The sequence below is a fragment of the Priestia sp. FSL R5-0597 genome (assembly GCF_038006305.1).
In the GTDB taxonomy this organism is placed as follows: domain Bacteria; phylum Bacillota; class Bacilli; order Bacillales; family Bacillaceae_H; genus Priestia; species Priestia zanthoxyli.
This window is the reverse complement of record NZ_JBBOUZ010000001.1, coordinates 3,976,019-4,033,689: the sequence shown is the minus strand read 5'-3', so window position 1 is coordinate 4,033,689 and position 57,671 is coordinate 3,976,019. Positions and strand designations below refer to the sequence as shown.

Here is a 57,671-nt window from a genome sequence, read left to right as displayed (position 1 = left end):
AGCTACTAAAAAACGCTGATCTCAATTTTGTAGGCAACGTAGAATCTCGTGATTTGCTAAACGGCGTAGCCGATGTGGTTGTAACAGATGGTTTTACAGGAAATATGACTCTTAAGAGCATTGAGGGAACGGCGCTTTCCTTGTTTTCAATGATTAAACAAGAATTAATGAGCACGTTAAAAAGCAAGTTAGCCGCAGCGGTACTCAAGCCTCAGCTGCAGGGTTTAAAAGCGAAAATGGATTACAGTGAATATGGAGGAGCAGGGCTGTTTGGATTGCATGCGCCTGTTATCAAAGCGCACGGTTCGTCGGATGCGAATGCAGTATTTAGCGCGATTAAGCAAGCTGTGAATATGGTGGAAAACAATGTGTCTTCCACTATTCAAAAAGCAATCGAACAAACTGCTAATGAAGAAAAGGAGAGATAAGAAATGGGGAAAATTGCTTTTATCTTTCCAGGCCAAGGGTCACAAACTGTTGGTATGGGAAAAGATTTATATGATGAAACAGAGGAAGCAAAAAAGCTGGTTGATACAGCTGACGAAGCTTTAGGGTTCAGTCTTTCAAACATTATTTTTGAAGGGCCTCAAGAAGAATTGACTTTAACTTATCACGCTCAACCTGCTCTTTTAACAACGAGTACAATGCTGCTTGAAGCGTTTAAAACGAGCGGAATTACACCCGATTTTGTTGCGGGTCACAGTCTAGGAGAATACAGTGCGCTTGTGGCTGCTGAGGTTTTATCGTTTAAAGATGCTGTTGTGGCTGTTCACAAAAGAGGTCGCTATATGGACGAAGCTGTACCAGCAGGTCAAGGTACAATGGCAGCAGTGCTTGGCATGTCTGCGGAAGATCTAGAAGCCGTTACCGCTCAAATTACAAACGAAGGCGACGCTGTTCAGCTTGCAAATATTAACTGTCCGGGTCAAATTGTTATTTCAGGTACGGTAAATGGCGTAGAAAAAGCAGGAGCTCTTGCCAAAGAAAAAGGTGCAAAACGCGTGATTCCTCTAGTGGTAAGCGGTCCGTTTCACTCTAGTTTAATGAAGCCAGCTGCTGAAAAATTACGTGATACGCTAGAAACAGTGGGCTTTAGCGATGCGAAAGTTCCAGTCATAGCAAACGTAACAGCAAAGCCGGTTACTGACAGTCAAGATATTCAAAACAAGCTAGTGGAACAACTGTATTCTCCAGTGAGATGGGAAGAAACAGTTGAGACACTTCTTGCAGAAGGTGTAGATACATTTGTTGAAATTGGACCAGGAAAAGTATTATCAGGTCTTGTGAAAAAAGTAAATCGCCGTGCGGCTGTTTACGCTGTTAATGATCTTACATCATTAAAATCAACGATTGACGCACTAAAAGGGGGAGAATAACATGTTACAAGGGAAAGTTGCAGTTGTAACAGGCGCTTCTCGCGGAATTGGTCGTGCCGTTGCAATTGAGCTGGGAAAGCTTGGTGCTAAAGTAGTTGTAAACTATTCTGGAAGCGAAGCGAAAGCTCTTGAAGTTGTGGATGAAATTAAAGGACTAGGAACGGATGCAATTGCTGTACAAGCAAATGTGGCAGAAAGTGATTCTGTACAAGCAATGATAAAAGAAGCGATTTCTACATTTGGTTCAGTAGATATTTTAGTAAACAACGCGGGCATCACACGTGATAATCTTCTTATGCGTATGAAAGAAGACGAATGGGATGATGTTATTAATACAAACTTAAAAGGCGTGTTTTTGTGTACAAAAGCGGTTACTCGTCAAATGATGAAGCAGCGCGCAGGACGCATCATTAACATTTCATCAATTGTCGGCGTCAGCGGTAATGCTGGACAAGCAAATTATGTAGCAGCAAAATCAGGCGTGATTGGTTTAACAAAAACAACTGCCAAAGAATTAGCAAGCCGCAATATTACAGTGAATGCAGTTGCTCCTGGTTTCATTGCAACAGACATGACGGATAAATTGAATGAAGAAGTTCAGGCGGAAATGTTAAAGCAAATTCCTCTTGCAAGTTTTGGCCAGCCTGAGGATGTTGCGAACGCAGTTGCGTTTTTAGCATCAGATGCAAGCCGTTATATTACCGGTCAAACGATTCACGTTGACGGCGGAATGGTGATGTAAAAAAGGCACTTTACGAAAAGTGCAATTTGGTGATAAAGTACAAAGGGACGTTTACTAGGCGACCGATAAACTTTATTATTCAACCATAGTATTTTAGATGGAAATCATCTATAATGACTTGAGGGGAGGTGAAGAACAATGGCAGAGGTACTAGAACGCGTAACAACAATCATTGTTGATCGTCTTGGTGTAGACAAAAGTGAAGTGAAACTAGAATCTAGTTTCAAAGAAGACTTAGGTGCTGACTCTCTAGACGTAGTTGAATTTGTAATGGAGCTTGAAGAGGAATTCGATATCGAAATTTCTGACGAAGAAGCTGAAAAAATTTCAACTGTAGGAGATGCAGTTAATTACATACAGAGCCAAATTTAATCTGTAGTATATGTATGAAAAGCCCCGTTAAACAGCGGGGCTTTCTCTTCTTTTTAAGAATTTCAAAAAAAGACCTCTTTTTTTTGAAAAGGTAGTGTATCTTTTAGGATACCTCGTTTTATAATGAGAGATGGTAGGGAAAAACTACGAAACAATTGAAGCAGGTAAGCGGAGGTATTTTATGCCTAAACAATATTCAAATCGAGATCGAAAGATGAACGTGAAATTCAAGCAAAATTTTGCCGAGTTTCAAAAGGAAATTGGTATTCAGTTTACAAATGAAGCGCTTCTTTTTCAAGCATTTACACATTCATCCTATGTGAATGAGCATCGCAGAAGACCGTATGAAGACAACGAGCGTCTTGAGTTTTTAGGAGATGCCGTATTAGAGCTAACCGTATCACAATTTTTATTTAAAAAGTATCCAACGATGAGTGAAGGTGAGTTAACGAAGCTTCGTGCAGCAGTTGTGTGTGAACCGTCGCTTGTTACTTTTGCAAATGAAATGGATTTTGGTAAACTAGTGTTACTTGGAAAAGGTGAAGAGATGACGGGCGGCCGATCTAGACCGGCTTTACTGGCCGATGTGTTTGAAGCATTTATCGGAGCTCTTTATTTAGACCAAGGGCTTGATACGGTAGTAACGATTCTAAAAAAAGTTGTCTTTCCAAAAATTAATGAAGGTGCTTTTTCTCATGTGATGGATTTCAAAAGCCAGCTTCAAGAAGTGATTCAACGTGATGGAGTTGGACAATTAGAATACAAAGTTTTGCAAGAAAAAGGTCCAGCGCATAATCGCGAATTCTTATCTCGCGTATCGTTAAATGGTGAAGAGCTCGGCGTTGGTGTAGGCCGTTCGAAAAAAGAAGCAGAGCAAAAAGCAGCTCAAGTAGCTATTATGAAAATTAGAGCAAGTCAAACGAAATAAAATGATCCCCCTCTTAACGCATTCGTTATAAAGGGGGATTTGCTATGAAAAGATTACATGTGTGAGGGGGGATTTCTATGTTCCTCAAACGATTAGATATTGCAGGGTTCAAATCGTTTGCAGAAAAAGTATCGATAGATTTTGTGCCAGGTGTAACGGCGGTAGTAGGACCGAATGGGAGCGGAAAAAGCAACATTACGGATGCTATACGCTGGGTGCTTGGAGAACAGTCAGCCAAATCGCTTCGTGGAGGGAAAATGGAGGACATTATTTTTGCAGGAAGCGAATCACGCCGTGCGGTAAACGTGGCTGACGTAACGCTGACTTTGGAAAATGATGACCAATTTCTCCCGCTTGATTATCATGAAGTTAGTATTACAAGGCGCGTGTACCGCTCAGGAGACAGTGAATTTTTTATTAACAACCAGCCGTGCCGTTTAAAAGATATTGTCGATTTATTTATGGACTCAGGACTTGGAAGAGAAGCTTTTTCGATTATCAGTCAAGGAAAAGTAGAAGAAGTACTAAGCAGTAAATCTGACGAGCGCCGTAAAATTTTTGAAGAAGCAGCAGGTGTATTAAAATACAAAACGCGTAAACGAAAAGCGGAGCTTCGGCTTCTCGAAACGCAAGAAAATTTAAATCGAGTAGTAGATATTCTTCATGAAATTGAAGGTCAGTTAGAGCCTTTACAGATTCAATCGTCTATTGCAAAAGATTATTTGCAGAAAAAAGAAGAATTAGAGCACATTGATGTGGCTGTTACGGTATTTGAAGTTGAAGATCTTCATCAGAAATGGGAAAAATTAAAAGCTGAAATGGCTCAGCACGAGCAGCTTGAAGAATCTCTCGCGACCAATATTCGCACGCGTGAAGGAGAAATTCAGACCCTTCGTTCGCATATTCAGCAAATCGATGAACAGCTAGACTCTTTACATAAAAAACTACTATATGTAAGTGAAGAAGTAGAAAAGCTAGAAGGCAAAAAAGAAGTATTAAAAGAGCGTAAGAAAAATGCTTTTCAAAATAAAGAGCAGCTGGAACGTTTAGTAAAAGAGTATACTCATAAGCATCAAGAGCTAAGTAAAGCAAAAGACAGCGAAGGAAAAGATCTTGAGCAATCTCAAAAAGAAGTGCAAGAGATACGTCTGAAGCTTACTGAGCAGGAACAGTTGTTCAGGCAGTACAGTGAGAATCTAGAAGAAAAACTTGAACAGATGAAAAGCGAATATTTTGAATTAGCGAACGCTCAAACATCCGCTCGAAATGAAATTTCATTTTTAGAGCAGCAAAAAATGCAAACGTTTGAAAAAGAGCAGCGCTTAACAAAATCCAACGAGCAATACGTCCAACAGCGCCGTGAATTAACGCAGCGAAAAGAAGCGGCGATCAAAAGGCTCGCTCAGTTTCGTCAAGAGCTTCAGCAGGCTGTACAAGTGTATAAGCAGCAAGGAGAGAAGCTTGAGTCATTAAGGCAAGCCTATCGTAAACAAGAGTCTACGCTTTATCAAGCTTATCAGTACGTGCAACAGACAAAATCACGAAAAGAAATGCTTGAAGAGATGCAAGAAGACTATGAAGGTTATTTTCACGGTGTAAAAGAAGTACTAAAAGCGCGTGATGGGAAGCTTGCAGGTATTAAAGGTGCCATTGCTGAGCTAATTAATGTCCCAAAAGAGTATGAAACAGCGCTTGAAATTGCGCTTGGAGGAGCAGCTCAGCACATTGTCGTTCAAGACGAACAAAGTGCCCGTCAGGCAATTGGCTTTTTGAAACAAAACGGTTACGGAAGAGCTACATTTTTACCACTGACGTCTGTAAAAGACCGTTATGTTCCGGCTCAAACTATTTCTATGCTAGAGAGTCACGAAGCGTATGTAGGAATCGCTTCATCTCTTGTTAAATACGAAGCTACTTACGACCGAGTTATTAAAAATTTGCTTGGAACCGTTATTGTTGTCAATGATTTAAAAGGCGCGAATGAACTTGCCCGCCTTGTGCAGCATCGCTATCGTTTTGTGACCGTTAAAGGGGATGTGGTCAACCCCGGTGGTTCGATGACAGGCGGTTCAATGAAGCAAAAGTCCAACTCTTTGTTAGGCCGTCAGCGTGAAGTGGAAGCCATTACGGCAAAAATAGAAGAGATGGAACAAAAGACGCTTGTGCTCGAGCAAGATGTGAAAGATAAAAAGTCACAGATTGAAGAGCTTCAACAGGAAATTAATAAACAGCAGGCATTTGTGGAACGCTTGAAAGACAAAGAGCAGGAATCTGACCGAGAAGTAAAGCAAATTGACATCGAAGAAAAAGCAGTGAATGACCGCTTAACCATGTATGATCATGATATTGCTAGCTTTAGACAAGATCAAACAAGCTTGTCCGCTCGAATTGATGAGCTGCATACGAGTTTGCAGGGAAATCAGCAGCAGGCAAATGTATTAGAGAAAAACATTGAAGAGTTAGCTGCACGCAAGCATACACAGCAAACGTCTAAAGAAACGGTTCAACATGAGCTTACAGAAGTAAAAGTGCTTCTTGCGAAAAAAGAACAGTTCCTCACAAATCAGCAAGAAAAATACGAAAGAGTGTGCTTTGAGCTTGATCAAACCATTCAGCGTTTGTCTGAAGCTACAGATGATCTTTCTCTTTTAACGAGTGAAATCACGAGCAACGACTCGGGTGAACTTCAGCTCGAAGAAGCGGCGCATGAGCGAATAAAAGAAAAGACAGAAACGTTACAATTAATGGATGACTGCAGATCAGAGCGGTTGAAAGCCCAGAATAAGCTTGAAGACGAAGAAAGGGTTGTAAAAGAGCTCCAGCGTCAGTACAAACAAATTACGGATGCTTTAAAAGATGAAGAAGTCAAAATCAATCGAATTGACGTAGAGCTAGACAGCCGTCTCCAGCAGCTGACAGAAGAGTACGAAATTAGCTTTGAAGCAGCAAAAGAAAAGTATCCTTTAACATTAGATATTCAAGAAGCAAGGAAAAAAATCAAGCTCATTAAGCTGGCAATTGATGAATTAGGAACCGTAAACTTAGGTTCTATCGAACAATACGAACGCGTTTCAGAACGCTATGAATTTTTAAATACGCAGCGAGCTGACCTCGACGAAGCGAAAAATACCCTGTATCAAGTGATTGAAGAAATGGACGAGGAAATGAAGAAACGTTTTTCTGATACGTTCTCTCGTATCCGCAATGAATTTGGTACAGTGTTCTCTTCACTATTCGGAGGAGGAAAAGCGGATTTGAAATTAACAGATCCGAAAGATTTATTAAATACAGGGGTGGAAATTGTTGCCCAGCCTCCTGGGAAAAAACTGCAGAATCTAGGGTTGCTGTCAGGCGGCGAGCGTTCGTTAACAGCCATTGCCCTCCTGTTTTCTATTTTGAAAGTACGTCCGGTGCCGTTTTGTGTGCTAGATGAAGTGGAAGCGGCGCTTGATGAAGCGAACGTTCATCGCTTCGCTACGTATCTACGCAAATTTAGTAATCAAACACAGTTCATTGTTATTACTCACCGAAAAGGTACAATGGAAGAAGCTGACGTACTGTACGGTGTGACAATGCAAGAATCTGGCGTATCGAAATTAGTCTCTGTTCGTTTAGAAGAATCAAAGCAATATGTTTAACTCATAGAATGAAAGGGTGGTACGAATGAGCTTTTTTAAGAAATTAAAAGAAAAAATTACAATGCAAACGGATTCTGTTACACAAAAATTTAAAGATGGACTATCAAAAACACGCAATTCTTTTTCGGAACGTGTGAATGATCTAGTGTCTCGCTATCGTCAAGTAGACGAAGAGTTTTTTGAGGAATTAGAGGAAATTTTAATTAGCGCTGATGTCGGCGTGGCTACCGTGTTGGATTTAATTGATGACTTAAAATCGGAAGTGAAACGCCGTAATATTAAGGACCCTCAAGATGTACAGGCTGTCATCTCTGAGAAATTAATTGATATTTATGAATCTGGTGAAGAGCAGATTGGTGAATTAAATATGCAGCAAAATGATTTAACGGTTATTTTGTTTGTAGGGGTAAACGGCGTTGGGAAAACAACAACAATTGGGAAAATTGCACATAAATTCAAACAAGAAGGCAAAAAAGTCGTAATGGCGGCAGGAGATACGTTCCGTGCCGGTGCGATTGAGCAGTTAGAAGTATGGGGAGAACGCGTTGGTGTTGATGTTATTAAGCAATCTGCAGGCTCTGACCCTGCCGCTGTCATGTATGACGCTGTTCAGTCAGCCAAGGCTCGAAAAGCAGATGTTTTATTATGTGATACAGCAGGTCGCCTTCAAAACAAAGTGAATTTAATGAAAGAATTAGAGAAAGTAAAGCGTGTTATTGAGAGAGAAATTCCTGGTGCTCCGCATGAAGTGCTTCTCGTACTTGATGCGACGACGGGTCAAAACGCTTTAAGTCAGGCTAAAACATTCTCAGAAGCAACGAACGTGACTGGAATTGTGTTAACAAAACTAGATGGTACGGCTAAAGGCGGGATTGTTCTTGCCATTCGAAACGAACTGAAGCTTCCTGTTAAATTCGTTGGACTTGGAGAAAAAGTAGACGACCTTCAGCCGTTTGACACGGAGCAATATATCTATGGGTTATTTGCCAATGCTGTAGAAGAAGAAACAGAAAAAGAGGCGTAATCTAAAAAGAGGCTGGGATAAAAGTATCTTCGTTGAAGGAAGATCCGAACGATTAATCGTTCGGATCTTTTTATTAGTAGGGTGGACGCAGGTTTCATATTTAGTCGTCTTTAAATTGAAGTAATTTAGTTATGTTTCCATCTCTTTTAAGTGGAAAAATGTGAGGTGTTAAGGAAAAAACTTGACATTCAAACCTCGCCTAGTTAAACTAATAACATGTAAAGGCTTTTCACTTAACAAGGGGGCGGTCAGATGGTTGAAAAGAGCGTGCATATGCTCGAGAAAACAACAAGAATGAATTACTTATTTGACTTCTATCAGGCGCTGTTGACGCCCAAACAAAGAAGTTATATGTCACTTTATTACTTGGATGATTATTCCCTCGGTGAAATAGCGGAAGAATTTGATGTGAGTCGTCAAGCAGTTTATGATAATATAAAACGTACAGAGCAAATGCTTGAACAATATGAGGAAAAGCTATTGTTATTTCAACGGTTTCAAGAGCGTCAATCAATTGTTCAACAACTGAAAGACGAACTTGCAGCCGACTTACACAAGAACAGTAAGCTTTCTTCTCTTCTTGATTCGCTCGAGAAATTAGATTAGGGGGCGGCGTATATGGCATTTGAAGGATTAGCCGACCGTTTGCAAAGCACACTGCAAAAGTTAAAAGGAAAAGGAAAAGTTAACGAAGCTGATGTTAAAGAAATGATGCGTGAAGTTAGACTTGCCCTTTTAGAAGCCGATGTAAACTTTAAAGTAGTAAAAGACTTTGTTAAGCGCGTAAGCGAACGTGCTGTAGGTCAAGACGTTCTTAAGAGCTTAACGCCTGGACAGCAAGTTATTAAGGTTGTACAAGAAGAATTAACTGCACTTATGGGCGGAGAGCAAAGCAAGATTGCAGTAGCTCCAAAAGCTCCAACTGTAATTATGATGGTTGGACTTCAAGGTGCAGGTAAAACAACAACAACTGGTAAACTTGCCAATTTATTACGTAAAAAATATAACCGTAATCCATTGCTTGTAGCAGCAGATATTTATCGTCCGGCAGCTATTAAACAGCTTGAAACACTAGGGAAACAGCTTAGCATGTCTGTTTTTTCATTAGGTGATCAAGTAAGTCCTGTGGAGATTGCGAAACAAGCTATTGCTCATGCGAAAGAAGAGCATCACGATTATGTATTAATTGATACAGCGGGACGTTTGCATGTTGATGAAAATCTAATGGAGGAGTTAGAACAGATCAAAGAGCTTTCTAACCCAGACGAAATTTTCCTTGTTGTCGATGCGATGACGGGTCAAGATGCAGTAAACGTTGCGGATAGCTTTAATAAGCAATTAGGATTAACTGGCGTTGTATTAACGAAACTAGACGGCGATACGCGCGGTGGTGCAGCGCTTTCTATTCGTGCAGTAACTGATACACCAATTAAGTTTGTCGGTCTTGGAGAAAAGATGGATGCTATTGAAGCATTCCACCCAGAGCGTATGGCTTCCCGTATCTTAGGTATGGGTGATGTGCTGACGCTTATCGAAAAGGCTCAGGCAAATGTAGATGCTGAAAAGGCAAAAGAGCTTGAAGCTAAGCTGCGCACGCAGTCATTTACATTTGATGACTTTTTAGATCAACTTGCTCAGGTGCGTCAAATGGGACCGCTTGATGAGCTAATTGGTATGCTTCCGGGCGCCAATAAAGTAAAGGGGCTCAAAAACCTGCAGGTTGATGAAAAGCAAATTAATCATGTAGAAGCAATTATTCGTTCGATGACGAAAGCGGAAAAAACAAACCCTGAAATCATTAATTCAAGTCGAAGAAAGCGTATTGCAAAAGGAAGCGGACGTTCTGTACAAGAAGTCAATCGTTTGCTTAAACAATTTGAAGACATGAAAAAAATGATGAAACAAATGACAAATATGTCAAAAGGCAAGAAAAAGGGTATGAAACTTCCATTCTTTTCATGATAAAATGCTTGATTTGAACTGAAAAAACCAAAGAAAATAAAATATTTTTCTAGTGTTAAGAAAAAAACCTTTACAAACATTTTACCTATTTGATATTATATTATCTTGTTGAAACATATTCGGAGGTGCTTTATAAAATGGCAGTAAAAATTCGTTTAAAACGTATGGGAGCTAAAAAATCTCCTTTCTATCGTATCGTAGCAGCAGACTCTCGTTCACCACGTGATGGACGTTACATCGAAGTAGTTGGAACTTACAATCCTGTAGTTCAACCAGCTGAAGTTAAAATCGATGAAGAGCTAGCTCTTAAATGGTTACAAAATGGTGCTAAACCATCTGATACAGTTCGTAACCTTTTCTCTAACGAAGGCATCATGGAAAAATTCCATAATGCTAAATTAGGAAAATAATTTCACTCGAGATGACATCACTAATCGAAACAATTGTAAAGCCGCTTGTTGATTATCCAGCTGATGTTAAAGTGGAGGAACAAGAAGATGAACGTCAAGTGACTTACATCCTTACTGTTCACCAAGAAGATGTCGGCAAAGTAATCGGCAAACAAGGCCGCGTTGCAAAAGCGATTCGAACTGTTGTGAATGCAGCAGCATCACAGCAAGGTAAAAAAGTGTATGTGAAAATTCAAGAGTAATCAAAAAGGGAGAGGGATAACCTCCCCCTTTTTTTATGTTATGATAAGATGAACGTTTTGATCACAGTAAGTCTTTTGCGAGCAAGAAGCAGCTATTTCAATATGCATGTAAAAAGCACAAGGTCACTATCTTGAGGGCGGAGGGAACGTTTTGAACATTATTCAAAAAGTGGTTGTGAAACAAGTGTTAACTGAAGCAAGCAAACAAGATCTTGAAAATCGTTTTATAAACCGCAAGCAGGCGCTTGAAAAGGAAATGGAACAGCTGAAATTTCAGTTAAAGCACATGGAAAAAGCCAATAAAGGTTCTTCTTTATTACATAGTCAATTTGAAAAAGAAAAATCCGCTCGCCTTGAAAAAATTGAAGTGTTGAACTTTCAGCTGACGCAATTAGAAAAGCTTCCTTTAGGGAGCGAACTCGTTGAAACGGAACTGGATGCCTTAGTAGAGGTAAAAATCGGCGATGATTGGGAAAAGATAAAAGAAAGTAAAACAATTATTATAAAAGATAGCAAAGTTGTTGAGATTAGATAGAGGTGAAGAAGCATGAAATGGTTTAAGGTTGGAAAAATTGTGAATACCCATGGTGTAAAAGGAGAAATTCGTATTGTATCAACTACGGATTTTGCTGATGAGCGCTATGAAAAAGGAAATAAACTTTATATCTTCAAAGAAAAGCAAAGCGAGCCGGTGGAAGTAACGGTAGCAAGCCATCGCAGGCATAAAAATTTTGATCTGCTTACATTCGAAGGCTATCACAACGTAAATGATGTTGAGCAGTACAAAAACTGCGAAGTGAAAATTCCTGAGGAGCAGCTAACGGATTTAGAAGACGGTGAATTTTATTTCCACGAAATTATTGGCTGTACAGTAAAAACAGAAGACGGAGTAGAGGTAGGAACGGTCAAAGAAATTTTAACGCCGGGAGCTAATGATGTGTGGGTCGTTAAAAAAGGCGGAAAAGAAGTTCTTATTCCTTACATCGACGACGTTGTACAATCTATTGATATAGAGGAAAAAGAGATTGTTATTACAGTAATGGAAGGGTTATTGGACTAATGAAAATTGATGTACTATCGCTATTTCCTTCTATGTTTGACGGTGTTTTTGGTGAATCAATTTTGAAAAAAGCACAGGAAAAAAATGCGGTTGAACTGAATGTAGTTAATTTCCGAGAATATTCTACGAACAAACATCAAAATGTGGACGATTATCCTTACGGCGGAGGTGCTGGAATGGTATTAACACCTCAGCCTATTTTTGACGCTGTAGAAAAGCTGACTGAAACAGCTAAGAAGCCCCGGGTAGTTTTGCTTTGTCCGCAGGGCGAACGCTATACACAGGCAAAAGCAGAAGAACTAGCAGCAGAAGAGCATTTAATTTTTATTTGCGGTCATTACGAAGGATATGATGAACGAATTCGTGAGCAGCTGGTAACTGATGAAATTTCAATTGGTGACTATGTATTAACTGGAGGAGAGCTTGGTGCAATGGTTGTGATCGATAGCGTTGTTCGCCTGCTTCCTGATGTCCTTGGCAATAATCATTCAGCTGTGCAAGACTCACACAGTACAGGTTTACTAGAGCACCCCCACTATACGCGTCCTGCTGATTTTAGAGGCTTAACAGTTCCTGAAGTACTTATGTCAGGAAATCATAAAAAAATTGAACAGTGGCGCCAAAAAGAGTCTTTAAAGCGCACGTTGCTTCGAAGACCGGATATGCTTGAAAAGATGGAGCTAACGGAAGAACAAAAGAAACTAGTAGCTCAATTAAAAGAGGAAAACAACCTTTCGTAAATCCATGAAATTTATGCATAAACTCTGTTGCATACGGTATAAGAGTGTGCTAAGATAGATTTTGTGGCTTGGGCAGATGTCTGGTCACCTATAACGATGTTCCGCTGCAATGATTGAAAAGCATTGGTATGAGCGTCTGTTGGAAGGAGTTGAAACACGCGATGCAAAAATTAATCGAAGAGATTACAAAAGAACAATTAAAAACAGATCTTCCTACGTTCCGTCCTGGTGATACTGTACGTGTACACGTAAATATCGTTGAGGGTACTCGTGAACGTGTTCAGGTATTTGAAGGTGTTGTTATTAAGCGTCGTGGCGGTGGTATCAGCGAAACATTTACAGTACGTAAGATTTCTTACGGTGTAGGTGTAGAGCGTACATTCCCACTTCATACGCCAAAAATTGCAAAAATCGAAGTAATGCGCCGCGGTAAAGTACGCCGTGCGAAACTTTATTACCTACGTGAATTACGTGGTAAAGCTGCGCGTATTAAAGAAATTCGATAATAGTAAAGGGGAGCTTGTTTATACAAGCTCCTTTTTTCAAATGTTTTTTTAGAACGATTCGTTCTCTGACAGTGAAAAATAGACGTACAAGTCATCATTTTTTTATTCTATTTATTTATTAGGCGTTTCAAACATTATCGTTTAAAATAAAGGTATGACATAAGAGTTGGAGGACTGAAGATGGCTCGAAAGAAAAATGAACTGTGGGAATGGATAAAAGCAATCGCCATTGCCGTACTGTTAGCTGTTGTAATTCGCTATTTTTTGTTTGCACCGATTGTAGTAGATGGACTTTCTATGATGCCTACGCTGCATGACCAAAATCGAATGATTGTAAATAAGTTCTCCTATAAGATTGGTGATCCTGATCGCTTTGATATTATTGTTTTTCATGCTACAGCGGAAAAAGATTACATAAAACGTATTATCGGACTGCCGGGTGATCATATTGAGTATCGAAATGATACGCTATATGTAAATGGAAAAGCTTATAAAGAGCCCTATTTAGATCAGTATAAAAAAGAAGTGATTGACGGTAATTTAACCGAAGATTTTAAACTAGAAGACGTAACGGGTAAAAAGACCGTGCCAGAAGGCTATTTGTTCGTGATGGGAGACAATCGACGCTACAGTAAAGACAGCCGTCAGATTGGCTTTGTGAGCATGGACAAGGTGCTTGGTAAAACGAGTGCCGTATACTGGCCGATTAAAGAAGCGCGTTTTGCAAAGTAAAATATAAAAGGTGAGTAAAATATGACAATTCAATGGTTTCCTGGCCATATGGCCAAGGCCAGAAGACAAGTAACTGAAAAGCTAAAATTGATTGATATTGTATACGAACTGGTTGATGCACGCATTCCGCAATCATCGCGAAATCCAATGATTGATGAGATTATTGTGAACAAGCCCAGAATCGTATTGTTGAATAAAGTGGACAAAGCGGATCCGCGCGTCACTCAGCAGTGGTTAGATTATTACAAAGAACAAGGTATTTATGCCTTAGCTATTGACGCACAAGCAGGTAAAGGAATGAAACAAATTGTTTCGTCTTCTAAAGAACTTCTTCAAGAGAAGTTTGACCGCATGCGCGCAAAAGGAGTTAAAAAACCCCGCGCTATCCGTGCGATGATTGTAGGGATTCCTAACGTCGGTAAATCAACGCTAATTAACCGCCTTGCCAGCAAAAAAATCGCCAAGACGGGAGATCGTCCAGGTGTGACGCAGGCACAGCAGTGGATTAAGGTAGGAAACGAGCTAGAGCTGCTTGATACGCCAGGTATTTTGTGGCCTAAGTTTGAAGATGAAACAGTTGGATATAAGCTTGCGACAACGGGTGCTATCAAAGATACCATTTTAAATATGCAAGATGTCGCTGTTTATGCGCTGCGCTTCTTAACTAGCCATTACCCAGAACAATTAAAGCAGCGTTATGATTTAAATGAAATCCCTGAAGACATTGTAGAGCTTTTTGATGCAATTGGGTCGCGCCGCGGCTGTTTAATGGGTGGCGGCATGGTGGATTACGATAAAACAGCTGAGCTTGTTCTTCGAGAAATTCGAACGGATAAAATTGGCACCTTTACATTTGATGATCCAAGTGAAGCTGAACAACAGCTGTAAGCAACACATTGCGAACTGAAGCAAAAAACGCCTCTGCCTTTTCAGCATGAGGCGTTTTTTATGTGAAAGTGCCGCGTGAAAATGTTGATATAAAGAAGGTGGAGCTAATGAAAAAGAGTATTAAGGAAATAAAAGAGGAACTAAAGCAAGTGAGAAGCCCGGAAGATGCTTTATTTAAGGCATATGCGCAAGATGAGCGTAAAGGTGTGCAGCAGGTTATTATTCAAAAACAAAGGCAATTTGAAGCGGCTGAGCGCTTGAAGCAACAGTTTGATGAAATGATGGCATATGAAAATGAATTATATAGGCAAGGAGCAACTTATATTGCCGGAGTAGACGAAGTAGGAAGGGGACCGTTAGCAGGACCGGTAGTAGCAGCTGCTGTTATTTTGCCTCCCGATTTTTTTCTCCCTGGTCTGACGGATTCAAAGAAGTTATCAGAAGCAAAGCGAGAAGCGTTTTATGAAGAAATTTGTAAAAAAGCTGTCGCTATCGGTATAGGGATTATAGACGCAGAGGTCATTGATTCTATTAATATTTACGAAGCAACAAAAAAGGCCATGACTGAAGCCATTGAACTGCTGGCAGTTCAGCCTGATGAACTGCTCATTGATGCGATGAAGCTGCCGGTGCCTATTTCGCAGCAGTCAATCATTAAAGGCGATGCTACAAGCATTTCAATTGCTGCAAGTTCTGTTATTGCAAAAGTGACGCGAGATCGAATGATGAAAGAACTTGGTGAACGCTATCCTGCATACGGATTCGAAAAACATATGGGATATGGAACAAAACAACATTTAGAAGCAATCGAACAATATGGAATTTTGCCAGAACACCGCCGATCTTTTGCACCGATAAAAAACCAAGTAAACTAGAACATGATACCCGAGCATATCTCTGCTTTTTAGCGCATGTTTCAATGCGGGATTCTAGGCTTAAAAAGAATATAGCCTATGTAAGCGGAGATATTGCAGCGGGAAAAATTCGTAAATTATTTTCCTCTCAGTCTGCTTTAGTTATGAAGGTTGATTTACATGATCAACCACACGTTTAACGTCCGCAGAGCCTCATCTACTTCATAAGGTATGGTTAAGTACTATCTCCATAAAAATATCAATTTTCTTATTATTTCAATATTTTTCACTAGAATAGTAGACAATTAGACAATTATTTTTATACAATGAAAGCGCAGTCTATTTTGTGCAGTATAGTTTTGTGGTTGATTATGTTAGGAGGATGGGAAATGAATATCCATGAGTATCAAGGAAAAGAACTACTCAGAAAATATGGGGTTGCAGTACCAAACGGTCGAGTAGCTTTTACTGTTGAAGAAGCAGTTGAAGCAGCAAAGGAATTAGGTTCACAAGTATCAGTGGTGAAAGCACAAATCCATGCTGGTGGACGCGGTAAAGCGGGCGGTGTCAAAGTAGCAAAAAACTTAGATGAAGTTCGTACATATGCACAAGATATTTTAGGAAAGACCCTCGTAACGCACCAAACAGGCCCTGAAGGAAAAGAAGTTAAGCGCTTGTTAGTTGAAGAGGGATGCGATATTAAGAAAGAATACTACATCGGTTTAGTTCTTGATCGTGCAACGTCTCAAGTTGTATTGATGGGTTCTGAAGAAGGTGGAACTGAAATTGAAGAAGTGGCGGAAAAAACGCCTGAAAAAATCTTTAAAGAATATGTAGATCCGGCGATTGGTTTACAAGCATTCCAAGCTCGCAGACTTGCATTTAATATTAATATTCCAAAAGAATTAGTTGGAAAAGCAGTTAAATTCATGACAGGTTTATATACAGTATTTGTTGAAAAAGACTGCTCAATTGCAGAGATTAACCCTCTAGTTGTAACAGGTGACGGAGACGTTATGGCATTGGATGCGAAGTTAAACTTTGATTCAAATGCGCTGTATCGCCAAAAAGATATTCTTGAATATCGTGACCTTGAAGAGGAAGATGCTAAAGAAATTGAAGCATCTAAATACGACTTAAGCTACATTTCACTAGACGGTAATATCGGTTGTATGGTAAACGGTGCAGGTTTAGCGATGGCAACGATGGATATTATTAAGCATTACGGAGGCGACCCTGCTAACTTCCTGGATGTTGGGGGCGGCGCAACTGCTGAAAAAGTAACAGAAGCATTTAAAATTATTTTATCTGACCAAAATGTAAAAGGTATTTTCGTTAATATTTTCGGCGGAATTATGAAATGTGATGTTATTGCAACAGGTGTTGTTGAAGCAACAAAACAAGTTGGATTAAGCCTTCCATTAGTTGTTCGCTTAGAAGGAACAAACGTTGAACTTGGAAAAGAAATTTTACAAAAATCAGGCTTAAATATCACAGCTGCTGAATCTATGGCAGACGGCGCACAAAAAATCGTTTCACTAGTGAAATAGAAAGGCTGGGGGATAGGAATGAGCGTATTTATTAATCAAGATACAAAAGTAATTGTACAAGGAATTACAGGCGGAGTTGGCCTTTTTCATACACAGCAAATGTTAGAATATGGAACGAAAATTGTTGGTGGCGTAACGCCGGGTAAAGGCGGCTTAGAAGTAGAAGGTGTTCCGGTATTTAATACGGTTGCCGAGGCGAAAGAAAAAACAGGCGCAACGGCTTCTGTTGTATATGTTCCACCAGCATTCGCAGCTGACTCCATTATTGAAGCAGTTGACGCAGATTTAGATTTAGTTATTTGTATTACAGAAGGTATTCCAGTATTAGATATGGTAAAAGTAAAGCGTTATATGGAAGGAAAACGTACGCGTCTTGTAGGGCCTAACTGCCCAGGTGTTATTACACCGGAAGAATGTAAAATTGGCATTATGCCAGGGTACATTCACAAAAAAGGTCATGTAGGTGTAGTTTCGCGTTCTGGTACATTAACATATGAAGCTGTTCACCAACTTTCTGAAGCTGGAATTGGCCAATCAACAGCTGTTGGTATCGGCGGTGACCCGGTGAATGGCACGAACTTTATCGATGTATTAAAAGCGTTTAATGAAGATGAAGATACGTATGCAGTAATTATGATTGGGGAAATCGGCGGTACAGCAGAAGAAGAAGCGGCAGAATGGGTAAAAGCAAATATGACAAAACCTGTTGTCGGCTTCATTGGCGGTCAAACAGCGCCTCCAGGAAAACGTATGGGCCATGCTGGTGCGATTATTTCAGGTGGTAAAGGGACAGCGTCTGAAAAAATTAAAACAATGAATGAGTGCGGTATCCAAGTAGCTGAAACACCATCTGTTATGGGAGAAACACTTATTAAGGTGTTAAAAGAACAAGGCATTTACGAGCAGTGTAAGACTCATTAATAGAAGACATATAGCCTCCTTTGACCGGGGGCTATTTTGTCCATTTAAAAAGGAGATTGTAGAATGTCTGGTTTACGGGAAAAATTAATTCATTTAGCACATTGTCCATCTGTTAATTGGAAACAAATTTTTACGCTACTTCAACAGAATTCTTCATTACAAAATCTCTACGAGTACTCTCCATCACAGCTTCAAAAACTATTGACTCTCTCGATTGAACGTGCTAATCAAATAAAAAAAGATTTGCAAACTATTCCAATACGAGATATTCTAGATAAATATGACGCTGAGAATATTCGATGTGTCACCATCTTAGATGATGAATATCCTGAACTTTTGCGCCATATTTATGATCCGCCTTGGGTATTATTTGCAAGGGGGAACTTGTCTCTTTTACACGCTCCGGCAAGCTTAAGCGTTGTAGGAACAAGAAATCCTACTTCATATGGAACTGCAGCTTTAACTCGTATTGTTAAGCCGATGCTGCATGAAGAATTTGTCGTTGTGAGTGGGCTAGCCTTAGGAATTGACCAGGCTGCTCATGAACTGGCTATCGCTGAAAAAGCTAAAACGATTGCAGTTTTAGGCGGAGGGTTTTATAATATTTACCCAAGAGGAAACCAAAATTTAGCAAGAGAAATTGCGCAGCATCATTTGCTGCTTTCTGAATATGCCCCGTTTATGAAGCCGACGAAATGGTTTTTCCCTCGCAGAAACAGAATCATTAGCGGATTAACAGGAGGCACGTTGGTGGTGCAAGCAAAAGAAAGAAGTGGATCTTTTATTACCGCCGACCAGGCGCTTCAGCAAGGAAGAGAAGTATTTGCCATACCGGGTTCTATTTTTGAAGAAACATCATGTGGAACGAATAAGTTAATCCAATTAGGGGCAAAACTTGTGCAAAGCGCTGCTGATATTACAGATGAAATGATGTATATAAGATGAATGTTTCAAAGTAGTCATATTCTTGCATGGTATGAAATACTAGTGAGATACGTAGGAAAATCGTATGACTTATCTTTTTGACATTTGACAAACAAGAACCAAATATTTAATAATAATGAAGATTTTATTCTACCTCTTGAGGAGGAACAAATAGATGTCTGACTACCTAGTAATTGTAGAATCGCCTGCAAAGGCTAAAACAATTGAACGTTATTTAGGAAAGAAATATAAAGTAAAAGCATCGATGGGACATGTTCGCGATTTACCTAAAAGTCAAATGGGAATTGATATTGAACAAGATTACAACCCGAAATATATTACAATTCGCGGGAAAGGCCCGGTTTTAAAAGAACTAAAAACAGCGGCTAAAAAAGCAAAAAAGATTTACCTAGCAGCCGATCCAGACCGTGAAGGAGAAGCGATTGCATGGCATTTGGCGCACAGTTTGGATGTAGACATTGCATCGGACTGCCGCGTAGTATTTAACGAGATTACAAAAGAAGCGATTAAAGAATCTTTTAAACATCCACGAGCAATTAATATGGATTTAGTAGATGCTCAACAAGCACGACGTATTCTTGACAGGCTGGTTGGCTACAATATCAGTCCATTGCTGTGGAAAAAAGTGAAAAAAGGATTAAGTGCCGGAAGGGTTCAATCAATTGCAGTGCGGTTAATTATTGATCGTGAAAAAGAAATTGCAAAGTTTATCCCAGAAGAATACTGGACGGTAAAAGCAACTTTTCAAAAAGGGAACGACCAGTTTGAAGGCCAGTTAATCGAATATCAAGGGAAAAAAGTAGAGCTATCGAATGAAGATGATGTAACCAACATTGTTAAACAATTAGATGGAAACGAATTTTCAATTTCTAAAGTAACAAAACGTGAGCGAAAGCGTAATGCGGCTCCTTCTTTTACCACGTCTTCATTACAGCAAGAGGCAGCGCGGAAACTGAACTTCCGAGCGAAAAAAACGATGATGATTGCGCAGCAATTATATGAAGGAATTGATTTAGGAAAAGAAGGTACAGTAGGTCTTATCACGTATATGCGTACCGATTCTACTCGTATTTCAGAAACAGCTCAAACAGAAGCTAGAGATTACATTACGAACGCGTACGGAAATCAGTTTGTGGCAACGGAAAAGCGTAAAGAAAAGAAGAATTCAAATGCGCAAGATGCCCACGAAGCGATTCGTCCAACTTCAGCTCTTCGTAAACCAGGAGAGGTAAAAGAGTTCTTATCGCGTGATCAGTATCGACTGTATAAGTTAGTATGGGAGCGCTTCGTTGCTAGTCAAATGGCACCTGCCATTATGGATACAATGGCTGTAGATTTGAAAAATGGAGACGTAACATTTAGAGCGAACGGCTCAAAAGTTAAATTTCCAGGTTTTATGAAAGTGTATGTTGAAGGCAATGATGATCAAGTGGAGGAAAAAGAAAATCTTCTTCCAGACTTAGAAGAAGGAGAAGTAGCTTATTCTAAGGACATCGATGAAAAGCAGCACTTCACACAGCCGCCGCCAAGATATACAGAAGCTCGTTTAGTTAAGACATTAGAAGAGCTAGGCATTGGCCGACCGTCTACATATGCTCCAACACTTGATACGATTCAAAAGCGCGGATACGTAGCGCTCGATAACAAGCGTTTTGTTCCAACAGAACTTGGAGAAATTGTACTAGAGCTTGTATTGGAGTTTTTTCCGGAAATTTTAGATGTAGAGTTTACAGCTAAAATGGAAAACGATTTGGATGAAGTGGAAGATGGTAATGTTCAATGGGTGCGTGTTATTGACGAATTTTACAGTGATTTTGAAAAACGCTTAGAACATGCTGAAAAAGAAATGCGCGAAGTGGAGATTAAAGATGAACCTGCCGGAGAAGACTGTGAAGAGTGCGGTTCACCTATGGTATACAAAATGGGACGCTACGGAAAATTTATGGCATGCTCTAATTTCCCTGACTGTCGCAACACGAAGCCAATTGTAAAAGAGATTGGCGTAAAGTGTCCGAAATGTGAAGAAGGAAATATCGTTGAGCGAAAATCGAAGAAAAAGCGTACATTTTATGGCTGTGATCGATTCCCGGGCTGTGACTTCGTATCTTGGGATAAACCGATTGCAAGAAAATGTCCGAAATGTGAAAATCTGCTTGTAGAGAAGAAACAGAAAAAAGGAACTCAAGTGGTCTGTACAAGTTGTGATTATAAAGAGGAAGCTCAGCAGTAAAAGAGAATGGGATGAATTCCCACACTTTAAATTTAAAAATAGCAGTTATATAAGATGCGGCGACATTGCTTCATGTGCTAAAATGGAAACGTTATTAGCGACATTGAGTAATGTCGCATTTTCTTTGTCCCGTTAAAAAAGGAAAAGACAAGTGAATGAATAAGTAAAATGATAGAAAAGATAGAAATGAAGTTGGAGGATTTACAATGAATGAACAAGTAATTAATGTTATTGGAGCAGGTCTTGCTGGAAGTGAAGCAGCTTGGCAAATCGCAAAGCGCGGTTTGAAAGTCCGTCTTTATGAGATGAGACCAGTAAAGCAAACACCTGCTCATCATACGGACAAATTTGCTGAATTAGTATGTAGTAATTCACTGCGTGCGAATACATTAACAAATGCAGTGGGTGTGCTAAAAGAAGAAATGCGATTATTAGACTCTGTCATTATTCGTTCAGCAGACGAGTGTGCGGTTCCAGCAGGTGGAGCACTGGCTGTTGATCGTCACGAATTTGCCTCTCGTGTGACGGAAAGCGTTAAAAACCATCCGAACGTAACGGTTGTTAATGAAGAAATTACGGAAATTCCACAGGGACCAACTGTTATTGCAACAGGTCCGCTAACGTCAAAAGATTTATCGGAACAGCTGCGCGCGTTAACAAGTGAAGATTATTTATATTTTTACGATGCGGCTGCACCTATTATTGAAAAAGACAGCATTGATATGGATAAAGTATATCTTAAATCTCGCTATGACAAAGGGGAAGCTGCCTATTTAAACTGTCCGATGACAAAAGAAGAATTCCAGCGCTTTCATGAAGCATTAATCAATGCAGAGACGGTTCCTTTAAAAGAATTTGAGAAAGAAATTTATTTTGAAGGATGTATGCCGATTGAAGTAATGGCTTCACGCGGAGAAAAAACAATGCTCTTTGGACCAATGAAACCAGTTGGGTTAGAAGATCCGAAAACAGGAAAGCGACCTTATGCAGTTGTTCAGCTTCGTCAAGATGATGCAGCAGGTACACTATATAATATTGTAGGTTTCCAAACACATTTAAAATGGGGAGCACAAAAAGAAGTATTAAGCTTAATCCCAGGTTTAGAAAATGCAGAAGTAGTACGCTACGGAGTTATGCATAGAAATACGTTTATTAATTCTCCTAAATTGTTAAAGCCTACGTATCAATATCGCGAGCGTGATGACTTATTCTTTGCTGGACAAATGACGGGAGTAGAAGGATATGTAGAATCAGCTGCGAGCGGATTAATGGCAGGAATGAACGCGGCTCGACTCGTGCTTGGTGAAGAATTGGTTGTATTGCCGCAGGAAACAGCGATTGGCAGTATGGCTCACTATATCACACATACAAACGCCAAAAACTTCCAGCCGATGAATGCCAACTTTGGCTTATTCAAAGAATTGGAAGTGCGAATCAAAAACAAACAAGAACGAAATGAAACGCTGGCTAAACGAGCATTGGAAACTATTCAGAATTTTACAACAAAATAATCAAAATTGTTTGCAAGGGCTACTTAATTGTGATAATATTTAGTAGCCCTTGTGAGGTGATAACATTGGAATTTGTTAAAGATGTATTAAATTCCTTTCTAGAATATTTACAAATTGAGAAAAATTATTCAAAATATACAGTTGACTGCTATGAAAAAGACATAGGTATCTTTATGTCTTTTATGCAGGAAGAGCAAATACAAAACCTACAAAGTGTTACATATGCTGATGCAAGGCTGTTTTTAACACGCCTATATGAAAAGCAGTATTCAAAAAGATCGATGTCACGCAAAATTTCTTGTTTGAGAACGTTTTATCGTTACTTAAATAGAGAAGAATTAGTAGAAGATAATCCATTTGCGCTCGTTACCCTTCCTAAAAAGGAAGAGAGAAATCCTCGCTTCCTGTATGAAGAGGAGATTGTGAAATTATTTCAAATGAATGACTTAACAACTCCGTTAGGGCAGCGTAATCAGTCTCTCTTAGAATTGCTGTATGCCACCGGAATACGAGTGAGTGAATGTGCATCTATTAAGCTTAGCGATATAGATTTTTCACTTCAAACTTTGCTCGTATATGGCAAAGGGAAAAAACAACGGTACGTGCCATTTGGCTGTTATGCCAAGGACGCTCTTAGAGTATATATAGATAATGGAAGAAAGCTTCTTTTAAAAAAGGCTCCTTCTGATACTCATTCGCTCTTTTTAAATTATAAGGGGACACCGTTGACAGACCGAGGCATACGCTTAGTCATTGATCAGTTAGTAAAGAAAACCGCTGAGAATATACATATTAGTCCACACGTTTTGCGGCATACTTTTGCGACTCATATGTTAAATGAAGGGGCAGATTTACGTACAGTTCAAGAAATGCTAGGTCATGAACATTTATCAACCACTCAAATATACACACATGTGACGAAGGATCGTTTAAAGGCAGTTTATATGAATCACCATCCTCGCGCATAAAAGGAGGAGTTAATTTGTCTACTTTCCATGCTACTACGATTTTTGCAGTTCAGCATAACGGTCAATGTGCCATGTCTGGGGACGGACAAGTAACGTTTGGAAATGCTGTTGTGATGAAACATACTGCTCGAAAAGTAAGACGTCTATTTCAAGGGCAAGTTCTTGCCGGCTTTGCAGGTTCAGTAGCTGATGCATTCACTCTTTTTGAATTATTTGAAACGAAGCTTGAAGAGTATAACGGAAATCTTCAGCGTGCAGCCGTGGAGCTTGCTAAACAATGGAGAAGTGACAAAGTATTGCGAAAGTTAGAAGCAATGCTTATTGTTATGAACAAAGATAACTTACTGTTAGTATCAGGAACGGGTGAAGTTATTGAACCGGACGACGGCATTTTAGCAATTGGATCAGGCGGAAATTATGCTTTATCAGCGGGACGTGCATTAAAACAACATGCAGGCGAACATTTAACAGCTAAAGAAATTGCAAAAGCAGCTTTAGATGTAGCAAGTGAGATATGTGTTTATACAAATGATCATATTATTGTAGAAGAACTGTAGGAAAGGGGATTTTTTTATGAATTCTCATTTAACACCTCGACAAATTGTAGAAAAGCTCGATCAGTATATTATTGGTCAAACGAAGGCAAAGAAAGCGGTCGCTGTTGCGCTGCGAAATCGCTATCGCCGCGGTCTGCTAGACGAATCTTTACGTGATGAAGTTGTGCCGAAAAACATTTTAATGATTGGTCCTACAGGTGTGGGTAAAACCGAGATTGCACGCCGCTTAGCTAAGCTTGTCGGTGCACCTTTTATTAAGGTTGAGGCAACAAAATTTACGGAAGTTGGATATGTAGGACGCGATGTGGAATCAATGGTTCGTGATTTAGTGGAAACGTCAGTTCGACTTGTGAAAGAAGAAAAAATGAACGGCGTGCGTGATCGTGCAGAAGAAAATGCAAACAAGCGGATAGTGGAGCTTCTTGTTCCAAGCAAAAAGAAGCAGCAATCGTTTAAAAATCCGTTTGAAATGATTTTTTCAAACGGTACACAGTCAAGCGATGCGGATCCTGATCAAGATGAGGAAACGAATATTGCAACGAAGCGCAAGCAGATTGCTCATCAGCTTGCTCTAGGAGAGCTTGAAAATCATTATGTCACAATTGAAGTAGAAGAGCAACAGCCTTCTATGTTTGATATGTTACAAGGTTCGGGTATGGAACAAATGGGCATGAACATGCAGGATGCCTTAAGCAATTTTATGCCTAAAAAACAAAAAAAGCGCAAACTTACTGTTAAAGATGCACGAAAAGTATTAACAAATGAAGAAGCGCAAAAATTGATTGATATGGATGAAGTGACGCAAGAAGCTGTGAATCGTGCAGAACAATACGGAATTATTTTCATTGACGAAATTGATAAAATTGCTCAAAAAAGTGGTAATTCATCTTCCGCTGATGTTTCACGTGAAGGCGTGCAGCGAGATATTTTACCAATTGTAGAAGGATCAACGATTGTTACCAAATATGGTGCAGTCAAAACTGATCATGTTTTATTTGTAGCAGCTGGTGCTTTCCATGTATCAAAACCGTCGGATTTAATTCCAGAATTGCAAGGTCGATTCCCAATTCGCGTTGAATTAACGAAGCTAACCGTTGAAGATTTTATAAACATTTTAGTAGAGCCAGATAATGCGTTATTAAAGCAATATGCGGCATTATTGGAAACTGAAGGTATACAAATTGAATTTTCTGACGATGCTATACGTAAGATTGCAGAAATTGCATATCAGGTAAATCAAGATACAGACAATATTGGTGCAAGAAGGCTTCATACGATTTTAGAACGTTTGCTAGAGGATTTATCGTTTGAAGCACCAGAAGTAACATTAGAGAAAATTGTGATTACTCCGCAGTATGTGGAAGAAAAATTAGAAAAAATCGCTAAAAACAAAGATTTGAGTCAATTTATTTTATAGAACTGAAATCGCAGGAGGAAGAGTACTAATGGATTTATTAGGGAAAACTAGAAAGATTAATGCAATGCTACAAAAAGCAGCTGGTAAACCAGTAAACTTTAAAGAAATGGCTGAAACACTTTGCGAAGTGATCGAATCAAACGTATTCGTAGTAAGTCGTCGCGGTAAATTATTAGGAATCGCTGTTAAACAGCAAATTGAGAATGCGCGCATGAAAGATATGTTAGAAGCACGCCAGTTCCCAGAAGAATATACTCAAAGCCTATTTAACATTCAAGAAACATCTTCTAATTTAAACATTGAAAGTCAATATACAGCTTTCCCAGTTGAAAATAAAGACTTATTTGATGCAGGACTAACAACAATCGTTCCAATTATCGGAGGCGGAGAGCGTCTAGGTACGCTTGTACTATCTCGTTTAGACCGTCAGTTCGAAGACGATGATTTAATCCTTGCTGAATACGGTGCAACGGTAGTAGGTATGGAAATTCTTCGTGAAAAAGCAGAAGAGATTGAAGAAGAAGCGCGTAGCAAAGCTGTTGTACAAATGGCAATTAGCTCATTATCATACAGTGAGTTAGAAGCTATTGAGCACATCTTTGAAGAGTTAAATGGAAATGAAGGACTATTAGTCGCAAGTAAAATTGCTGACCGCGTTGGAATTACACGTTCAGTAATCGTAAATGCGCTACGTAAATTAGAAAGTGCTGGCGTTATTGAATCACGTTCGCTAGGAATGAAAGGAACTTACATTAAAGTTCTTAACAACAAATTCTTAGTAGAGCTTGAAAAATTAAAATCTAACTAAGTTTATGAACCAAAAAGCACACGGGCAAAGCCCGTGTGCTTTTTTTATATGCTCTCAGTATGAAAAGGTTCGCTCTGGGTTAAGACGATTCGTTCACTATTTTTATAAATCTTTAACAAACTTCATATAAAAATCTAAAAATTATATTATAGAATCTTTAAATAGTAAAAAGATACTAGTTGATTACAAATCGTTACTTTTATTACATATTGTTCAGGACTTATGGTATGTATTTTGATTTTAAATTAAAAAAATAGAGCTAAAGTACAGCATTGATGTTAAAATATGCTTGGAAATCGAATGAAAATTTTGGTTTATAGTCCAAAAGTTCTTAAAAAAGGATAGACATTGCATGAAGTTTTTCTTACAATAAGTTCTATGGTACTAAAGTCGAAATTTGTCTCATTTTTGAGAAAAATAGAATAGGTAAGCAGGTGTAAGAATTGAGTTTGTTTTCAACTACTTTTCAAACAATTGAAAATGGAATTAGCTACGCGTCACAAAAGCAGCAGACGATTGCACAAAATATCGCAAACGTTGATACTCCAAATTATAAATCGAAAACAGTATCGCGTACGAGTGAATTTCGAGATTTATTACATAACGAGTTAGAAGCATATCAGACTGATTCAAAACATATCCCATTTTCCGATTCATCCCAGCGAGTGATTACCCAGCAAGGAAACACTTCCTATCAAGCAAATGGAAACAATGTGGATATGGATAAAGAGATGGCGGATATGGCTGAAAATCAAATTTACTATGAGGCGCTAGTAGATCGTTTAAACGGAAAATTTAATTCTCTTCAAACAGTCATTAGAGGGGGGGAATAAGTTTGACAATTTTTCAAAATATGAATATTACATCTTCAGCTTTAACTGCCAATCGTTTAAGGATGGACGTTGTTTCATCTAACATGGCGAATGCTGAAACGACAAGAGGGACGTACGTTAATGGTGAGTGGCAGCCTTACAAAAGAAAAATGGTTGTCATGCAGTCTGATCGTTCGCCTTCTTTTTCGTCTCTCTTACACTCCGAAATCAATAAAAGTCAAAACAATGGTGTAAAAGTCACAGATATCGTAGAAGATAATACTCCTTTTAATTTAGTATATAATCCGACGCATCCCGATGCTAATGACCAAGGGTACGTGCAGATGCCGAACGTAGATCCCTTAAAGGAAATGACGGATTTAATTAGTGCTACTCGATCCTATGAAGCAAACGTGACGGTCTTTAATACAAACAAAAGTATATTAACAAAGGCGTTAGAAATTGGAAAATAAAGGAGCGATAAAATGATTAATGGTATCAGCAATCAAATAGCAATAGCAAAAACAGCCGCTTCGACTGGCACTGGACAAACAACTCAACAGTTTTCAACGTTTTTAAAAGACTCAATCAATGAGTTAAACAATGCTCAACGCGCTTCGGATATAGCGACTGAAAAGCTTGCTAAAGGAGAAAATGTCGAACTCCAAGATGTAATGATTACTGCTCAAAAAGCAAGTATTACGATGCAAACGGCTCTTGAAATACGAAATAAAGCTGTTGAAGCCTATCAGGAAATGATGAGAATGCAAATGTAATTGAGCGGTTATTAAAGAAAATGAAAATAGTAATAACCGGAGGAATACCATGAATGAAAGAATAGCTCTTTATCGAGATAAAATGAAAGTCTTTTGGAATAACCGCAAAAAAGGACAGAAAATAGCCCTTATCGCTGCTCCTCTTGCGGCTATTCTAGTCATTAGTTTAGCATCTGTTTTCTTAAACAAAGATAAATTTGTCCCTCTTTATAGCAATCTATCGGCTCAAGAAACAGGACAAATCAAAGCAGAGCTTGATGCTAGAAGCGTTCCTTCAGAAATCTCTGATAATGGAACAACCATTTCGGTGCCTGAACAAAGCGTTGACTCGCTAAAAGTTGATTTAGCTGCACAAGGAATTCCTGATAGCGGAAGTATCGACTATTCGTTTTTTGGAAAAAATGCGAGCTTTGGTATGACAGACAATGAATTTGATGTGTTAAAACTCGATGCGATGCAAACTGAATTGGCTAACTTAATGAAAAACATTCAAGGAGTCAACGATGCAAAAGTGATGATTACCCTTCCCAATGAAAGTGTATGGGCGAATGAAAAGCAGGGAGAAGCCTCTGCATCGATTGTGCTTAATACAAAGGCTGGTTATAAATTTGATGATCAGCAAATTAAATCTCTTTATCATTTAGTATCCAAAAGTGTGCCAAACCTTCCTACAGATAATATCGTCATTATGAACCAATATTTTGAGTACTTTGATTTAAAAGGAAATGAAACGGATTCAGCTTCTAGCTCATTTGCTTCGCAGAACGAAGCGAAAAAAGAAGTTGAGCGGGATATTCAGCGTCAAGTACAGCAAATGCTAGGAAGACTGGTCGGTCAAGACAAAGTAATGGTCTCTGTTACAGCAGATCTTGATTTTACACAGGAAAATCGCGAAGAAAAGCTAGTAGAGCCTGTTGATAAAGATAATATGCAAGGAATTGCCGTTAGCGCTGAAAAAATCAATGAAACATTTTCTGGTAAAAATGCTCAAGATGGAGGCGTTGCTGGAACAGGAGAAGAAGATACAACAAATTACTCATCTAGCACAGCAAGTGGAGACGGAGACTACGAAAAAAACGAAGAACGTATTAATTATGAAGTGAATCGAATTCATAAAGAAATCGTTGAAAGTCCATACAAAATTCAAGACCTTGGCATTCAAGTAATGATAGATCCCTCCAATGCAAAAGGGAAATCACAAGTGTCCGATACACTTGAGTCAGACGTTCAAAAAATGTTAGGTACAATTGTCCGTACTTCTATTTCAAAAGATGCAAATACGAAAGCTCTCTCGGATAACGCGGTCAGCGATAAGATTACCGTTTCCGTTCAGCCGTTTAATGGACAAGAAACAGCTGACAGCACAGCAAGTTCGATTCCATTGTGGATGTATATAATCGGAGGAGCACTGCTGCTTATTATTGTTGTTCTTATTGTGCTGTTGGTTAGGAAAAGGCGTCAAGACTTAGATGAAGACGAATATGATGAAGAGTATGATGAAACTTTTGAAGCATATGAAGCGGCACAAAAAGCCCCTGTTTTAAGTGCTGAACAGCAAACAAAAAGCAATCTTGAAACGTTAGCGAAGCAAGACCCGGAAGAGTTTGCAAAGCTGCTACGAACATGGATTAGTGAGGATTAGGAGGAAAGCTAATGGTAAAGGCTATGCAAAAAAATGAGTTAACTGGAAAGCAAAAAGCAGCAATTTTGTTGATTTCTCTCGGTCCGGATGTATCAGCTTCTATCTATAAACATCTCAGTGAAGATGAAATTGAGCAACTAACGCTTGAAATTTCTTCAGTGAGAAAGGTAGAGCCCTCCCTAAAAGAAGCTGTGCTTCATGAGTTTGAACAAATAACGCTTGCTCAAAACTACCTTGAAAAAGGAGGAGTAAGCTATGCGAAACAGGTGTTAGAAAAAGCACTTGGACCAGAGCAGGCTATGATGATTATCAATCGATTAACTTCATCTTTGCAAGTTCGTCCGTTTGACTTTGCCAGAAAAGCTGATCCTATGCAACTGTTAAATTTTATTCAGCATGAGCATCCTCAGACGATTGCCCTTATTTTATCTTACTTAGAACCGCCGCAGGCAGGACAAATCTTATCATCACTGCCTCAGGAAAGGCAAGCGGATATTGCAAGGCGGATTGCAACGATGGGAAGTACGTCTCCGGAAGTCATTAATGAAGTGGAGCAAATTTTAGAGAGAAAGCTTTCAGCTACCGTTACCCAAGACTATACTCAAACAGGTGGTTTAGAAGCAGTAGTTGAAGTATTAAATGGAGTGGACCGAGCGACTGAAAAAATTATTATTGATACGCTTGAAATTCAAGATCCGGCATTAGCAGAAGAAATCAAACAGCGAATGTTTGTATTTGAGGATATCGTAACGCTCGATAACCGTTCTATTCAGCGTGTGATACGAGATGTAGAAAATGATGATTTATTGTTGAGCTTAAAAGTAGCAAGTGAAGAAGTGAAATCTATTATTTTTAAAAATATGTCTAGCCGTATGGTGGAAACGTTTAAAGAAGAAATGGAATTTATGGGCCCTGTGCGTTTGAAAGATGTAGAGGAAGCCCAGTCACGTATCGTTGCTGCAATTAGACGTTTAGAAGATGCTGGTGAAATTGTACTAGCTCGAGGTGGAGGAGACGATATTATTGTCTAATATCATTAAATCAACTTATATGAACAAACTTTCAGACGAAAATGCTAAGCACATTCAAGTCATTCCATTTGGTTTTCCGATACAAGATGAGCCGACAGAAGAACATCTTCAGCAAGAAAATGCACAGCACGTTATTGAACAAGCGCATAGTGAAGCTGAAATGATAAAGGCCGAGGCAGACGCTTACCGCAAACAAGCTCAAAACGAAGTTGAACGTTTGAAAAAGCAGTGGGAAGAAGAGAAGGTGCTGCTGTTTCAACAAGAAAAAAAACGCGGCTATGAAGAAGGGTACGAAGAAGGGCTGCTTCAAGGGAAACAAGAGTACGAACATGTATTAGCCATGTCGCGAAACATTGTTGACGAAACAAAGAATCAGTACTACGAATATATAAATCAATCTGAAGAAGTCATTTTTGAATTAGGTTTCACCCTAGCAGAAACGCTTTTAAATGAGCAGCTTCAAAGAGATGAATCATTTTTATCACTTGTTGCAAGGTCTTTAAAAGAAGTTAGAGAACATAAAGAAATCCAGCTTTTTGTTTCTCCCAAAAAATATGCATATGTATGTGAACATAAACGAGAACTGTTCGATTTATTAAACGGAGAAACCGGGCTGTTTATTTATGCAGATGAAAATCTTCAGGAAATGGATTGTGTCATCGATTCCTCTTATGGGCGTCTTGTTGCTTCTTTTGATAGTCAGTTAATGGAAATGAAGAAAAAATTAAAAGAACGTTTGTTAGAGGGGAGTAAACATGAAAGTCGCACAACTCATTCATGAAATCCCGCGCACATCTTCTTTTAAACGGTACGGGAAAGTCAGCCGAGTAGTAGGAATGATGATTGAATCTAAAGGACCTAGAACGTCAATAGGAGATGTTTGTTTTATTCATCTCAGTGAACGAGGAGATAAAATTCGTGCAGAAGTTGTTGGTTTTAACGGTGAGCACGTCGTTTTAATGCCTTATACGTCTGTTCGATATATCGGACCTGGCTGCCTAGTGGAAACAACAGAAAAACCTCTGCAGGTAAGCGTGGGGAAAGAGTTAATAGGTCAAGTGCTTGATTCGTTAGGCAACCCTTTAGATGGGTCTGAACTTTCTCATTATTTGCCTTTTGTTTTAACCGATCAAGACCCCCCTAATCCTTTAGAGCGCCCGCCTATTGAACAGCCTATTGAAGTAGGTGTACGGACGATTGATAGTTTGTTAACCGTAGGCCGAGGGCAGCGCATAGGTATTTTTGCAGGAAGCGGTGTTGGGAAAAGTACGCTGCTCGGGATGATTGCTCGTAATACAAAAGCAGATATCAATGTCATTGCCCTTGTAGGCGAGCGAGGAAGAGAAGTTAGAGAATTTATTGAACGAGATCTTGGAGAGGAAGGGTTAAAGCGCTCCGTTGTAGTAGTTGCTACCTCGGATCAGCCTGCTCTACTTCGAATGAAAGCAGCATATACAGCTACTTCTATTGCTGAATACTTTCGAGATGAGGGGCTGAGCGTCATGATGATGATGGATTCTGTTACCCGTGTAGCAATGGCTCAGAGAGAAATTGGATTAGCCGTAGGTGAACCTCCGACTACCAAAGGTTATACACCATCTGTTTTTGCTAGCTTGCCAAGGCTGCTTGAACGTACAGGGACTAATCAACATGGATCTATTACCGCTTTTTACACTGTATTAGTAGACGGTGATGATATGAACGAACCTATTTCGGATACGGTGCGAGGCATTATAGACGGACATATTGTACTAGACAGGGAGCTTGCCAATAAAGGTCAATATCCGGCCATCAATGTCTTAAAAAGCGTTAGTCGCGTGATGAACCATATCGTAAGTGAACGGCATAAAGAAGCAGCTGAAAAACTGCGTTCATTAATGGCTATCTACGCTAATTCTGAAGACTTAATTAACATAGGTGCCTACAAAAGAGGATCTTCTGCTTACATTGATGAGGCAATCCACTATCATCCTGTCATTGAGGCGTTTTTAAAGCAAAAAACGAACGAACATCCATCGTTTGAAACAAGTGTAACAAAGCTCTGTGAACTGTTTGTGAAAGGTGAGTAAATATGGCATATGAATTTAGGTTATCTAAAATAATGGCAATTAAGTCAAATGAAAAAGATGAACTGCTATCTCAATATAATCAGTCCTTACAGCAGTTTGAAACAGCGGGTGAAAAGCTTTATAAAAAGTTAAAAGAAAAAGAAACGCTGATTGAACAGCATACGGGCAAAATGAAGCAGGGGCTTTCTATTTTAGAAATTACATCATTTCAGCAGTTTTTAACAAGTGCCGAACGAGTGATTGAAAGGCTGCAACAAGAGGTCATGTTTGCCAGACAGCAAATGAACTTAAAGAAACTGAAGCTAGAAGAAAAGAATATAGAAGTAAAGAAGTATGAAAAATTAAAAAAGAAAGACTACGATTCTTATATAACAGCGGAAAAACAATTAGAAGCGAAGCAAATGGATGAGCTGTCTTTACAGCAGTACATGCTGCATAGAAATTAGGTGAAAAACATGGCTAAACGAAAAGAATTAAGAGAAGAGTACGAAGAAGAAAACTATGAAGATGGGAAATCTTACAGTAAAAGCCAGGTGTTTTTATTTTTAATCTTTATTCCAGCGGTGTTCCTCATCTTGGCAGCTTACATTGTCCTGACACTTTTAGGCGTCAATATAAATGATAAGGTTTCTGCTGTTACACACGCCATTCCATTTGTATCAAGTGAGCAGTCACAAAAAAATGAAAATATTCAAAAAAGCAATGAAGAAATACAAAAGCAGGTTGAGAGCCTTCAAAAGAAGCTGAGCACGAAAGAAAAGCAAATTTCAGCCTATGAGAAAACGATCAGTACAAAAGATCGTCAAATGGATGAACTAAAAATTGAAATGCGTGATATGGAAGAAAAAGCCGATGACGAAGCGAAAAAACAAAAGAACAATCAGCTGGCGAAAAAAGATGTCATTGCTACCTATGAAAACATGTCTCCTAAAAATGCAGCGCTCATTTTTGCCGAATTAAAAGAAGACAAAGCGGTCGCGATGCTTAAGCAGTTCAAAGCAAGTACAAGAACGGCAATCTTAGAAAAAATGGATCCGAAAGTAGCTGCACGCTATACGACATTGTTAACAGATCAGATTGATGAATAAAAGCAGAGGTGAAAACAGTGGAAATTTCACTACGTCCAGCAGCTGCATCAAAGGTAAACTGCGATGAAAAAGCGGCTGTTATTCAGACTCAGGGTTTTTTTGAAGAAATCGTTCAACAGCTTCAGCAGCTAAATGCGCAACCTTTAGCGAGCCGGGAGAAATCATTGAATGAACAAGCGATAAATCAAGACGTCTTTAACGCGGTCGGGTTAATTGCGATTCAGTTAAGCGAAGCAGAATATGAAGGAGATGAACCGTCTGTCTTATACGAACATCTAGCCGAAATGATCAGTAGTATTCCAAGTAGTCTAGATTTGGAACAGCCGCTTCTAAAGCTGCAGCACGTGTTAACAGAAATGCAGCAGGAACCTGTTTCATCTAAAACAGACAGTCAAGAACAATATTTGTCTTCTATTTCTAGCTTGTTGACTATATGCAAAAACACGTCGTCTGCGTTTCAAACAGAGTTTGCTCAGCTGATGGAAGAACTACAAAAACCGCAGCTACAGTCAGTGAAGCTTTCAGATTCGCAGCTTCAAGGCTTGGAGAAAGCTGCTGTTGAAAAAATAGAGAAAATTCATAAACAACCACGTGTATTAACCGATACCTTACATGAAAAGCGCTCAGCTGGTTTTTTCGCCGTTGTTCATTCAACTTCAAAAAATTCTCTAAAAGATATGAGCGCTGTTCGTAAAGAAGAAAAAGGGCCGCTATTTAATCAGCTTCCATGGAAAAAAGATGTGGTTTTAGGTAACCCAAGTATAGATAGTGAAAGTTCTTTCACTGCTAAAACAGCCGGGTTGACGTTAAAAAATAACCCATCAGCTTTTGGAGCTGGAGAAATGCTTAAGATCCAAGAGTTTTCTATTGATCTAGGGCAAGCAAACTCTGATCATCAACAGTCTGACGATCTGGTAAATGAGCTGCAAAAGGTATGGAGTAAAGCTTCGATCAGTACTGAAGAAGGAGCAGCCAAGCTTTCCATTAAGCTGTTTCCAAAGCAGCTAGGTACGATTTCGATTGAAGTGCTTCAACAAGACAATGAAAAAATTGCGCAGGTTGTGGTAACGTCAGCGAAAACAAAAAAGCTTTTAGACGCCAGCCTTTTCAGCTTACGACAAGCTCTTGCGTCTCAACGCGTAGCGGTTGATCAAGTGGATGCGGCGGGCGTTCAAGCAGCTCCAGAAAGTTCTGTAACAGAGATGAATGCTTTTGGTAAAGAAGAAAAAGAGCCGCAGTTTTCTATTGATTTAAGCCAAGCAAAATCAGACTATCAGCAGTCTAGGGATTTGGTAAATAATCTGGAAAAAATATGGAGTGAAGCTTCCATCAGTATTGAAGAAGGAGCAGCCAAGCTTTCCATTAAGCTGTTTCCAAAGCAGCTAGGTACGATTTCAATTAAAGTGTTTCAACAAGACAATGAAACGGTTGCACAAGTAGCTGTATCGTCAGTGGAAACAAAAGAGCTGTTAAATGCCAACCTTTTCAGTTTACGGCAAGCTCTCGCTTCTCAGCATGTATCGGTTGAACAAGTGGATGCGGCGGACGTTCAAGCAGCTCCAGAAAGCTCTGTAACAGAGATGAATGCTTTTGGTAAAGAAGAAAAAAGGCCGCAGTTTTCTATTGATTTAGGGAAAGCGAAATCAGATTATGAACAGTCTAGCGATCTGGTAAACAAGCTAGAGAAAATATGGAGTAAAGCTTCGAGTGGTTCTGAAGAGGGAGTATCCAAGCTTTCCATTCAGCTATTTCCAAAGAAGCTAGAGACAATATCAATTGAAGTGCTTCAACAAGACGATGAAACGATTGCGCAGGTTGTGGTAATGTCAGCGAAAACAAAAGAGCTGTTAGATGCCAATCTTTTCAGATTACGGCAAGCTCTCGGGTCTCAGCATGTATCGGTTGAACAAGGGGATGTGGACGCTGTTCATACAGATTCAGAAAGTTCTGTGAAAAATATGACTGCTTTTCCTAAAGAAGAAAAAGTACCGTTTTTTAATCAGCTTCCATGGAAAAAAGATGTGGTTGTACCCAGCGGAAGTATAGATACCAATAGCTTTTCGAAAAATAGCGAAAGTTCGGCAGGTACACACACAACCGGGGCGCCAGTAGAGAATCAGCCATCATCCTTTGGAAGTGGAGAAATGCCTAAGCTTCAGCAGTTCTCTATTTATCTAGGGCAAGCAAAATCTGACTATCAGCAGTCTAGCAATTTGGTAAACGAGCTTGAGAAAGTATGGAGTAAAGCTTCGTTTAGTGCCGAAGAGGGAACATCCAAGCTTCTCATTAAGTTATTTCCTAAACAGCTAGGTGCGATTTCAATTGAAATGCTTCAGAAAGACAGCGAAACGGTTGCGCGAATTGTCGTATCGTCAGTAAAAACAAAAGAGTTATTGGACTCCAATCTTTCAACTTTGCGGCACGGTCTCGCGTCTCAGCATGTATCAATTGATAAAATCGATGTGCTACTGTCAGAACAAGCGATGTCGTATAACAATGAAAACGACCAGCAAAAAGAAAGACAAGAAAAAGAAGCGTTTAAAAAAGAAGAAGAAGATCAAGATTCACAACAATTGGAAGAATCGGCTTCCTTTCTATCTTCTTTTGAATCAGCGCTCATTAACTACAACGTATAGGTGATAACAATGACAAATGAAATTACGTCTGACTTGTATTTAAGCAATAGGGACACACAAGTGAAGCAAACGGGAAACAGCTCGCTTGGCAAAGATGACTTTTTGAAGCTTTTGATTGCTCAGCTTCAAAATCAAGATCCAATGAATCCAATGGAAGACAAAGACTTTATTGCTCAAATGGCTCAGTTTTCATCCCTTGAACAAATGACAAATATGAGCACATCGCTCAATACGTTTGTAACGCAGTCTCAGGCTTCTCCTATTTTAAAAGGAAGCGAATTAATTGGTAAAACCGCTGCATGGTTAGATGAAGAAGGAAATAAAAAGCAAGGAGTCATTTCAACAGCATCCGTCAAAAACAATGAGATATCGTTTACGATCAACGATGAAAATCATACGGTACTTTCGCTAAACGATATCTTAGAAGTAAGCAGTTAACCAACCAAATTTAAGGAGTGATTTTATGTTACGTTCGATGTATTCAGGAATCAGCGGCATGAAAAATTTTCAAACTAAATTAGATGTCCTAGGAAATAACATTGCCAATGTTAATACATACGGCTATAAAAAAGGACGTACAACGTTTCAAGATTTAGTAAGTCAGCAAGTAGCAGGAGCAACAGGGCCGGCTGGGAACCGTGGAGGTGTTAACGCTAAACAAGTGGGATTAGGTTCGCAAATTGGCACAATTGATACAGTTCAAACGGCAGGAAGCATTCAGTCAACAGGACGCCCTCTAGATTTAGCTATTTCTGGAGACGGCTATTTTGTTGTAAATGATGGAACATCAGACTATTACACAAGAGCGGGGAACTTCTATTTAGATAAAGATGGTTATCTAGTGACAGGTGATGGATTATTTGTACAGGCTACTAATGGAAAAATTAGGATTGATCCAACTACTGCTAAAAGCTACAGCATTGGAGCAAATGGAACTGTTAATATTGTTGGTCTAAACGGAACTATGCTTCCGAATCCTCAGACTATCAAGCTTGCAAAGTTCGCTAATAATGAAGGGCTTCAAAAAGCAGGAGGAAATTTGTTCGCTAATACTCCAAATGCTGGGCTGGTTACAACTCCTGCAAACATTACTCCTGGAAACAGCGGTACAGGAACTTTAATTTCAAGCGCCCTTGAAATGTCCAACGTTGATTTATCCGAGGAATTCACGGACATGATTGTTGCACAGCGCGGATTTCAAGCGAATACAAGAATTATCACAACATCCGATGAAATACTGCAAGAATTAGTGAATCTAAAACGATAGGCGGGAGGAAGGAGTAGGTATTACTCCGGTTGATTATGATCACTTTAACGAGGCTAAACGGCAAAATATTTACGTTAAATGCTCTTTACATCGAGCAGGTTGAGGCATTTCCCGATACAACTATTACGCTAACAAATAACAAAAAGCTAGTGGTAAAGGATTCAGTTGAAGAAGTGAATGAGAAAGTGACGAGTTATTATCAGCGAATTAACGTATTAGGACTGCAGCAAACGACGGAGGAATAAAGTGTGTTCAAAAATAAGCTAATTAGTAAGATGATTATTATCCTGCTTTCTCTTACTTTAATAGGAAGCATTGCGGTTATTGTGACGTTAAAGTATACGGAGCAGGCAGGTACTGAAAAAGGTCCATCTATCGACGATGTGATTAAAGCTTCTGCAGATGTAACGGATATTAAAACCAATTTAAAAAGCAATAACTACATCAGCATCTCCTTTAAAATTCAAATGGATAGTAAAAAAGCGGCAGCAGAGCTTCAAAAAAGAGACTTTCAAGTAAGAGACATTATTATCAAACGGCTCTCCGATATGAGTGCTCAAGATTTTGAAGGAACGCAAGGGCTCAGTACGTTAGAAACAGATATTGCAAAGCAAATTGATCAATTAATGGAAAACGGACATGTTGTTAAAATTTATACAACGTCTAAAGTGTTGCAGTAAAGAAAAAGGGAGGGAAGCTAGTGGCTGGGGATGTATTATCACAAAATGAAATTGATGCCCTATTATCCGCGTTATCAACCGGAGAGATGGATGCGGATGAGTTAAAAAAGGAAAATAAAAAACAGCGTATTCGTACATATGATTTTAAACGCGCCCTGCGTTTTTCGAAAGATCAGATTCGCAGTTTGACGCGAATTCATGAAAATTATGCGCGCATGTTAATTAACGTCTTTTCGGCGCAGCTTCGTAACGTTGTACAAGTGTCCGTTGTATCAGTGGATCAAATTCCGTATGAGGAGTTCATTCGCTCTGTTCCGAAAGTAACCATCTTAAACGTGATAGCCGTCCCTCCTTTAGAAGGGCATATCATTATGGAAGTCAATCCGAACATTGCCTATGCGATGCTTGACCGCTTGCTCGGGGGACAAGGCGAGAGCGGTGGGAAAATTAGTAACTTAACGGAGATTGAAACGAGCTTGGTTCGAAACTTGTTAGAGAAAACGTTAGACAGTATGAGAGAAGCTTGGAGTTCTATTGCGGAAATTGAACCTGAAACATCAGAGTTTGAAGTGAATCCTCAGTTTTTGCAGGTAATTTCACCAAATGAAATTGTCATCGTCATTTCATTAAACGTACAAATTGGAGATGAAACGGGCATGATCAATCTATGTATTCCGCACGTGACGCTTGAGCCGATTGTGTCCAAACTGTCCGTTCATTACTGGATGCAATCTTCGAAAAAAGAACCTAACGTACAAGAGGTTGAGCAGCTAAAGGAACAAATCAATGATGCGGAATTGCAGGTTGTAGCCGAGCTAGGAAAAGCGGATATTTCCATTGAAGATTTCCTAGCATTAGATGAGGGAGATGTTATTCGACTGCAAACAAGCGTTCATAATCCGTTAACTATTTACGTCGGAGAACAACCTAAATTTATTGCACAGCCTGGAAAAGTCAGTCGGAAAGTCGCTGTGCAAATTCTAGATGATGTTAAGAGGAGGAACGAAAGGAATGAACGATGACATGCTTTCGCAAGATGAAATTGATGCGTTGTTAAAAGGAACTTCTTCACTTGACGAGTTTTCAGAGCCGAATAAGTCAAGTCAAGTAGACGATTACTTTACGGAAATGGAAAAAGACGCGCTTGGCGAAATTGGAAATATTTCGTTTGGCAGTTCAGCAACAGCGCTGTCGGCTTTATTGAATCAAAAAGTCGATATTACCACACCGTTTGTATCGCTCGTGTATAAAGAAGAGCTGACGGATGAATTTCCAAATCCTCATGTCGCTGTGCAAGTTCAGTACACAGAAGGCTTTTCTGGTACGAATTTGTTAGTTATTAAACATGAAGATGCAGCTGTTATTTCAGATTTGATGCTTGGTGGAACGGGAGAGAATCCGACGGAAATCATGGATGAAATTAAGCTGAGTGCAGTGCAGGAAGCGATGAATCAAATGATGGGTTCTGCAGCGACGTCTATGTCTACGGTATTTCAAAAGAAAATTGATATCTCTCCGCCGAGCTTAGATATTTTAAATATTCAAAAAGGGGAAGGCACAGAGCTGATTCCCCAAGATGACGTCTTTGTAAAAGTCTCTTTTAATTTGAAGGTAGGCACATTAATCGATTCGAATATTATGCAGCTGTTATCGATATCTTTTGCCAAAAGTTTGGTGGAAGAGCTCTTAGTTCCAAGCGCAGAAGGTACCGCAGCTTCTATTGAAAAAGAATCAGACCTTAACGAAAAGCAAACAGAACCGCCGGCAGCTGAATACATACAGCATGAAGAAACACAGCAGGCAGAACCTGTTCGTGTACCAGTTGATGTTCAGCCCGCATCGTTTTCAGAGTTCGAGCACGTGTCTTCTCCTCAAGGGGATTCGCGAAATTTAGACATGCTGCTTGATATCCCGCTTCAAGTTACCGTGGAGCTTGGAAGGACTAAGCGAACGGTTCAAGAGATTTTAGCATTATCTTCTGGTGCAATCATTGAACTTGATAAACTAGCAGGCGAACCGGTAGATATCTTGATTAATAGCAAATTAATTGCAAAAGGTGAAGTGGTCGTCATTGACGAGAATTTTGGCGTTCGCGTAACTGATATTATTAGTCAAAGAGACCGTATTAACAAACTAAAGTAATGATTTTTAGGAGGAGTAGAGATGGGAAACCGAATTTTAATTGTAGATGATGCTGCATTCATGCGCATGATGATTAAAGATATTTTAACGAAAAATGGATATGAAGTAGTAGCGGAAGCGGCAGATGGCCAGCAGGCTGTGGAGTTATTTAAAGAGCATGCACCAGATCTTGTCACAATGGATATTACGATGCCTGAAATGGATGGAATTACGGCCTTAAAAGAAATTAAAAACATAAAAAGTGATGCCAAGGTGATCATGTGTTCAGCGATGGGACAGCAGGCAATGGTGATTGATGCCATTCAAGCAGGGGCAAAAGATTTTATCGTTAAGCCGTTTCAAGCAGATCGTGTATTAGAGGCAATTTCAAAAGCAATTGGATAAACAACAGATTGGCGGGACTTTCCCGCTAATCTTACACTATGTTGAAGTAAGAGGTGGCAGACATTGCTGCGAAAGTTCGTAATTGTTGCGCTGTTAATAAGCGTATTAGCAGGATCAAATCAAATCGTCTATGCAGAAAGTGGATCTGCATCGGTAAAAGAATGTTTGGAGAAAACGGAGAAGTGTTCAGAGAGTGAGAGTACTGATTCAAAAGAAAAAACTGAACTCCAGGCGACGCCTGCGCTTTCAGCTGGAGATATCGTGAAGATGATATTCGCGTTTTTACTTGTAATTGGGCTGCTTTTTGCGCTCTTAAAATTTGTAAATAAAAAAGGAAGGCTGCTACAAAAAAATAAAGTCGTACAAAACTTGGGTGGTACAAATGTTGGAAGCAGCAAGTCTGTACAAGTAGTCAAAGTTGGAAATCAGCTTTTTGTTATTGGAGTCGGTGAAAATGTGCAGCTTCTTTCAGAAATTACAGGGCAAGAGAAACAGCAGCTGCTTACGCAGTATGAGGAACAACAGAAAAACGAGGGCGAATATAAAGTCGTACTACCGTCTTTTTTAGAAAAATTCACTTCTAAAAAAGAAGAGAAATCTAGTCATTCTTTTCAGCAGCTTTTTCAGCGAGAAATGAATGAAATGAAAATAAAAAGACAAAACGCACTGAAAGAGTTAGAAAGGAACAAAAAGAACGATGAATGAAGTGATGAATCTCTTTAACTCGAGCAGTCCTACAAATATTTCAACTTCTGTCCAGCTTTTGTTGCTGCTGACGGTGTTTTCAGTAGCTCCTGGAATTTTAATCATGATGACCTGCTTTACACGAATTGTCATTGTGCTTTCATTTGTACGTACGTCGCTTGGGACACAGCAAATGCCTCCTAATCAAGTATTAGTTGGTTTATCGCTGTTTTTAACATTTTTTATTATGGCACCAACTTTTTCTCAGGTAAATGAACAGGCGCTTCAGCCGCTTTTAAAAGAAAAAATCACGTTGAATCAAGCCTATAAAAAAGCAGCTGAACCAATGAAAGAATTTATGAGTGCTCATACAAGACAAAAAGATTTAGCTCTTTTTTTAGAATATGCGGATATAGATAAACCATCCTCTGTTCAAGATATTCCCTTAACTGCGCTCGTTCCAGCTTATGCGATCAGTGAGCTAAAGACGGCATTTCAAATTGGATTTATGATTTTTATTCCTTTTCTCATTATCGATATGATTATAGCAAGCGTGCTGATGTCTATGGGAATGATGATGCTTCCTCCCGTTATGATTTCGCTCCCATTTAAAATTTTACTATTTGTACTGGTTGACGGCTGGAATTTAGTTGTTAAATCATTATTAATAAGTTTTCAATAGGTGATAGACAATGAATGGAGAATTTGTCATTTCGTTAGCAGAAAAAGGCGTGTATACGATTTTAATTGTATCTGGTCCTCTATTACTGCTGGCCCTTGTAGTTGGGCTCATTATTAGTATTTTTCAAGCAACTACCCAAATTCAAGAGCAAACTCTTGCTTTTGTTCCTAAGATTGTAGCGGTCTTAGTAGGGATTGTATTTTTTGGTCCGTGGATGTTATCGAAAATGATTTCATTTACATATGAAATTTTTGCAAATCTGTATCGGTACGTAGGATAGCTATGAGTCAGTTGATCTTATCCTATCCCGCGTTTTTACTAGTACTAGTGCGGGTAACGTCTTTTTTCATCACTGTTCCGCTATTTTCATACAAAACGATTCCCGCAGTTCATAAGGTAGGTTTGTCTGCCTCGCTATCCGTCATTATTGCGACAACGATTGATTTACCCGTCGTTTCGTTAGATGCACAGTTTGTACTTTTAGTAGTAAAAGAATGTGCTGTTGGGTTGTTTATTGGTTTGACTGCGTATGTATTTATTATGGCTATTCAAATCGCCGGAGGTCTCATCGATTTTCAAATTGGGTTTGCCATTGCCAATGTAATAGACCCGCAGACAGGGGCGCAAAGTCCGATACTAGGTCAATATTTATATGTATTTGCTCTTCTATTTTTATTATCGACCAATGGGCATCATTTATTAATAGATGGCATTTATAATAGTTATTTAATTATTCCGTTAGACAAAGTAGCTTTCCCTGTGGGAAGCCAAGCATTTGCTACACACATCATAACTGTTTTTTCATCGATGTTTTTAGTAGCCGTTCAAATGTCTTTGCCTTTGGTTGGTTCATTATTTTTAGTCGATATCGCGCTTGGCATCGTCGCGAGAACGGTTCCGCAGTTAAATATTTTCGTAGTTGGATTTCCGGTGAAAATCATCGTTGCTTTTATTTTACTAATTGTAGTGATGGGGAGCATGTTTTATATGATGCAAATCATATTTGAACAAATGATAGAAGCGATGCGCGCGATGATCCGCATATTAGGAGGGGTGTAGCTTTGTTTTTAGTAAAAGTTGATTTGCAATTTTTTGCAGGAGAAAAAACGGAAAAAGCTACACCTAAAAAAAAGCAGGACTCTCGAAAAAAAGGACAGGTAGCTAAAAGTCAAGACGTTACCACTGCGCTCATTCTTTTAATGGTTTTTCTTTATTTTTTGTTTGGAGCCAAACAATTTTTACAGCAAATGATGAAGCTGTTAAGAGAAGCTTTTCAAACGTATATGCTTGAGGAAGTGACGGCAGAGCGCGTATTTGCGATGTTTAAGCATCTTCTTCCTTCAATTGCTCTTGCAGCGGGTCCTGTCATGCTCGCAGCTTTTGTTGCTGCGCTCGGAGCGAATTATATGCAGGTTGGCATTCTTTTTTCCACGGAGTCCCTTCAGCCTAAGTTAGAAAAGATTAACCCTATTAGCGGAGCCAAACGAATTTTTGCCATGAGAGCGCTGGTAGAACTAATCAAGTCAACGCTGAAAATTATGTGTATCGGAGCCGTCACGTTTTTTATCTTATGGATTCACATAGAAGATGTATTAAATTTATCTCAAAAAAGTATAGGGGACTCGCTGGTTGTTCTGTCTAAGCTTGTTTTTCAAATGGGACTTGCAGCTTCGCTTATGCTTTTATTTTTATCGCTGCTTGATTATTTGTACCAAAAGTTTGATTTCGAGAAAAATATTCGAATGTCAAAGCAAGATATCAAAGATGAGCATAAAAACATTGAAGGAGATCCTCTAATCAAATCAAAAATAAAGCAAAAGCAGCGTGAAATGGCAATGTCTCGCATGATGCAAGAAGTTCCAAAAGCAGATGTCGTCATTACAAACCCTACTCATTATGCCATTGCTTTAAAATATGATGAAGAAAAAATGGATGCTCCCTATGTTGTAGCCAGCGGCGTAGATTTTATTGCTCAAAAGATCAAAGGAATTGCCAAAAGTCATGAAATTATCATGGTAGAGAACCGCCCGCTGGCAAGAGCGCTTTTTGATCAAACCAAAGTAGGGGATGCGGTTCCAGAAGAGTTTTTTAAAGCGGTGGCTGAAATATTAGCTTACGTATACCGCATTCAAAATAAAATGTAACGTTACGCTATTGTAAGGAGAGAAAAATTAATGTCTGCAAGAGAACTGCCAGTTGTTATAGGTGTTGTACTCATTATCGTTATGCTTGTTATTCCGTTGCCTTCATGGTTATTAAGTATTTTAATCATGATTAACATTTCTCTTGCGCTGCTTGTACTGCTCGTTTCCATGAACATGAAAGAACCTTTAGAGCTATCGGTGTTTCCGTCTTTGCTGCTGGTTCTTACGCTGTTTCGATTAGGTTTGAACGTATCGACAACCCGTTCAATTTTAGGAACAGGAGAAGCAGGCGGAGTAGTGGAAACATTTGGCCACTTCGTGATTGGTGGAAATCCGTTAGTGGGGTTTGTTGTCTTTATTATTTTAATTATCATTCAGTTTCTCGTTATTACAAAAGGAGCGGAGCGTGTTTCTGAAGTAGCCGCACGTTTTACCTTGGATGCGATGCCAGGGAAACAAATGAGCATTGATGCAGATTTAAATGCAGGTATGATTTCAGAAAAACAAGCAATTGACCGCCGTGAAAAAATTCAGCGCGAAGCAGATTTTTACGGAGCAATGGATGGAGCTAGTAAATTTGTCAAAGGTGATGCCATTGCAGGGATTGTCATTACCCTTATTAACATCTTGTTTGGAATTATTATCGGCATGCTGCAAATGGGAATGTCCATCACTGAAGCATCCCAAACGTTTACTTTGTTAACAGTAGGCGATGGATTAGTGAGTCAAATTCCAGCCCTCATGATTTCAACAGCGACGGGAATTATCGTCACGAGAGCTGCTTCAACAGGCAATTTGAGCGAAGATATTACACGGCAGCTGTTTGCTTTTCCCGTTATGCTTTATGTAACTGGAGGAACAATTGCCGCTCTTGGTTTAATCACGCCAATTAATGATGTCATTACAATGCCTATTGCTATTTTATTAGGTGTGGGAGGCTATTATTTGTCTCAGGCTAAAAATCAGGCGGTTCGTGAAGAAATGGCCCCTACTGAAGAAGAGCTAGAAGACAATGAAATGAAAAGTCCAGAGAGTGTTGTCAATCTATTAAGCGTTGATCCGATTGAATTTGAATTTGGGTATGCATTAATTCCGCTTGCTGATACGAATCAAGGAGGCGATTTACTCGATCGAATTGTTATGATTAGGCGCCAGCTGGCACTTGAGCTAGGATTAGTCATTCCAGTTGTTCGTATCAGAGATAACATTCAGCTTCAGCCCAACGAATACTGTCTTAAAATAAAGGGCAATGAAGTGGCGAAAGGGGAGCTGCTGCTCGATCACTACTTAGCAATCAGTCCCGGAATGGATGATGAGTTGATTGAAGGAATTGATACGTTAGAACCAGCTTTTAAAATGCCTGCGAAATGGATTAGCGAGTCGGTGAAGGAGCAGGCTGAGATGTTTGGGTATACCGTTGTGGACCCACCGTCGGTTGTGTCTACGCACATAACAGAAGTTATAAAATCGTATGCGCATGAGCTGATTGGAAGGCAGGAGACAAAGCAACTAATTGATCACACAAAAGAAACGTATCCTATTTTAATTGAGGAAGTAACGCCTAATCCGCTTTCCGTTGGAGACATTCAAAGGGTACTGGCAAAACTTTTAAAAGAGAGCGTCTCAATTCGAAATTTACCCATTATTTTTGAGGTGCTGGCCGACTACGGAAAAATGACGTCAGACACCGATTTGTTAACTGAATATGTCAGGCAAGGACTTGCAAGGCAAATTACCAGTCAATATACGGTCCAAGAAGGTCTGCTTCGAGTTCTTACCCTTTCAGGAAAAGTTGAAAAAACGATGGCGGAAGCTGTTCAACAAACGGAGCATGGGAACTATTTATCACTAGACCCTAACGTTTCACAAGCTATTGTGGAAAGTATAGCTAAGCAAATAGAAACACTTTCTTTTCAAGAACAGTCTTCAATTGTGTTATGTTCTCCTGCAGTGAGGATGTACGTGCGTCAAATCACTGAGCGGTATTTTCCTCATATGGCGGTTTTATCATATAACGAGTTAGAAGCAAATGTTGAAGTTCAAAGTGTTGGAGTGGTGGATATCTGATGAAAGTAAAAAAATATGTAGTAGAATCTATGCCGCAAGCTATGAAAGCCATTCGTTCAGATTTAGGTGAGGAAGCGGTTATTTTACATTCGAAACAAATTCGAACAGGAGGTTTTCTTGGCTTATTTACTAAGGCGAAAATAGAAGTATTGGCAGCTGTCGATCCCGTAGAAAAGCTGAGCGTAAAGAAGAACTCAGCGCCGCCAGAACCCAGTATGGAAGATAATCAATCTTTTATGAAGCAGCAGCTCAGTGAGTTAAATACTCTTGTCTCACAAATGAGTCAAATGCCAAAGGTTTCTTCAGGTTCATATCCAAAAGTAGTGGAAGATGTGCTTGCTTATTTGCGTTTGCAAGAAATAGACGAAGCTATTTTAGAAAACTTGGAGGCTCCTATGCTAGAGTACTACTACTTACATCGCCGCCCTAACTCAAACCAACTCATGAAGTGGACGAAAAACTGGTTTACCAATCAGTTTAAAGCAAGTGAATGGAGCGGTCCTTTCAAAAAATATGTAAGTGTAGTAGGGCCAACAGGTGTCGGTAAAACAACCACTCTTGCTAAATTGGCTGCAAAGTGTGTCCTAGAACAAAATCAAAAAATAGCATTTATCACAACGGACACCTATAGAATTTCAGCGATTGAGCAGCTCAAGACGTACGCTTCGATCTTAAATGCGCCTTTAACGATTTGCTATAACGGAGAAGATTTTAAAAAAGCTTTGCTGGAAACAAAAGCATACGATGTGATTTTTATTGACACAGCAGGCCGTAACTTTTTAGAACCGCAATATGTAAATGATTTAAAGAAAATTATTACGTTTCAAGAAGATTTGCAAACGTTTCTTGTTCTAGCACTAACGTCAAAAGCATCAGATATGAAAGCTATATATGAACGTTTTGCTAGTCTCCCTGTTGATCAACTGATTTTTACGAAGCGAGATGAAACAACTCACAAAGGCTCGCTTTTAAATATGTTGTATCGTTACGGCCAACGAGCTGCTTTTACAACAAACGGGCAGGATGTACCAGAAGATGTTTCGTCATTTAAAATAGAAGAGTTTATCGACGATGTGTTTGGAGATTGGAAAGATGAATGATCAAGCAGCAGTTTTAAGAGAAAAAGTGTTAAAGAAACATCAAAACTCTTTAAGGAATTGTAAAACGATAGCCGTGTTAAGCGGAAAAGGAGGAGTTGGAAAGTCGAATCTATCATTAAACTTATCTCTTGCGCTAACGAAGCAAAAGCAAAGAGTTCTTCTTTTTGACATGGATATAGGGATGGGAAATATTGATATTTTGATTGGACAAACTGCTTCCTATACGATGGTTGATTTGCTAGAAAAAAAGCTTTCCATCCAGCAAATTATTAAAAAAGGTCCTGAAGATTTAGCTTATGTGGCTGGTGGAACGGGAGTTTCCTCTGTATTTGAATGGTCTCCATCGGACCTTGCTCATTTAATACAAGAATTGAGTTCTTTGACAAATCAATACGATTACATGATTTTTGATATGGGAGCGGGCATGTCAGAGAGTGTGCTTAAGTTTTTAAAAGCTGTAGATGAAATGATCGTGGTCACAACACCCGAACCTACATCTATCACAGATGCTTACGCTGCTATTAAGCTAGCAGCTTCCTATTCTGTATCAGCACCGGTTCGTCTTATTATTAACAAAACGCTTTCTGACAAAGAAGGAAATGAGACGTATGAACGATTTAACCGAGCTGTTCAGCAGTTTTTGAACATATCTATTTCTCTATTAGGTATTGTGCCAAACGATCAAGCTGTCCAGAAAGCGGTCAATCGCCAAATGCCTTTTTTGCTTCAAAACCCAACATCTAAAGCAAGTGTATCACTAATAGAAATGGTGAATATTCTTATTCCTCAAGACAATAGGATAACGGCTAAAAACGAGGGAATGTTTATTCGGCGCCTCAAACGATTTTTTCTTGAAAGGTAGGAAATGAGAGTGAATGAAATAAAGGTGCTTATTGTAGATGATTCTGCATTTATGCGAAAGCTAATCGGCGATTTTTTAGCATGTGACAGTCGTTTTCACGTTGTGGGTACCGCACGTAACGGTGAAGAAGGGTTGAAAAAAGCGCTCGAGCTGTCGCCAGACATTGTGACACTTGATATCGAAATGCCTAAAATGAATGGCTTAGATATGTTAAAGCAGCTTATGCGTGTGAAGCCCCTTCCTGTTGTCATGTTATCGAGTACAACAATAGAAGGGGCTGAAAATACGCTGACCGCTATGCAGTACGGCGCAGTTGATTTTGTTGCTAAACCTTCGGGAGCTATTTCGCTGGACTTACATAAAGTGAAAGATGAGCTTATCTCTAAACTATTGCTTGCTAGTAAAGCCAACATATCTTCAAGCAGTCATCAGCACGTGCAAAACAGAAGTGTATATAACCTCCCGATGGGGACGAAAGTGAACAAAATGATTTGTATTGGCACTTCTACTGGAGGACCGCGTGCGCTGCAAGAAGTATTATCAACTGTTTCAAAAGACATACACGCACCTATTTTTATTGTGCAACATATGCCTCCAAATTTCACAAAATCATTAGCGGTTAGACTAGATCAGCTAGCTGATATTGAAGTGAAAGAAGCACAAGACAATGAAATCGCGCGCTCAGGATGTGCGTACATTGCGCCTGGAGGTTTTCATATGACGGTTGTAGAGAAAGAAGGACAGCTCAGCATTTGTTTAGACACTTCTTCACCTGTAAAGGGACATCGCCCCTCAGTGGATCGTTTGTTTCAGTCGATTAGTAAAATTTCAGGTTATCAAAAGCTTGCTATTGTGTTGACGGGAATGGGGGCGGATGGAACGGAAGGCATTATTGATTTAAAGAAAAATAAAGACGCGCTTATATTGGCTGAATCTAAAGAAACAGCTGTCATTTATGGGATGCCCAAATCAGCTGTTTCTACAAAGCTTGTTGATTATATTGAACCGCTGCGAAACGTTGGAAGCTTTATTTCTCGCTACGCACAGAAATAGGAGGGAAAGTTACGATGGATATGAATCAATATCTAGAAGTGTTTATTGAAGAAAGCAAGGAACATCTTCAAAACGTTAACGACCAGCTAATGCGTTTTGAAAAAAATACCGATGATCTTGGTTATGTAAATGAAATTTTTCGGTCTGCTCATACGTTAAAAGGTATGTCTGCAACAATGGGATTTGATGATTTAGCACAATTAACTCACAAAATGGAAAACGTGCTAGATGCCGTTCGAAATCATCAAATCGACGCTCACACGGAAGTTCTTGATGCTTTGTTTGAATCAGTCGATGCGCTAGAAATAATGGTTCAATCTATTTCTGAAGGCGGCGATGGTCAGCTTGATGTCAAATTGCTTGTTCAAAAGCTGCAGCGTATTGTAGCAGAGGAACCCGCAGCAGAGCATGCGGCTTCTTCTATTGAGTATGATGAGTTCGTACAAACGCTGCTCAGTCAAACAGCAGGGCAAGGATTTAATGCGTTTGAAATAACCGTACAGCTCGAACGCACCTGTCTGTTAAAAGCTGCACGTGCATATATGGTATTTGATGTGTTAGGGCAAGTGGGAGACGTCATTAAATCAGCGCCAACTGTTCAAGATATCGAACAAGAAAAATTTGAATCATCTTTTATCGTTATATTAGTAACAAGCGAATCGCAAGAAAAGCTGAAGGCGAGCATTATGGAGGTCTCTGAAGTAGAAAGCGTGAAAATTGCTGCGGTCCCCATAAAAAAGGAGACAGAAATGCAGGAGCTTGTTTCACAAGAAGAAGCAGCAGCTATACAGGAAGTTACTGTGTCAGCACCTTCTAAATCGCCTGTTGAAGAGAAAAGACAGCTCTCAAATAACAAGACGATTCGAGTCAATATTGACCGTTTGGACAGTCTCATGAACTTGTTTGAAGAACTAGTTATTGATAGAGGCAGGTTAGAACAAATATCAAAAGAATTGAATAATAGCGAATTAGACGAAACGGTAGAGCGGATGTCCCGTATTTCTGGAGATTTGCAAACGATTATTTTAAATATGCGTATGGTGCCTGTAGAAACCGTTTTTAATCGGTTTCCCCGTATGGTGAGACAGCTTTCAAAAGATTTAGGGAAACAAATTGAACTTCAAATTGTCGGAGCTGATACAGAGTTGGACCGGACCGTCATTGATGAAATTGGAGATCCGCTTGTTCACCTATTAAGAAATGCCGTTGACCACGGAATTGAAATGCCTCAAGCACGCTTAAAGAACGGAAAGAATGAAAAGGGAACGATTCGCCTTAAAGCTTATCATAGCGGAAATCATGTCTTTATTGATTTAGAAGATGACGGGGCGGGCATCAATCGTGAAAAGGTATTGCAAAAAGCGTTAGATCGAGGAATTATCGATGGGGAAACTGCTGAAACGCTGACGGATAAACAAGTGTACGAGCTCATTTTCGCTTCGGGCTTTTCGACGGCTGAACAAATTTCAGATGTTTCCGGACGAGGAGTAGGTCTAGATGTCGTGAAAAACACGATTGAATCGCTAGGGGGTTCTGTAACGATCGATTCTAACGAAGGATACGGTTCGCGTTTTTCTATTCAACTGCCGCTCACTCTGTCTATCATTTCTGCTTTACTCGTGCAAATGAGTGAAGAGCGCTATGCCTTACCGCTTTCTTCGATTATTGAAACAGCTATTGTTCAGCCGAAAGAGGTCATGCATGTACATGGTCAAAAGGTTATTGACTTTCGAGGAGCCATTATTCCTCTTATTGATTTAAAAGAACTATTTACTGTGCCTAACTCGGTACAAAGAGATCATTATTCCGTCGTTATTGTGAAAAAAGGAGAAAAGACCGCCGGGCTAATTGTTGATTCTTTTATCGGTCAGCAGGAAATCGTTTTAAAATCTTTAGGTCATTATCTGCCGGGTGTATTTGCTATTTCAGGAGCCACGATTTTAGGCGATGGACAAGTAGCACTTATCATTGATTGCAACGCTTTGATCAAATAACAAATGCTGTAAAAAGAAAGGGAGAAAGGCATGAAAATTATTGTGTTTCAATTGGGGGACGAGGAGTACGGAATTTCAGTAGAAGAAGTGCAATCGATTGAAAAGATTCAGCACATAACACGCGTTCCTGGAGTAAAAGAATATGTAAAAGGTGTTATTAATCTTCGCGGTGTTATTACACCGATTATTGATTTGCGCACTCGTTTTAACTTACAAGAACAGCTTAACCATGAGCTGACACGTATTATTATGGTTCGTCTTAATGATGTAGAAGCAGGTTTGATTGTGGATGCGGCAAATGATGTAGTAGACATTGATGAAAAAACGATTGCTTCAGTGCCTGAAACAGTTGAAGGAACAGCTGTAGAATACTTGAACGGAGTTGTTAAAGTAGATAGCCGTTTAATTGTTCTTCTAAATTTACCTAAAGTGCTCTCTTTAGAAGACCACCTCCAGTGAGCCAAGCGAATAATGGATATCACGCTGAAGTTTGTAGGAGTTGAAGAATCGTGAGAGATGATAAACAAGTGATTAAGGTAGGAATTGCCGAGATGAATGTTACACATGCACCCGCAGTGCTTCGAACAGCGGGATTAGGGTCATGTGTAGGAGTTGTCGTTTACGACTCTGTTCACTCAGTAGCTGGGCTCGCTCATGTAATGCTTCCCGATTCAAGCGGGGCTAAATGTCCTTTTAATAGAGCTAAATATGCAGATACAGCCATTTTTGATTTGATAAATATGTTGATTAAACAAGGTGCACATAGAAGATTATTAAAAGCAAAAATAGCAGGGGGCGCACAGATGTTTCAATTTGAACCAAGAAATGATGTGATGCGAATTGGCCTTCGAAATGTTCAAGCAGTGGAGAGAGAACTGCATAGAAACAGTGTAGAAATTGCAGCAAAAGCTACAGGAGGACACAACGGACGCACAATTGAATTTGATCCTCAAACGGCTATTTTAAAGGTTCGTACGATTAATGAAGGGATAAAAACGATATAAAGCGCGCTCTGACCGTTGACCGTTTAATAGCGCTATAAAAAGGAGTTGAAAGACCCTTGAAAAGTATACAAGAAGTTGAAGAACATAAAATTTGGCAGGAATGGATAGAGACGAGAGACTCCCATGCGGGAAACATGCTTGTTAAAAAGTATATGCCGCTTGTTAACTATCACGTTCAGCGGATTAGTGTAGGGCTGCCGAAGAATATTCATAAAGAAGAGCTTCGTAGTTTAGGATTAATCGGCCTTTACGATGCTTTGGAAAAGTTTGATTACGGTAGAGACTTAAAGTTTGATACATATGCGTCTTTTCGAATTCGAGGGGCGATAATAGACGGGCTTCGTAAAGAAGATTGGTTATCAAGAAGCGCAAGGGAAAAGACGAAAAGAATTGAGCAAGCAACAGAAGCACTTGAACAAAGATACTTGCGCAGAGTTGCACCAAGTGAGGTTGCAAAAGAAGTAGGCATGACAGAAGCAGATGTTGTTCATACAATGAATGAAGGCTTCTTAGCTAACGTTTTGTCAATGGAAGAACAGCCAAAAGAGTATGAAGATGGAGAGCAAAAATACACGATTAAAGATGAAAAAACGCTCTCTCCTGAAGAGGAGCTAATTAACGACGAACGATATCAAGAGCTCGCTGAAGTTATCGGGCAGCTAAATGAAAAAGAGCAGCTTGTTGTTTCATTATTTTATAAAGAGGAGTTGACTTTCACAGAGATCGCGCAGCTGTTAGGGCTATCCACTTCACGCATTTCTCAAATTCATTCGAAAGCGCTGTTTAAAATGCGTACGAGTTTAAGCAAAATAATTTAACAAAGAGGTAAAGTGATGGGGTTTTTACTCACAGTTAGTTTTTTAATTCATGGTCTATCACTGTTTTGCATTATTCTTTTATATATGCAAGTGACCAAAGTGAAAAGGATTGAACGCTTGCACCAGCAAAATATAAATAAAATGGAAGCTGCAATGAGTTCATATCTCGCTGAATTTCAGGAACAAAACGAGCAGTTTTTACGGCAGCTTCGTGAGCGTTCAACTTCGCTTTCTTCCGAAATGGAAGAAAGCAGCGCCAAATCACCTTTGGTAGATGAAGAAGACGTGCCTGTTCAAAGGGTGGATCTAAAAAGTGAGCCTTCCCAGTCGCTGCATGAACTTCTCTCTATAGAAGAAAATCAGAAACATATAAGCACATCTTTTGATGAATTAACTACAGACCAAATTCAAGATTTGTCAGGTGAAGAGATAAAAGAATTTTCCGTTTATTTAAAGGGAAAAGGTTTAACAATTGAAGAAATTGCAAAACATTTACACAGAGGGAAAACTGAAATTGAATTATTATTGAAATTTCATCAATAAACTTAATGAAACGCTTGCTTGTGAAAAAGGAGTATGCTATATTAGTTTTTGGTGTTATTACACACGCTTGTTGATTCGGTTGATGGTGCTACTTTTTGTAGTTTCGGCTGAAGATGATATAAGCGGAGGAGACTTAAAACCATTAGGAGGAAAAACACATGTCAGTAATTTCAATGAAACAATTACTAGAAGCTGGTGTACATTTCGGTCACCAAACTCGCCGTTGGAACCCAAAAATGAAGAAATATATCTTCACTGAGCGTAACGGCATCTACATTATCGATCTTCAAAAAACAGTTAAGAAAGTAGAAGAAGCGTACAAATTCGTTAAAGAATTAGCTGCAGACGGCGGTACTGTTTTATTCGTAGGTACGAAAAAACAAGCTCAAGATTCTGTTAAAGAAGAAGCAGCTCGCGCTGGTATGTACTTTGTTAACCAACGTTGGTTAGGTGGTACATTAACTAACTTCTCAACTATCCAAAAACGTATCAAACGTTTAAAAGATATCGAAAAAATGCAAGAAGACGGTACTTTCGAAGTACTACCTAAGAAAGAAGTAGTTCAACTTAAAAAAGAGTTAGAGCGTCTTGAAAAATTCTTAGGCGGCATTAAAGATATGAAACAACTTCCAGATGCATTATTCATCATTGACCCTCGTAAAGAGCGTATTGCAGTAGCGGAAGCTAAAAAATTACACATTCCAATCGTTGGTATCGTAGACACTAACTGTGATCCAGACGAAATTGATTATGTAATCCCTGCAAACGATGATGCAATTCGTGCTGTTAAACTTTTAACTTCTAAAGTTGCTGATGCTATTCTAGAAGCTAAACAAGGTGAAGAAACAGCAGTTGAAACTGAAACAACTACTGCTTAATTCCGTGAAAGGTGATAAGAGGGAATAGCCTTTTATCACCTTTTTTTGAAAAGATTTAACCCATTTATATACATTAATTACATACCCAAACAAGGAGGCTACACATTATGGCAATTACTGCTCAAATGGTAAAAGAACTACGTGAAAAAACAGGCGCTGGTATGATGGATTGTAAAAAAGCGTTAACTGAAACTAACGGTGATATGGAGCAAGCAATCGATTTCTTACGTGAAAAAGGTATTGCAAAAGCTGCTAAAAAATCAGACCGTATTGCTGCTGAAGGTCTAACTTACATCGAAACTCAAGGTAACGAAGCTGTTATCTTAGAAGTTAACTCTGAAACTGATTTCGTTGCGAAAAACGAAGGTTTCCAAAAATTAACAAAAGAATTAGCTGCTCACATCTTAGCTAACAAACCAGCTGACGCTGCTGAAGCTGCTACTCAAAAAATGGAAAACGGTGCAACTGTTGAAGAACACATCAACTCTGCAATCGCTACAATCGGAGAAAAATTATCTCTACGTCGTTTCGCTGTAGCAACAAAAACTGATGCTGATGCATTCGGTGCTTACCTACATGCTGGCGGACGTATCGGTGTGTTAACAGTATTATCTGGTACAACTGAAGAAGCTGTTGCAAAAGACGTTGCTATGCACATCGCTGCAATCAACCCTAAATACATCTCTCGTGACCAAGTTTCTGCTGAAGAAACTGAGCGTGAGCGCGAAGTATTGACTCAACAAGCATTAAACGAAGGCAAACCAGAAAAAATCGTTGCAAAAATGGTTGAAGGTCGCCTTGGCAAATTCTTCGAAGATATTTGCTTACTAGATCAAACATTTGTTAAAAATCCTGATCAAAAAGTACGTCAGTTCGTTGAGAGCAAAGGCGCTACTGTTGAAAGCTTCGTTCGTTTTGAAGTAGGAGAAGGTATTGAGAAACGTCAAGACAACTTCGCTGAAGAAGTAATGAACCAAGTTAAAAAGTAAGGGTTTGACCGTATAGGGAACACTGTGTGTTCCCTTTTTTACAAAAGAGATCTCACCGTTAACGATGGAGGTAAGCATGAGTCAAGCAAAATATAATCGTATCGTATTAAAGTTAAGTGGAGAAGCATTAGCTGGTGAAGATGGTTTTGGTATTAACCCATCCATCATCAAATCTGTTGCTGAACAAGTAAAAGCCGTTTATGAATTAGGTGTGGAAATTGCTGTAGTCGTTGGTGGTGGAAACATTTGGCGTGGTAAAATTGGTAGTGAAATGGGTATGGATCGTGCAGCTGCTGATTATATGGGAATGCTAGCAACAGTAATGAACTCGCTGGCTCTTCAAGATAGCTTAGAGAACATTGGTGTGCAAACACGAGTTCAGACTTCTATCGAGATGAGACAAGTAGCAGAGCCTTATATTAGAAGAAAAGCTGTTCGACATCTTGAGAAAAAACGCGTTGTTATTTTCGCTGCGGGTACAGGAAACCCTTATTTCTCTACAGATACAACAGCAGCTTTGCGTGCAGCTGAAATCGAAGCTGACGTTATCTTAATGGCTAAAAACAACGTAGATGGCGTTTATAATGCAGATCCTAAGCTTGTACCTGATGCTGTAAAATATGAAACATTAACATATATTGATGTTTTAAAAGATGGACTAGCTGTTATGGATTCTACAGCTTCTTCATTATGTATGGACAACGATATTCCGCTAATTGTTTTCTCAATTACGGAAGAAGGCAATATTAAACGTGCCGTTACAGGCGAAAACATTGGAACAATTGTAAAGGGGAAATAAACATGCCAAAACAAGTGTTGCAAAACGCAAAAGAAAGAATGGAAAAAGCAATTCAATCATTTAGCCGCGAACTAGCATCAATTCGCGCTGGACGTGCAAGCGCGTCACTTCTTGACCGCGTAACGGTAGAATACTACGGTGCACCAACACCGATTAACCAATTGGCGCAAGTAAGCGTACCGGAAGCTCGTATGCTTGTTATTCAGCCTTATGACAAATCACAAATTGGTGAAGTTGAAAAAGCTATTTTAAAATCTGATTTAGGATTAACACCTACAAGCGATGGAACTATTATCCGTTTATCGATTCCTGCTTTAACGGAAGAGCGTCGTCGTGAGTTAGTGAAAATGGTTAAAAAATATGCTGAAGAAGCAAAAGTTGCGGTTCGTAACGTACGCCGTGATGCAAACGATGATTTCAAAAAGTTAGAGAAAAAAGGTGAAATTACTGAAGACGATCTACGCGGCTACAGTGATGACATTCAAAAACTAACAGATGACCATATCGTAAAAGTGGATAAAGTGGCAAAAGATAAAGAAGAAGAAATTATGGCAGTTTAAGTCATTTCAAGGTAAAATATATTGTAAAAGACCCTCTATTGTTTACAGGGGGTTTTTTTGTTAATAATGTGTAGTAAGAAAAAACTCACATAAGCTACACGTTTATGTGAGAGCGTACAACGGGGGACCTTTGCATGTTAAGAAAATTTCAAGCATGGAAGAAAAGTCAAGATTTAAATACACTGTCTTTGTCAGAACGAAAAGATCAAGTGAAACAGCACCCTGTTCCTGAACATATTGCAATTATTATGGATGGGAACGGTCGTTGGGCGCAAAAACGAGCTCTTCCTCGCATGATGGGCCATCATGAAGGAATGAAAGTAGTACGTCATGTGACCAGACTGGCCAATGAATTAGGTGTTAAAGTATTAACTTTATATGCATTTTCCACTGAAAATTGGAAGCGCCCCAAAACTGAAGTTGAGTTTTTAATGAAACTGCCAGAGGAATTTTTAACAACCTTTTTGCCTGAGCTAATTGAAAAAAATGTGCAAGTTCGTATTATGGGAGATAAAAGTGAGCTCCCTGCCCATACGATTCGAGCCGTGGATAAGGCAATTGAAAAAACAAAGCATAACACGGGGAT

Annotated in this window: 63 protein-coding genes (2 of these 63 running past the window's edge); all 63 read left to right on the top strand. The window is 39.3% G+C overall.

Annotated features, from left to right (window positions below):
• Positions 1 to 428 carry the 3' portion of a phosphate acyltransferase PlsX gene (gene plsX / locus MKX72_RS21330; protein WP_028410795.1) on the top strand. The gene continues 577 nt to the left of window position 1, outside the view, so the window shows 428 of its 1,005 coding nt (coding positions 578-1,005); its start codon lies beyond the left edge, outside the window; the stop codon is at positions 426 to 428.
• 3 nt (positions 429 to 431) lie between these two features.
• A complete protein-coding gene (gene fabD / locus MKX72_RS21325; RefSeq protein WP_033579774.1) occupies positions 432 to 1,376 on the top strand; it encodes an ACP S-malonyltransferase in 945 nt (314 codons plus the stop codon).
• Between the two features lies 1 nt (position 1,377).
• Entirely contained in the window at positions 1,378 to 2,118 is a 741-nt protein-coding gene (gene fabG, locus MKX72_RS21320; protein WP_013058906.1) for a 3-oxoacyl-[acyl-carrier-protein] reductase, read from the top strand.
• A gap of 138 nt (positions 2,119 to 2,256) precedes the next feature.
• Positions 2,257 to 2,490, top strand: a complete 234-nt coding sequence (gene acpP / locus MKX72_RS21315) for an acyl carrier protein (protein ID WP_013058905.1) — start codon at positions 2,257 to 2,259, stop codon at positions 2,488 to 2,490.
• Between the two features lie 181 nt (positions 2,491 to 2,671).
• Entirely contained in the window at positions 2,672 to 3,418 is a 747-nt protein-coding gene (gene rnc / locus MKX72_RS21310; RefSeq protein ID WP_155007667.1) for a ribonuclease III, read from the top strand.
• A gap of 77 nt (positions 3,419 to 3,495) precedes the next feature.
• Positions 3,496 to 7,056, top strand: a complete 3,561-nt coding sequence (smc, locus tag MKX72_RS21305) for a chromosome segregation protein SMC (protein ID WP_028411444.1) — start codon at positions 3,496 to 3,498, stop codon at positions 7,054 to 7,056.
• A 25-nt stretch (positions 7,057 to 7,081) separates the two neighbouring features.
• Positions 7,082 to 8,080, top strand: coding sequence for a signal recognition particle-docking protein FtsY (ftsY, locus tag MKX72_RS21300; RefSeq protein WP_013058902.1), 999 nt, complete (start codon positions 7,082 to 7,084; stop codon positions 8,078 to 8,080).
• Positions 8,081 to 8,353: 273 nt separating this feature from the next.
• Entirely contained in the window at positions 8,354 to 8,686 is a 333-nt protein-coding gene (locus MKX72_RS21295; protein ID WP_025750337.1) for a putative DNA-binding protein, read from the top strand.
• Positions 8,687 to 8,698: 12 nt separating this feature from the next.
• Positions 8,699 to 10,042, top strand: a complete 1,344-nt coding sequence (gene ffh, locus MKX72_RS21290) for a signal recognition particle protein (protein ID WP_028411443.1) — start codon at positions 8,699 to 8,701, stop codon at positions 10,040 to 10,042.
• Positions 10,043 to 10,179: 137 nt separating this feature from the next.
• Positions 10,180 to 10,452: a 30S ribosomal protein S16 gene (rpsP, locus tag MKX72_RS21285; protein WP_013058899.1), complete on the top strand. Its 273-nt coding sequence runs from the start codon at positions 10,180 to 10,182 to the stop codon at positions 10,450 to 10,452.
• Between the two features lie 11 nt (positions 10,453 to 10,463).
• A complete protein-coding gene (locus tag MKX72_RS21280; RefSeq protein ID WP_013058898.1) occupies positions 10,464 to 10,694 on the top strand; it encodes a KH domain-containing protein in 231 nt (76 codons plus the stop codon).
• A 151-nt stretch (positions 10,695 to 10,845) separates the two neighbouring features.
• Complete coding sequence (locus tag MKX72_RS21275; protein WP_013058897.1) at positions 10,846 to 11,229, top strand: YlqD family protein; 384 nt, start codon at positions 10,846 to 10,848, stop codon at positions 11,227 to 11,229.
• A 12-nt stretch (positions 11,230 to 11,241) separates the two neighbouring features.
• Positions 11,242 to 11,754, top strand: coding sequence for a ribosome maturation factor RimM (gene rimM, locus MKX72_RS21270; protein WP_028411442.1), 513 nt, complete (start codon positions 11,242 to 11,244; stop codon positions 11,752 to 11,754).
• The gene (gene trmD, locus MKX72_RS21265) at positions 11,754 to 12,494 is read left to right on the top strand and encodes a tRNA (guanosine(37)-N1)-methyltransferase TrmD (RefSeq protein ID WP_014458419.1); all 741 of its coding nucleotides are present in this window, start codon (positions 11,754 to 11,756) and stop codon (positions 12,492 to 12,494) included. Before rimM ends, trmD begins: the two co-directional genes overlap by 1 nt.
• 161 nt (positions 12,495 to 12,655) lie before the next feature.
• The gene (rplS, locus tag MKX72_RS21260; protein ID WP_013084808.1) at positions 12,656 to 13,000 is read left to right on the top strand and encodes a 50S ribosomal protein L19; all 345 of its coding nucleotides are present in this window, start codon (positions 12,656 to 12,658) and stop codon (positions 12,998 to 13,000) included.
• Between the two features lie 180 nt (positions 13,001 to 13,180).
• Entirely contained in the window at positions 13,181 to 13,732 is a 552-nt protein-coding gene (lepB, locus tag MKX72_RS21255) for a signal peptidase I (RefSeq protein ID WP_013058893.1), read from the top strand.
• Positions 13,733 to 13,753: 21 nt separating this feature from the next.
• Positions 13,754 to 14,620 carry a ribosome biogenesis GTPase YlqF gene (ylqF, locus tag MKX72_RS21250; protein WP_025750333.1) on the top strand — a complete coding sequence of 289 codons (867 nt, stop codon included), beginning with the start codon at positions 13,754 to 13,756 and terminating at the stop codon, positions 14,618 to 14,620.
• Positions 14,621 to 14,727: 107 nt separating this feature from the next.
• The gene (locus MKX72_RS21245) at positions 14,728 to 15,495 is read left to right on the top strand and encodes a ribonuclease HII (protein WP_033579775.1); all 768 of its coding nucleotides are present in this window, start codon (positions 14,728 to 14,730) and stop codon (positions 15,493 to 15,495) included.
• Positions 15,496 to 15,863: 368 nt separating this feature from the next.
• On the top strand, positions 15,864 to 17,024 hold the full coding sequence (gene sucC / locus MKX72_RS21240) for an ADP-forming succinate--CoA ligase subunit beta (RefSeq protein WP_013058890.1): 1,161 nt from the start codon (positions 15,864 to 15,866) through the stop codon (positions 17,022 to 17,024).
• An 18-nt stretch (positions 17,025 to 17,042) separates the two neighbouring features.
• The gene (gene sucD, locus MKX72_RS21235; RefSeq protein WP_013058889.1) at positions 17,043 to 17,945 is read left to right on the top strand and encodes a succinate--CoA ligase subunit alpha; all 903 of its coding nucleotides are present in this window, start codon (positions 17,043 to 17,045) and stop codon (positions 17,943 to 17,945) included.
• A 63-nt stretch (positions 17,946 to 18,008) separates the two neighbouring features.
• Entirely contained in the window at positions 18,009 to 18,890 is an 882-nt protein-coding gene (gene dprA, locus MKX72_RS21230; RefSeq protein ID WP_033579776.1) for a DNA-processing protein DprA, read from the top strand.
• Positions 18,891 to 19,044: 154 nt separating this feature from the next.
• A complete protein-coding gene (gene topA, locus MKX72_RS21225) occupies positions 19,045 to 21,120 on the top strand; it encodes a type I DNA topoisomerase (RefSeq protein WP_028411437.1) in 2,076 nt (691 codons plus the stop codon).
• A 206-nt stretch (positions 21,121 to 21,326) separates the two neighbouring features.
• Entirely contained in the window at positions 21,327 to 22,631 is a 1,305-nt protein-coding gene (gene trmFO, locus MKX72_RS21220; RefSeq protein ID WP_028411436.1) for an FADH(2)-oxidizing methylenetetrahydrofolate--tRNA-(uracil(54)-C(5))-methyltransferase TrmFO, read from the top strand.
• A gap of 65 nt (positions 22,632 to 22,696) precedes the next feature.
• Positions 22,697 to 23,599, top strand: a complete 903-nt coding sequence (xerC, locus tag MKX72_RS21215) for a tyrosine recombinase XerC (protein ID WP_014458427.1) — start codon at positions 22,697 to 22,699, stop codon at positions 23,597 to 23,599.
• Between the two features lie 14 nt (positions 23,600 to 23,613).
• Positions 23,614 to 24,156: an ATP-dependent protease subunit HslV gene (gene hslV, locus MKX72_RS21210; RefSeq protein WP_013058884.1), complete on the top strand. Its 543-nt coding sequence runs from the start codon at positions 23,614 to 23,616 to the stop codon at positions 24,154 to 24,156.
• A gap of 16 nt (positions 24,157 to 24,172) precedes the next feature.
• A complete protein-coding gene (hslU, locus tag MKX72_RS21205; protein ID WP_013084801.1) occupies positions 24,173 to 25,573 on the top strand; it encodes an HslU--HslV peptidase ATPase subunit in 1,401 nt (466 codons plus the stop codon).
• 28 nt (positions 25,574 to 25,601) lie between these two features.
• On the top strand, positions 25,602 to 26,381 hold the full coding sequence (codY, locus tag MKX72_RS21200) for a GTP-sensing pleiotropic transcriptional regulator CodY (protein ID WP_013058882.1): 780 nt from the start codon (positions 25,602 to 25,604) through the stop codon (positions 26,379 to 26,381).
• 443 nt (positions 26,382 to 26,824) lie between these two features.
• Complete coding sequence (gene flgB / locus MKX72_RS21195; protein WP_049166143.1) at positions 26,825 to 27,214, top strand: flagellar basal body rod protein FlgB; 390 nt, start codon at positions 26,825 to 26,827, stop codon at positions 27,212 to 27,214.
• 2 nt (positions 27,215 to 27,216) lie between these two features.
• Complete coding sequence (gene flgC / locus MKX72_RS21190) at positions 27,217 to 27,666, top strand: flagellar basal body rod protein FlgC (protein ID WP_014458431.1); 450 nt, start codon at positions 27,217 to 27,219, stop codon at positions 27,664 to 27,666.
• 12 nt (positions 27,667 to 27,678) lie between these two features.
• Positions 27,679 to 27,969 carry a flagellar hook-basal body complex protein FliE gene (gene fliE / locus MKX72_RS21185; RefSeq protein WP_028411433.1) on the top strand — a complete coding sequence of 97 codons (291 nt, stop codon included), beginning with the start codon at positions 27,679 to 27,681 and terminating at the stop codon, positions 27,967 to 27,969.
• 49 nt (positions 27,970 to 28,018) lie between these two features.
• A complete protein-coding gene (fliF, locus tag MKX72_RS21180) occupies positions 28,019 to 29,611 on the top strand; it encodes a flagellar basal-body MS-ring/collar protein FliF (RefSeq protein ID WP_048019845.1) in 1,593 nt (530 codons plus the stop codon).
• 11 nt (positions 29,612 to 29,622) lie between these two features.
• Positions 29,623 to 30,642: a flagellar motor switch protein FliG gene (gene fliG, locus MKX72_RS21175; RefSeq protein ID WP_025750326.1), complete on the top strand. Its 1,020-nt coding sequence runs from the start codon at positions 29,623 to 29,625 to the stop codon at positions 30,640 to 30,642.
• Positions 30,635 to 31,423: a flagellar assembly protein FliH gene (fliH, locus tag MKX72_RS21170; protein ID WP_049166140.1), complete on the top strand. Its 789-nt coding sequence runs from the start codon at positions 30,635 to 30,637 to the stop codon at positions 31,421 to 31,423. The genes fliG and fliH overlap by 8 nt, the downstream gene beginning before the upstream one ends.
• Positions 31,398 to 32,711, top strand: coding sequence for a flagellar protein export ATPase FliI (fliI, locus tag MKX72_RS21165; RefSeq protein WP_049166138.1), 1,314 nt, complete (start codon positions 31,398 to 31,400; stop codon positions 32,709 to 32,711). The genes fliH and fliI overlap by 26 nt, the downstream gene beginning before the upstream one ends.
• Positions 32,712 to 32,713: 2 nt before the next feature.
• Entirely contained in the window at positions 32,714 to 33,157 is a 444-nt protein-coding gene (fliJ, locus tag MKX72_RS21160) for a flagellar export protein FliJ (protein WP_028411429.1), read from the top strand.
• Positions 33,158 to 33,166: 9 nt separating this feature from the next.
• A complete protein-coding gene (locus tag MKX72_RS21155) occupies positions 33,167 to 33,799 on the top strand; it encodes a MotE family protein (RefSeq protein ID WP_049166137.1) in 633 nt (210 codons plus the stop codon).
• 17 nt (positions 33,800 to 33,816) lie between these two features.
• A complete protein-coding gene (locus MKX72_RS21150) occupies positions 33,817 to 36,435 on the top strand; it encodes a flagellar hook-length control protein FliK (RefSeq protein ID WP_340760915.1) in 2,619 nt (872 codons plus the stop codon).
• Between the two features lie 9 nt (positions 36,436 to 36,444).
• On the top strand, positions 36,445 to 36,873 hold the full coding sequence (gene flgD, locus MKX72_RS21145; protein WP_033579782.1) for a flagellar hook assembly protein FlgD: 429 nt from the start codon (positions 36,445 to 36,447) through the stop codon (positions 36,871 to 36,873).
• A 25-nt stretch (positions 36,874 to 36,898) separates the two neighbouring features.
• Entirely contained in the window at positions 36,899 to 37,702 is an 804-nt protein-coding gene (gene flgG, locus MKX72_RS21140) for a flagellar basal body rod protein FlgG (RefSeq protein WP_028411426.1), read from the top strand.
• A gap of 35 nt (positions 37,703 to 37,737) precedes the next feature.
• A complete protein-coding gene (locus MKX72_RS21135; protein WP_155008231.1) occupies positions 37,738 to 37,947 on the top strand; it encodes a flagellar FlbD family protein in 210 nt (69 codons plus the stop codon).
• A gap of 3 nt (positions 37,948 to 37,950) precedes the next feature.
• Positions 37,951 to 38,382, top strand: coding sequence for a flagellar basal body-associated protein FliL (gene fliL / locus MKX72_RS21130; RefSeq protein WP_049166132.1), 432 nt, complete (start codon positions 37,951 to 37,953; stop codon positions 38,380 to 38,382).
• 20 nt (positions 38,383 to 38,402) lie between these two features.
• Positions 38,403 to 39,404 (top strand): flagellar motor switch protein FliM, encoded by a 1,002-nt coding sequence (fliM, locus tag MKX72_RS21125; RefSeq protein ID WP_034265235.1) that lies wholly within the window; start codon positions 38,403 to 38,405, stop codon positions 39,402 to 39,404.
• Positions 39,394 to 40,524 (top strand): flagellar motor switch phosphatase FliY, encoded by a 1,131-nt coding sequence (fliY, locus tag MKX72_RS21120; RefSeq protein ID WP_258524416.1) that lies wholly within the window; start codon positions 39,394 to 39,396, stop codon positions 40,522 to 40,524. Before fliM ends, fliY begins: the two co-directional genes overlap by 11 nt.
• A 21-nt stretch (positions 40,525 to 40,545) precedes the next feature.
• Positions 40,546 to 40,908, top strand: coding sequence for a response regulator (locus MKX72_RS21115; protein ID WP_033579786.1), 363 nt, complete (start codon positions 40,546 to 40,548; stop codon positions 40,906 to 40,908).
• A 63-nt stretch (positions 40,909 to 40,971) separates the two neighbouring features.
• Positions 40,972 to 41,613, top strand: coding sequence for a flagellar biosynthetic protein FliO (locus MKX72_RS21110; protein ID WP_028411421.1), 642 nt, complete (start codon positions 40,972 to 40,974; stop codon positions 41,611 to 41,613).
• The gene (gene fliP, locus MKX72_RS21105; RefSeq protein ID WP_028411420.1) at positions 41,606 to 42,274 is read left to right on the top strand and encodes a flagellar type III secretion system pore protein FliP; all 669 of its coding nucleotides are present in this window, start codon (positions 41,606 to 41,608) and stop codon (positions 42,272 to 42,274) included. Before MKX72_RS21110 ends, fliP begins: the two co-directional genes overlap by 8 nt.
• Before the next feature lie 10 nt (positions 42,275 to 42,284).
• Complete coding sequence (gene fliQ / locus MKX72_RS21100; RefSeq protein WP_033579787.1) at positions 42,285 to 42,554, top strand: flagellar biosynthesis protein FliQ; 270 nt, start codon at positions 42,285 to 42,287, stop codon at positions 42,552 to 42,554.
• A 2-nt stretch (positions 42,555 to 42,556) separates the two neighbouring features.
• The gene (fliR, locus tag MKX72_RS21095) at positions 42,557 to 43,333 is read left to right on the top strand and encodes a flagellar biosynthetic protein FliR (RefSeq protein WP_028411419.1); all 777 of its coding nucleotides are present in this window, start codon (positions 42,557 to 42,559) and stop codon (positions 43,331 to 43,333) included.
• A 2-nt stretch (positions 43,334 to 43,335) separates the two neighbouring features.
• The gene (flhB, locus tag MKX72_RS21090) at positions 43,336 to 44,418 is read left to right on the top strand and encodes a flagellar biosynthesis protein FlhB (protein WP_033579789.1); all 1,083 of its coding nucleotides are present in this window, start codon (positions 43,336 to 43,338) and stop codon (positions 44,416 to 44,418) included.
• 30 nt (positions 44,419 to 44,448) lie between these two features.
• Positions 44,449 to 46,485, top strand: a complete 2,037-nt coding sequence (gene flhA / locus MKX72_RS21085; RefSeq protein WP_155007669.1) for a flagellar biosynthesis protein FlhA — start codon at positions 44,449 to 44,451, stop codon at positions 46,483 to 46,485.
• A complete protein-coding gene (locus tag MKX72_RS21080; protein ID WP_049166124.1) occupies positions 46,485 to 47,585 on the top strand; it encodes a flagellar biosynthesis protein FlhF in 1,101 nt (366 codons plus the stop codon). The genes flhA and MKX72_RS21080 overlap by 1 nt, the downstream gene beginning before the upstream one ends.
• Positions 47,578 to 48,447: a MinD/ParA family protein gene (locus MKX72_RS21075; RefSeq protein ID WP_155007670.1), complete on the top strand. Its 870-nt coding sequence runs from the start codon at positions 47,578 to 47,580 to the stop codon at positions 48,445 to 48,447. The genes MKX72_RS21080 and MKX72_RS21075 overlap by 8 nt, the downstream gene beginning before the upstream one ends.
• A gap of 9 nt (positions 48,448 to 48,456) precedes the next feature.
• Positions 48,457 to 49,500 carry a protein-glutamate methylesterase/protein-glutamine glutaminase gene (locus tag MKX72_RS21070; protein WP_033579791.1) on the top strand — a complete coding sequence of 348 codons (1,044 nt, stop codon included), beginning with the start codon at positions 48,457 to 48,459 and terminating at the stop codon, positions 49,498 to 49,500.
• Between the two features lie 14 nt (positions 49,501 to 49,514).
• Entirely contained in the window at positions 49,515 to 51,494 is a 1,980-nt protein-coding gene (locus tag MKX72_RS21065; protein ID WP_155007671.1) for a chemotaxis protein CheA, read from the top strand.
• A gap of 30 nt (positions 51,495 to 51,524) precedes the next feature.
• The gene (locus MKX72_RS21060) at positions 51,525 to 51,953 is read left to right on the top strand and encodes a chemotaxis protein CheW (protein ID WP_014458457.1); all 429 of its coding nucleotides are present in this window, start codon (positions 51,525 to 51,527) and stop codon (positions 51,951 to 51,953) included.
• A 50-nt stretch (positions 51,954 to 52,003) separates the two neighbouring features.
• Positions 52,004 to 52,498 (top strand): chemotaxis protein CheD, encoded by a 495-nt coding sequence (locus MKX72_RS21055; protein WP_028411411.1) that lies wholly within the window; start codon positions 52,004 to 52,006, stop codon positions 52,496 to 52,498.
• 56 nt (positions 52,499 to 52,554) lie between these two features.
• The gene (locus tag MKX72_RS21050; RefSeq protein WP_155007672.1) at positions 52,555 to 53,316 is read left to right on the top strand and encodes a FliA/WhiG family RNA polymerase sigma factor; all 762 of its coding nucleotides are present in this window, start codon (positions 52,555 to 52,557) and stop codon (positions 53,314 to 53,316) included.
• A gap of 15 nt (positions 53,317 to 53,331) precedes the next feature.
• On the top strand, positions 53,332 to 53,859 hold the full coding sequence (locus MKX72_RS21045) for a hypothetical protein (protein WP_033579793.1): 528 nt from the start codon (positions 53,332 to 53,334) through the stop codon (positions 53,857 to 53,859).
• A 158-nt stretch (positions 53,860 to 54,017) separates the two neighbouring features.
• Positions 54,018 to 54,737: a 30S ribosomal protein S2 gene (rpsB, locus tag MKX72_RS21040; protein WP_013058850.1), complete on the top strand. Its 720-nt coding sequence runs from the start codon at positions 54,018 to 54,020 to the stop codon at positions 54,735 to 54,737.
• Between the two features lie 107 nt (positions 54,738 to 54,844).
• The gene (tsf, locus tag MKX72_RS21035; RefSeq protein ID WP_013058849.1) at positions 54,845 to 55,726 is read left to right on the top strand and encodes a translation elongation factor Ts; all 882 of its coding nucleotides are present in this window, start codon (positions 54,845 to 54,847) and stop codon (positions 55,724 to 55,726) included.
• A 76-nt stretch (positions 55,727 to 55,802) separates the two neighbouring features.
• Positions 55,803 to 56,525, top strand: coding sequence for a UMP kinase (gene pyrH, locus MKX72_RS21030; RefSeq protein ID WP_028411409.1), 723 nt, complete (start codon positions 55,803 to 55,805; stop codon positions 56,523 to 56,525).
• A 2-nt stretch (positions 56,526 to 56,527) separates the two neighbouring features.
• On the top strand, positions 56,528 to 57,085 hold the full coding sequence (frr, locus tag MKX72_RS21025; protein WP_013058847.1) for a ribosome recycling factor: 558 nt from the start codon (positions 56,528 to 56,530) through the stop codon (positions 57,083 to 57,085).
• Positions 57,086 to 57,219: 134 nt separating this feature from the next.
• Positions 57,220 to 57,671, top strand: the 5' portion of a protein-coding gene (locus tag MKX72_RS21020) for an isoprenyl transferase (RefSeq protein WP_028411408.1). It continues 331 nt past the right edge of the window; only the first 452 of its 783 coding nucleotides appear in the window; the start codon lies at positions 57,220 to 57,222; the stop codon falls past the right edge of the window.

Excerpts from the sequence above, each read along its gene's own strand:
- fabD (WP_033579774.1), top strand. The coding sequence starts at position 432 with ATGGGGAAAATTGCTTTTATCTTTCCAGGCCAAGGGTCACAAACTGTT.
- fabG (WP_013058906.1), top strand. The coding sequence starts at position 1,378 with ATGTTACAAGGGAAAGTTGCAGTTGTAACAGGCGCTTCTCGCGGAATT.
- acpP (WP_013058905.1), top strand. The coding sequence starts at position 2,257 with ATGGCAGAGGTACTAGAACGCGTAACAACAATCATTGTTGATCGTCTT.
- rnc (WP_155007667.1), top strand. The coding sequence starts at position 2,672 with ATGCCTAAACAATATTCAAATCGAGATCGAAAGATGAACGTGAAATTC.
- smc (WP_028411444.1), top strand. The coding sequence starts at position 3,496 with ATGTTCCTCAAACGATTAGATATTGCAGGGTTCAAATCGTTTGCAGAA.
- ftsY (WP_013058902.1), top strand. The coding sequence starts at position 7,082 with ATGAGCTTTTTTAAGAAATTAAAAGAAAAAATTACAATGCAAACGGAT.
- MKX72_RS21295 (WP_025750337.1), top strand. The coding sequence starts at position 8,354 with ATGCTCGAGAAAACAACAAGAATGAATTACTTATTTGACTTCTATCAG.
- ffh (WP_028411443.1), top strand. The coding sequence starts at position 8,699 with ATGGCATTTGAAGGATTAGCCGACCGTTTGCAAAGCACACTGCAAAAG.
- rpsP (WP_013058899.1), top strand. The coding sequence starts at position 10,180 with ATGGCAGTAAAAATTCGTTTAAAACGTATGGGAGCTAAAAAATCTCCT.
- MKX72_RS21280 (WP_013058898.1), top strand. The coding sequence starts at position 10,464 with ATGACATCACTAATCGAAACAATTGTAAAGCCGCTTGTTGATTATCCA.
- rimM (WP_028411442.1), top strand. The coding sequence starts at position 11,242 with ATGAAATGGTTTAAGGTTGGAAAAATTGTGAATACCCATGGTGTAAAA.
- trmD (WP_014458419.1), top strand. The coding sequence starts at position 11,754 with ATGAAAATTGATGTACTATCGCTATTTCCTTCTATGTTTGACGGTGTT.
- rplS (WP_013084808.1), top strand. The coding sequence starts at position 12,656 with ATGCAAAAATTAATCGAAGAGATTACAAAAGAACAATTAAAAACAGAT.
- lepB (WP_013058893.1), top strand. The coding sequence starts at position 13,181 with ATGGCTCGAAAGAAAAATGAACTGTGGGAATGGATAAAAGCAATCGCC.
- ylqF (WP_025750333.1), top strand. The coding sequence starts at position 13,754 with ATGACAATTCAATGGTTTCCTGGCCATATGGCCAAGGCCAGAAGACAA.
- MKX72_RS21245 (WP_033579775.1), top strand. The coding sequence starts at position 14,728 with ATGAAAAAGAGTATTAAGGAAATAAAAGAGGAACTAAAGCAAGTGAGA.
- sucC (WP_013058890.1), top strand. The coding sequence starts at position 15,864 with ATGAATATCCATGAGTATCAAGGAAAAGAACTACTCAGAAAATATGGG.
- sucD (WP_013058889.1), top strand. The coding sequence starts at position 17,043 with ATGAGCGTATTTATTAATCAAGATACAAAAGTAATTGTACAAGGAATT.
- dprA (WP_033579776.1), top strand. The coding sequence starts at position 18,009 with ATGTCTGGTTTACGGGAAAAATTAATTCATTTAGCACATTGTCCATCT.
- topA (WP_028411437.1), top strand. The coding sequence starts at position 19,045 with ATGTCTGACTACCTAGTAATTGTAGAATCGCCTGCAAAGGCTAAAACA.
- trmFO (WP_028411436.1), top strand. The coding sequence starts at position 21,327 with ATGAATGAACAAGTAATTAATGTTATTGGAGCAGGTCTTGCTGGAAGT.
- hslU (WP_013084801.1), top strand. The coding sequence starts at position 24,173 with ATGAATTCTCATTTAACACCTCGACAAATTGTAGAAAAGCTCGATCAG.
- codY (WP_013058882.1), top strand. The coding sequence starts at position 25,602 with ATGGATTTATTAGGGAAAACTAGAAAGATTAATGCAATGCTACAAAAA.
- fliE (WP_028411433.1), top strand. The coding sequence starts at position 27,679 with ATGATTAATGGTATCAGCAATCAAATAGCAATAGCAAAAACAGCCGCT.
- fliF (WP_048019845.1), top strand. The coding sequence starts at position 28,019 with ATGAATGAAAGAATAGCTCTTTATCGAGATAAAATGAAAGTCTTTTGG.
- fliG (WP_025750326.1), top strand. The coding sequence starts at position 29,623 with ATGGTAAAGGCTATGCAAAAAAATGAGTTAACTGGAAAGCAAAAAGCA.
- fliI (WP_049166138.1), top strand. The coding sequence starts at position 31,398 with ATGAAAGTCGCACAACTCATTCATGAAATCCCGCGCACATCTTCTTTT.
- fliJ (WP_028411429.1), top strand. The coding sequence starts at position 32,714 with ATGGCATATGAATTTAGGTTATCTAAAATAATGGCAATTAAGTCAAAT.
- MKX72_RS21155 (WP_049166137.1), top strand. The coding sequence starts at position 33,167 with ATGGCTAAACGAAAAGAATTAAGAGAAGAGTACGAAGAAGAAAACTAT.
- flgD (WP_033579782.1), top strand. The coding sequence starts at position 36,445 with ATGACAAATGAAATTACGTCTGACTTGTATTTAAGCAATAGGGACACA.
- flgG (WP_028411426.1), top strand. The coding sequence starts at position 36,899 with ATGTTACGTTCGATGTATTCAGGAATCAGCGGCATGAAAAATTTTCAA.
- MKX72_RS21135 (WP_155008231.1), top strand. The coding sequence starts at position 37,738 with ATGATCACTTTAACGAGGCTAAACGGCAAAATATTTACGTTAAATGCT.
- fliY (WP_258524416.1), top strand. The coding sequence starts at position 39,394 with ATGAACGATGACATGCTTTCGCAAGATGAAATTGATGCGTTGTTAAAA.
- MKX72_RS21115 (WP_033579786.1), top strand. The coding sequence starts at position 40,546 with ATGGGAAACCGAATTTTAATTGTAGATGATGCTGCATTCATGCGCATG.
- fliP (WP_028411420.1), top strand. The coding sequence starts at position 41,606 with ATGAATGAAGTGATGAATCTCTTTAACTCGAGCAGTCCTACAAATATT.
- fliQ (WP_033579787.1), top strand. The coding sequence starts at position 42,285 with ATGAATGGAGAATTTGTCATTTCGTTAGCAGAAAAAGGCGTGTATACG.
- fliR (WP_028411419.1), top strand. The coding sequence starts at position 42,557 with ATGAGTCAGTTGATCTTATCCTATCCCGCGTTTTTACTAGTACTAGTG.
- flhA (WP_155007669.1), top strand. The coding sequence starts at position 44,449 with ATGTCTGCAAGAGAACTGCCAGTTGTTATAGGTGTTGTACTCATTATC.
- MKX72_RS21080 (WP_049166124.1), top strand. The coding sequence starts at position 46,485 with ATGAAAGTAAAAAAATATGTAGTAGAATCTATGCCGCAAGCTATGAAA.
- MKX72_RS21075 (WP_155007670.1), top strand. The coding sequence starts at position 47,578 with ATGAATGATCAAGCAGCAGTTTTAAGAGAAAAAGTGTTAAAGAAACAT.
- MKX72_RS21065 (WP_155007671.1), top strand. The coding sequence starts at position 49,515 with ATGGATATGAATCAATATCTAGAAGTGTTTATTGAAGAAAGCAAGGAA.
- MKX72_RS21060 (WP_014458457.1), top strand. The coding sequence starts at position 51,525 with ATGAAAATTATTGTGTTTCAATTGGGGGACGAGGAGTACGGAATTTCA.
- MKX72_RS21045 (WP_033579793.1), top strand. The coding sequence starts at position 53,332 with ATGGGGTTTTTACTCACAGTTAGTTTTTTAATTCATGGTCTATCACTG.
- rpsB (WP_013058850.1), top strand. The coding sequence starts at position 54,018 with ATGTCAGTAATTTCAATGAAACAATTACTAGAAGCTGGTGTACATTTC.
- tsf (WP_013058849.1), top strand. The coding sequence starts at position 54,845 with ATGGCAATTACTGCTCAAATGGTAAAAGAACTACGTGAAAAAACAGGC.
- pyrH (WP_028411409.1), top strand. The coding sequence starts at position 55,803 with ATGAGTCAAGCAAAATATAATCGTATCGTATTAAAGTTAAGTGGAGAA.
- frr (WP_013058847.1), top strand. The coding sequence starts at position 56,528 with ATGCCAAAACAAGTGTTGCAAAACGCAAAAGAAAGAATGGAAAAAGCA.